At 71.9% G+C, this 56566-nt stretch carries 52 protein-coding genes (1 of these 52 cut by a window edge); 38 read left to right on the top strand and 14 right to left on the bottom strand.

What is annotated here, in order from left to right; genetic code table 11:
* Positions 1-912, bottom strand: the 5' portion of a protein-coding gene (locus tag AB0B55_RS28040) for a helix-turn-helix domain-containing protein (RefSeq protein WP_357174897.1). The gene continues 387 nt to the left of window position 1, outside the view; the window shows 912 of its 1299 coding nt (coding positions 1-912); it begins with the start codon at positions 910-912; its stop codon lies beyond the left edge, outside the window.
* Positions 913-1170: 258 nt separating this feature from the next.
* Here AB0B55_RS28040 and AB0B55_RS28035 point away from each other — a divergent pair, with 258 nt between their 5' ends.
* Positions 1171-2436 carry a multidrug effflux MFS transporter gene (locus AB0B55_RS28035; protein WP_357174894.1) on the top strand — a complete coding sequence of 422 codons (1266 nt, stop codon included), beginning with the start codon at positions 1171-1173 and terminating at the stop codon, positions 2434-2436.
* Between the two features lie 53 nt (positions 2437-2489).
* On the opposite strand, the gene AB0B55_RS28030 is transcribed toward AB0B55_RS28035, so the two are convergent.
* Complete coding sequence (locus tag AB0B55_RS28030; protein WP_357129996.1) at positions 2490-3155, bottom strand: hypothetical protein; 666 nt, start codon at positions 3153-3155, stop codon at positions 2490-2492.
* A 23-nt stretch (positions 3156-3178) separates the two neighbouring features.
* On the opposite strand from AB0B55_RS28030, the gene AB0B55_RS28025 reads away from it, so the two are divergent.
* The gene (locus AB0B55_RS28025) at positions 3179-3697 is read left to right on the top strand and encodes a hotdog domain-containing protein (RefSeq protein WP_355048801.1); all 519 of its coding nucleotides are present in this window, start codon (positions 3179-3181) and stop codon (positions 3695-3697) included.
* A gap of 197 nt (positions 3698-3894) precedes the next feature.
* The gene (locus AB0B55_RS28020; protein WP_357174891.1) at positions 3895-5865 is read left to right on the top strand and encodes an acetoacetate--CoA ligase; all 1971 of its coding nucleotides are present in this window, start codon (positions 3895-3897) and stop codon (positions 5863-5865) included.
* A 335-nt stretch (positions 5866-6200) separates the two neighbouring features.
* Here the strand turns inward: AB0B55_RS28020 and AB0B55_RS28015 are convergent, their stop codons facing one another.
* On the bottom strand, positions 6201-6890 hold the full coding sequence (locus AB0B55_RS28015; protein ID WP_357129989.1) for a TIGR03089 family protein: 690 nt from the start codon (positions 6888-6890) through the stop codon (positions 6201-6203).
* A 152-nt stretch (positions 6891-7042) separates the two neighbouring features.
* On the opposite strand from AB0B55_RS28015, the gene AB0B55_RS28010 reads away from it, so the two are divergent.
* Positions 7043-8188: a glycosyltransferase family 1 protein gene (locus tag AB0B55_RS28010; RefSeq protein ID WP_357129986.1), complete on the top strand. Its 1146-nt coding sequence runs from the start codon at positions 7043-7045 to the stop codon at positions 8186-8188.
* 64 nt (positions 8189-8252) lie between these two features.
* The gene (locus tag AB0B55_RS28005; protein WP_357129983.1) at positions 8253-9344 is read left to right on the top strand and encodes a sugar phosphate nucleotidyltransferase; all 1092 of its coding nucleotides are present in this window, start codon (positions 8253-8255) and stop codon (positions 9342-9344) included.
* Positions 9345-9393: 49 nt separating this feature from the next.
* Here the strand turns inward: AB0B55_RS28005 and AB0B55_RS28000 are convergent, their stop codons facing one another.
* On the bottom strand, positions 9394-9993 hold the full coding sequence (locus tag AB0B55_RS28000) for an NUDIX hydrolase (RefSeq protein ID WP_357129980.1): 600 nt from the start codon (positions 9991-9993) through the stop codon (positions 9394-9396).
* Positions 9994-10316: 323 nt separating this feature from the next.
* Here AB0B55_RS28000 and AB0B55_RS27995 point away from each other — a divergent pair, with 323 nt between their 5' ends.
* Positions 10317-11315: a winged helix-turn-helix domain-containing protein gene (locus AB0B55_RS27995; RefSeq protein ID WP_357129977.1), complete on the top strand. Its 999-nt coding sequence runs from the start codon at positions 10317-10319 to the stop codon at positions 11313-11315.
* A gap of 122 nt (positions 11316-11437) precedes the next feature.
* Here the strand turns inward: AB0B55_RS27995 and AB0B55_RS27990 are convergent, their stop codons facing one another.
* Together AB0B55_RS27990 and cofD are read right to left on the bottom strand one after the other, a co-directional pair.
* Positions 11438-12526 (bottom strand): coenzyme F420-0:L-glutamate ligase, encoded by a 1089-nt coding sequence (locus AB0B55_RS27990; RefSeq protein WP_357129974.1) that lies wholly within the window; start codon positions 12524-12526, stop codon positions 11438-11440.
* Positions 12523-13494, bottom strand: coding sequence for a 2-phospho-L-lactate transferase (cofD, locus tag AB0B55_RS27985; RefSeq protein ID WP_357129971.1), 972 nt, complete (start codon positions 13492-13494; stop codon positions 12523-12525). The genes AB0B55_RS27990 and cofD overlap by 4 nt, the downstream gene beginning before the upstream one ends.
* A 98-nt stretch (positions 13495-13592) precedes the next feature.
* Between cofD and AB0B55_RS27980 the strand changes: the two genes are divergently transcribed.
* The 6 genes from AB0B55_RS27980 to AB0B55_RS27955 all read left to right on the top strand — a co-directional run bounded on the left by AB0B55_RS27980 (position 13593) and on the right by AB0B55_RS27955 (position 20430).
* Positions 13593-14672: a hypothetical protein gene (locus AB0B55_RS27980; RefSeq protein ID WP_357174888.1), complete on the top strand. Its 1080-nt coding sequence runs from the start codon at positions 13593-13595 to the stop codon at positions 14670-14672.
* 245 nt (positions 14673-14917) lie between these two features.
* Positions 14918-17461 carry a bifunctional FO biosynthesis protein CofGH gene (locus AB0B55_RS27975; protein WP_357174885.1) on the top strand — a complete coding sequence of 848 codons (2544 nt, stop codon included), beginning with the start codon at positions 14918-14920 and terminating at the stop codon, positions 17459-17461.
* Between the two features lie 158 nt (positions 17462-17619).
* Positions 17620-17898, top strand: a complete 279-nt coding sequence (locus AB0B55_RS27970) for a hypothetical protein (protein ID WP_357129962.1) — start codon at positions 17620-17622, stop codon at positions 17896-17898.
* A gap of 71 nt (positions 17899-17969) precedes the next feature.
* Positions 17970-19364, top strand: coding sequence for a DUF4331 domain-containing protein (locus AB0B55_RS27965; protein WP_357174882.1), 1395 nt, complete (start codon positions 17970-17972; stop codon positions 19362-19364).
* Between the two features lie 20 nt (positions 19365-19384).
* Positions 19385-19714 carry a phospholipase gene (locus AB0B55_RS27960; protein ID WP_357129956.1) on the top strand — a complete coding sequence of 110 codons (330 nt, stop codon included), beginning with the start codon at positions 19385-19387 and terminating at the stop codon, positions 19712-19714.
* A 458-nt stretch (positions 19715-20172) separates the two neighbouring features.
* Positions 20173-20430: a WhiB family transcriptional regulator gene (locus AB0B55_RS27955; protein ID WP_007455784.1), complete on the top strand. Its 258-nt coding sequence runs from the start codon at positions 20173-20175 to the stop codon at positions 20428-20430.
* Positions 20431-20482: 52 nt separating this feature from the next.
* On the opposite strand, the gene AB0B55_RS27950 is transcribed toward AB0B55_RS27955, so the two are convergent.
* Complete coding sequence (locus tag AB0B55_RS27950) at positions 20483-20932, bottom strand: metallopeptidase family protein (RefSeq protein ID WP_007455785.1); 450 nt, start codon at positions 20930-20932, stop codon at positions 20483-20485.
* A 153-nt stretch (positions 20933-21085) separates the two neighbouring features.
* Between AB0B55_RS27950 and AB0B55_RS27945 the strand changes: the two genes are divergently transcribed.
* Entirely contained in the window at positions 21086-21454 is a 369-nt protein-coding gene (locus tag AB0B55_RS27945; RefSeq protein ID WP_355239687.1) for a DUF3499 domain-containing protein, read from the top strand.
* Between the two features lie 10 nt (positions 21455-21464).
* Here AB0B55_RS27945 and AB0B55_RS27940 read toward each other — a convergent pair whose 3' ends face one another.
* The 3 genes from AB0B55_RS27940 to AB0B55_RS27930 all read right to left on the bottom strand — a co-directional run bounded on the left by AB0B55_RS27940 (position 21465) and on the right by AB0B55_RS27930 (position 24972).
* Positions 21465-22859, bottom strand: a complete 1395-nt coding sequence (locus AB0B55_RS27940) for an FAD-dependent oxidoreductase (RefSeq protein WP_357174878.1) — start codon at positions 22857-22859, stop codon at positions 21465-21467.
* Positions 22844-24190, bottom strand: a complete 1347-nt coding sequence (locus AB0B55_RS27935) for an aspartate aminotransferase family protein (protein WP_357129950.1) — start codon at positions 24188-24190, stop codon at positions 22844-22846. Before AB0B55_RS27935 ends, AB0B55_RS27940 begins: the two co-directional genes overlap by 16 nt.
* A gap of 269 nt (positions 24191-24459) precedes the next feature.
* A complete protein-coding gene (locus AB0B55_RS27930) occupies positions 24460-24972 on the bottom strand; it encodes an Lrp/AsnC family transcriptional regulator (RefSeq protein ID WP_355053574.1) in 513 nt (170 codons plus the stop codon).
* 214 nt (positions 24973-25186) lie between these two features.
* Between AB0B55_RS27930 and AB0B55_RS27925 the strand changes: the two genes are divergently transcribed.
* From AB0B55_RS27925 to AB0B55_RS27890, 8 genes are all read left to right on the top strand, one after another.
* Positions 25187-26371 (top strand): spermidine/putrescine ABC transporter substrate-binding protein, encoded by a 1185-nt coding sequence (locus AB0B55_RS27925; protein ID WP_357129945.1) that lies wholly within the window; start codon positions 25187-25189, stop codon positions 26369-26371.
* A 5-nt stretch (positions 26372-26376) separates the two neighbouring features.
* Complete coding sequence (locus tag AB0B55_RS27920; RefSeq protein WP_357174875.1) at positions 26377-27528, top strand: ABC transporter ATP-binding protein; 1152 nt, start codon at positions 26377-26379, stop codon at positions 27526-27528.
* On the top strand, positions 27525-28433 hold the full coding sequence (locus AB0B55_RS27915; protein WP_357174871.1) for an ABC transporter permease: 909 nt from the start codon (positions 27525-27527) through the stop codon (positions 28431-28433). Before AB0B55_RS27920 ends, AB0B55_RS27915 begins: the two co-directional genes overlap by 4 nt.
* A complete protein-coding gene (locus tag AB0B55_RS27910) occupies positions 28430-29266 on the top strand; it encodes an ABC transporter permease (protein WP_357129936.1) in 837 nt (278 codons plus the stop codon). The genes AB0B55_RS27915 and AB0B55_RS27910 overlap by 4 nt, the downstream gene beginning before the upstream one ends.
* Before the next feature lie 73 nt (positions 29267-29339).
* A complete protein-coding gene (locus AB0B55_RS27905) occupies positions 29340-30848 on the top strand; it encodes an FAD-dependent oxidoreductase (protein WP_357174867.1) in 1509 nt (502 codons plus the stop codon).
* A complete protein-coding gene (locus tag AB0B55_RS27900) occupies positions 30848-32038 on the top strand; it encodes a saccharopine dehydrogenase C-terminal domain-containing protein (protein ID WP_357174864.1) in 1191 nt (396 codons plus the stop codon). Before AB0B55_RS27905 ends, AB0B55_RS27900 begins: the two co-directional genes overlap by 1 nt.
* A gap of 435 nt (positions 32039-32473) precedes the next feature.
* Entirely contained in the window at positions 32474-33325 is an 852-nt protein-coding gene (locus AB0B55_RS27895) for a hypothetical protein (protein ID WP_357174861.1), read from the top strand.
* A gap of 236 nt (positions 33326-33561) precedes the next feature.
* Positions 33562-34227, top strand: coding sequence for a hypothetical protein (locus AB0B55_RS27890; protein WP_357129925.1), 666 nt, complete (start codon positions 33562-33564; stop codon positions 34225-34227).
* Between the two features lie 40 nt (positions 34228-34267).
* Here the strand turns inward: AB0B55_RS27890 and gabT are convergent, their stop codons facing one another.
* Both gabT and AB0B55_RS27880 read right to left on the bottom strand, forming a co-directional pair.
* Positions 34268-35539 carry a 4-aminobutyrate--2-oxoglutarate transaminase gene (gabT, locus tag AB0B55_RS27885; RefSeq protein WP_357174858.1) on the bottom strand — a complete coding sequence of 424 codons (1272 nt, stop codon included), beginning with the start codon at positions 35537-35539 and terminating at the stop codon, positions 34268-34270.
* Between the two features lie 3 nt (positions 35540-35542).
* Positions 35543-36979: a gamma-aminobutyraldehyde dehydrogenase gene (locus tag AB0B55_RS27880; RefSeq protein ID WP_357129919.1), complete on the bottom strand. Its 1437-nt coding sequence runs from the start codon at positions 36977-36979 to the stop codon at positions 35543-35545.
* A gap of 142 nt (positions 36980-37121) precedes the next feature.
* Between AB0B55_RS27880 and AB0B55_RS27875 the strand changes: the two genes are divergently transcribed.
* A complete protein-coding gene (locus AB0B55_RS27875) occupies positions 37122-38561 on the top strand; it encodes an aldehyde dehydrogenase family protein (RefSeq protein ID WP_357174856.1) in 1440 nt (479 codons plus the stop codon).
* On the opposite strand, the gene AB0B55_RS27870 is transcribed toward AB0B55_RS27875, so the two are convergent.
* The gene (locus AB0B55_RS27870) at positions 38558-39793 is read right to left on the bottom strand and encodes an SUKH-3 domain-containing protein (RefSeq protein WP_357174853.1); all 1236 of its coding nucleotides are present in this window, start codon (positions 39791-39793) and stop codon (positions 38558-38560) included. The two genes, AB0B55_RS27875 and AB0B55_RS27870, sit on opposite strands and share 4 nt — an antisense overlap.
* Before the next feature lie 78 nt (positions 39794-39871).
* Between AB0B55_RS27870 and AB0B55_RS27865 the strand changes: the two genes are divergently transcribed.
* The 7 genes from AB0B55_RS27865 (at position 39872) to AB0B55_RS27835 (ending at position 47255) form a co-directional block, all read left to right on the top strand.
* Positions 39872-40294: a YbaB/EbfC family nucleoid-associated protein gene (locus AB0B55_RS27865; RefSeq protein ID WP_357174850.1), complete on the top strand. Its 423-nt coding sequence runs from the start codon at positions 39872-39874 to the stop codon at positions 40292-40294.
* Complete coding sequence (locus tag AB0B55_RS27860; RefSeq protein ID WP_357129907.1) at positions 40291-40623, top strand: hypothetical protein; 333 nt, start codon at positions 40291-40293, stop codon at positions 40621-40623. The genes AB0B55_RS27865 and AB0B55_RS27860 overlap by 4 nt, the downstream gene beginning before the upstream one ends.
* Before the next feature lie 16 nt (positions 40624-40639).
* Positions 40640-45100: a toxin glutamine deamidase domain-containing protein gene (locus AB0B55_RS27855; RefSeq protein ID WP_357174847.1), complete on the top strand. Its 4461-nt coding sequence runs from the start codon at positions 40640-40642 to the stop codon at positions 45098-45100.
* Positions 45100-45531: a hypothetical protein gene (locus tag AB0B55_RS27850; protein ID WP_357129901.1), complete on the top strand. Its 432-nt coding sequence runs from the start codon at positions 45100-45102 to the stop codon at positions 45529-45531. Before AB0B55_RS27855 ends, AB0B55_RS27850 begins: the two co-directional genes overlap by 1 nt.
* Positions 45532-45670: 139 nt before the next feature.
* Positions 45671-46264 (top strand): DinB family protein, encoded by a 594-nt coding sequence (locus AB0B55_RS27845; RefSeq protein ID WP_357129898.1) that lies wholly within the window; start codon positions 45671-45673, stop codon positions 46262-46264.
* The gene (locus AB0B55_RS27840; RefSeq protein ID WP_357174844.1) at positions 46264-46920 is read left to right on the top strand and encodes a tetratricopeptide repeat protein; all 657 of its coding nucleotides are present in this window, start codon (positions 46264-46266) and stop codon (positions 46918-46920) included. Before AB0B55_RS27845 ends, AB0B55_RS27840 begins: the two co-directional genes overlap by 1 nt.
* An 83-nt stretch (positions 46921-47003) precedes the next feature.
* Positions 47004-47255: a hypothetical protein gene (locus tag AB0B55_RS27835; protein ID WP_357129892.1), complete on the top strand. Its 252-nt coding sequence runs from the start codon at positions 47004-47006 to the stop codon at positions 47253-47255.
* Here the strand turns inward: AB0B55_RS27835 and AB0B55_RS27830 are convergent.
* Positions 47252-47389, bottom strand: coding sequence for a hypothetical protein (locus AB0B55_RS27830; protein ID WP_357174841.1), 138 nt, complete (start codon positions 47387-47389; stop codon positions 47252-47254). The genes AB0B55_RS27835 and AB0B55_RS27830 overlap by 4 nt on opposite strands.
* 28 nt (positions 47390-47417) lie before the next feature.
* On the opposite strand from AB0B55_RS27830, the gene AB0B55_RS27825 reads away from it, so the two are divergent.
* From AB0B55_RS27825 to AB0B55_RS27785, 9 genes are all read left to right on the top strand, one after another.
* On the top strand, positions 47418-48059 hold the full coding sequence (locus tag AB0B55_RS27825; RefSeq protein ID WP_357129886.1) for an endonuclease V: 642 nt from the start codon (positions 47418-47420) through the stop codon (positions 48057-48059).
* A 105-nt stretch (positions 48060-48164) separates the two neighbouring features.
* On the top strand, positions 48165-49217 hold the full coding sequence (locus AB0B55_RS27820; protein WP_357129883.1) for a hypothetical protein: 1053 nt from the start codon (positions 48165-48167) through the stop codon (positions 49215-49217).
* 69 nt (positions 49218-49286) lie between these two features.
* The gene (locus AB0B55_RS27815; RefSeq protein ID WP_357129880.1) at positions 49287-50672 is read left to right on the top strand and encodes a phosphomannomutase/phosphoglucomutase; all 1386 of its coding nucleotides are present in this window, start codon (positions 49287-49289) and stop codon (positions 50670-50672) included.
* Between the two features lie 60 nt (positions 50673-50732).
* On the top strand, positions 50733-50918 hold the full coding sequence (locus AB0B55_RS27810; RefSeq protein WP_007455824.1) for a Trm112 family protein: 186 nt from the start codon (positions 50733-50735) through the stop codon (positions 50916-50918).
* Positions 50915-52111 carry an SIS domain-containing protein gene (locus AB0B55_RS27805; RefSeq protein WP_357129876.1) on the top strand — a complete coding sequence of 399 codons (1197 nt, stop codon included), beginning with the start codon at positions 50915-50917 and terminating at the stop codon, positions 52109-52111. Before AB0B55_RS27810 ends, AB0B55_RS27805 begins: the two co-directional genes overlap by 4 nt.
* 58 nt (positions 52112-52169) lie before the next feature.
* Positions 52170-53177: a cation diffusion facilitator family transporter gene (locus AB0B55_RS27800; RefSeq protein WP_357129874.1), complete on the top strand. Its 1008-nt coding sequence runs from the start codon at positions 52170-52172 to the stop codon at positions 53175-53177.
* Positions 53178-53181: 4 nt separating this feature from the next.
* Positions 53182-54345 (top strand): mannose-6-phosphate isomerase, class I, encoded by a 1164-nt coding sequence (gene manA / locus AB0B55_RS27795; RefSeq protein ID WP_357174838.1) that lies wholly within the window; start codon positions 53182-53184, stop codon positions 54343-54345.
* 263 nt (positions 54346-54608) lie between these two features.
* Positions 54609-56108, top strand: a complete 1500-nt coding sequence (gene ahcY, locus AB0B55_RS27790) for an adenosylhomocysteinase (protein ID WP_357174835.1) — start codon at positions 54609-54611, stop codon at positions 56106-56108.
* A 292-nt stretch (positions 56109-56400) separates the two neighbouring features.
* Positions 56401-56538: a hypothetical protein gene (locus AB0B55_RS27785; RefSeq protein ID WP_357174832.1), complete on the top strand. Its 138-nt coding sequence runs from the start codon at positions 56401-56403 to the stop codon at positions 56536-56538.
* The last annotated feature ends 28 nt before the right edge of the window (positions 56539-56566 follow it).

Raw genomic sequence — 56566 nt, 5'->3', positions numbered from 1 at the left:
CGCGGCCGGCCCGGGTCGGTCGCCCCGGCAGCGGGACGGTTCCAGGCCCGGGGGTGGGTTGCCGTGCACCACCCCGGAGGCGATCAGTCCACCGTCGGCCAGGCTGAACCAGCGGATGTCGGGGGTCTGGGAGGTGGAGTCGGCGATCCGCTCACCCAGGCAGTAGCCGGTGAGCCCGATCACGCAGCCGGGCTGAATGGTGTAGAGGATGCCCTGGTCGCGGCGGGGCTCGCCCCGGACATGCACGCCACTGCCGTAGGTGACGGCGGTGAAGGCGGCGTCCGTGTTGGTCGCCGGGCAGGCTGTGGTGGTCGTCGTGCCAGCCGCCGTCGCCCCGCTGGCCGGCCATTTCAGCTGGGTCATCGGCACCACGGCGACCGTACCGGCGAGGCTGGCGACCGCCACCGCCGCCAGCACCAGTCGCCGTCGGAGTTTCCGGTGCCGCGGGGGGCTCGCGGGCCGGTCGTGGGTCGGTCCGGCTGCGCCGCTGGCGCCGGTTGGCTCACCGGTAGCCGGGACGGGTGGATCCCCGGCAGGCACAGCGGACGGTGACTCGGCGAGAGGCGTCGTGATCGGCCCGGCCGGCGTCGAGTCCGGTGTCGCTGCCCTCGCCGGGTCGGCTGGTGCGCCGGCCGAACCGGTGGCCCGCAGCTCCTCGTCCAGTTCGAGCCAACGCTGCCTCCACTGGGCGGTGTCCCCGCCGCAGGCCCCGACGTACGCGAGCAGCACGTCGAGGCTGGGTTGCCGGATTCCGCTGGCCGCGGCGGAGAGGGTCGAGGCGCTGTAGCCGGCGATCTCGGCCAATCGCCGGTAGGTGGGGTTGCCGGCTTCGACACGTAACTTTCGTAGCTCATGGGCGAAAGACGACAACGGTCCAGCGGTCGGATCTACGGGCCGCTCGTGCCGAGCCATGCCGCTCCCTTGTCTCGGTAAGTCGTCCAAAGTAGGGAATGATATTGAATTCCTCGATCGGCAGACGACGGCTACCAGGGTGCGGGGGTGGCCTGGGGACCGGGACCTGATCGACCCGGTGCGGGCCCGCTCCCCCGGGTACGTGAGCGCCGCGCGGGAATCTTGATCCACCTCCATGGCGTTGCAGCCGGGAGAGTCACCCCGCCCCGGCCTCGTCGACCTCGATGACGGCGCTTCCGCACCCGGAGAGAGATCAAGTTGGCGAAGCCCACCCCCGAGCAGGACGCGCTGCCCGGCGACCTGATGACCAACCGCCAACGCACGCAACTCGTGCTCGTGCTCGGTGCGTTGATCGCCATCGGCCCCCTGACCATCGACATGTACCTGCCGGCGCTGCCGGCCATCACGACCGGCCTGCAGACCACCGAGACCGCCGTGCAGTTGACGCTCACCGGCACGTTGGTCGGCCTCGCGCTGGGCCAGTTGCTGATCGGGCCGGTCTCCGACGTGGTCGGCCGACGCCTGCCGCTGCTCGCCGGCCTCGCCGCGCACATCGTGGCGTCCGTACTGTGCGTCGTCGCGCCCAACATCGCCGTGCTCGGCGCACTACGCGTCCTGCAGGGCCTCGGCGTCGCCGCCGCCACCGTGGTCGCCACGGCCGTCGTCCGCGACCTGTTCAGCGGCGCGTCGTTCGCGCGGATCTTCTCCCGGTTGATGCTGGTCATGGGGCTCGCCCCAGTCCTCGCGCCGACGCTGGGCAGCGGACTGCTGCGCTGGACCGAGTGGCGCGGCGTGTTCGCGGCGTTGGCCGTACTGGGCGCGTTGCTGATCGTCGTCGCGGCCATGAAGCTGCCGGAGACCCTCGACGTGTCGCGCCGCCGGCACGGTGGCGTCGCGGCGACCCTGCGGGACTACCGAGGACTGGTGAGCGATCGGGCCTTCGTCGGTCTGGTGCTGGTCGCCGGGCTGGCCATGGCGTCGCTGTTCGCGTACGTCTCCGGGTCGTCCTTCGTCCTCCAGCGGGAGTACGGCCTCGACGAGCAGCAGTTCGGCCTGGCCTTCGGCGCCGGCGCGGTGGGCCTGATCGGGGCCACCCAGTTCAACGTCCGGCTGCTGCGGCGCTACACGCCACAGCAGATCCTCGTCCTGGCCCTGGTCGCCGGGACGGCGGCCGGCCTGCTGCTGGTGCTGTTCGCCGCCACCGGCATCGGGGGCCTGGGCACCCTGCTCGCGTCGCTGTGGCTGGTGTTGGCCGCGGCCGGTCTGGCCCTGCCGAACGCGCCGGCGCTGGCCATGAGCCGGCACAGCGAGGCCGCCGGTACGGCCGCGGCGCTGCTCGGCGCCGTCCAGTTCGGCGTGGGCGCGCTGTCCGCGCCCCTGGCCGGGCTGTTCGGGACGGGGAGCGTACCGATGGCGATCGTCATCGCGGGCGGCATGGCCGCGGCGCTGGCGGTCATGGTCCTGGTCGTGCCCCGCGCCACCCTCGGCGCGGTCGACCCGGACCTGGCCGTCGCCGTGCACTAGTCGCGTTCGCGCGGGTCTGGTCGGGCGGGCCGGGTTTCCGGCCCGCCCGACGGTCAGCGGATCTCGGTGGTGTCCTCGGGCCGCGACTGACCGCGCGGCGGCGCGGACCACGGCGATTCGCCGCCCACCCGGCGCGGCAGCGGCTCGGTCGGCGTCGGATCGGCCGGGTAGCCCAGGGTCAGCGGCGCGGTTTCGCGCTCCGCCGGTTCGGACGACGACCAGTCGGTCAGGGTGAAGTCGTCGCCGCGCGGTGCGTCCACCGGGGCCGGGGCGGCGGCCGGCACGGTCACCGGCTGCGGCCACCGCCGCCAGCGTTGACCGCTGAACGTCGCCATCAGCAGCAGCAGACCGATCAGGAAGAGCGTGCCGTTCTCGACCGGCAGCCGCAGCGGCAGCGGGTCACCGAACACCTTCCACTCGTGCGGGATGGCGTCGCGCACCTCGAACGGTGCCACGAACATCCCGATGTACGGGGTGACCAGCAGCAGCCCGGCCAGCAGTGGCCCCGCCGGCGAGAAACGCAGTGTGCCGAGCAGCCCGAGCAGGACACCGCCGACACCGAGGTACACGGCCGGTTCGATCAGGTTGGCGGTGTTGAAGGTGCCGATCTCCACCCAGCGGTCGACCGTCCGGCTCGACCCGTCCTGCCCGAGCGTGACAAGCACCCACGTGATGGGTGCCACCACCAACCCGGCGAGGAAGCTCCAGAGATGTCGCATCCGCGCACCGTACCGTTTCCGGCATGACCGAGCACCTCTCCGCCGCTCCGACCGGCAAGCCGACGTCGTACTCCCGGGTCACCCTCAGCAAGATCATGACTGCGGTGGACGTCAACCTCTACGGAACCGTCCACGGCGGGGTCCTGATGAAGTTCGTCGACGACGTGGCCGGTGCCGCTGCCGCCCGGCACAGCGGCGGGACGGCGGTCACCGCGGCGATCGACGAGATCGTCTTCTCCGAGGCCGTCCGGGTCGGTGACCTGGTGCACGCGCACGCCCAGGTCAACTGGACCGGGCAGACCTCGATGGAGGTGGGGGTGCGGGTGGTCGCCGAGCGGTGGGACTCGGCCGAGGACGCGCCGGTCCGGGTCGCCACGGCGTACCTGGTCTTCGTCGGGGTGGACGTCGGCGGCGCGCCGCGCACGGTCCGCCCGGTGCTGCCGGAGACGCCGGACGACGAACGCCGGTACCGGGAGGCGGAGATCCGCCGCGAGCACCGCCTGGCCCGCCGACGGGCCATCCAGGCGCACCGGGCCGGCTGAGCTCGAAGGAAGGGCCCCTTCCTAACGCTAAGCGTTAGGAAGGGGCCCTTCCTTCACCCACATGGGTTGGCGCGGTGGAGTGTGGGCCGGGCACGCGTCGATCGGCCCACCCGGTGCGCAGAATGGCGCTTCGAGGTAGGGCAAGATGGCGCCACGGCCCATGCACAGTGTCGTGCGGCCGGGGGGAGGGTGGAGCAGTGGGTGACGTGCTGTGGACGCCGCCGGCGGACGTGCTCGAGCGGTCCCGGATCGGCGGCTACCTGCGCTGGCTGCGGGAGCACCGCGGGCTGGACTTCGCCGACTACGACGCGCTGTGGCGCTGGTCCGTCACCGACCTGGACGGGTTCTGGCGCTCGATCTGGGACCACTTCGAGGTCATCGCGCACACCCCGCCGACGGCCACCCTGGCCGAGCGGACCATGCCCGGCGCCCACTGGTTCCCCGACGCCACCCTCAACTACGCCGAGAACGTGCTGCGCATGCCGGGCCGCGCCGACGACGACCCGGTCGTCATCGCGCACAGCCAGACCCGACCGCCGGTCACCCTCACCGCCGCCGAGCTGCGCGAGCAGGTCCGCCGGGTGTCGGCCGGTCTGCGCCGGCTCGGCGTCACCGCCGGGGACCGGGTGGCGGCGTACGCGCCGAACATCGCCGAGACGTACGTCCTGCTGCTCGCCACCGCCAGCCTGGGCGCAGTCTTCTCGTCCTGCGCGCCCGAGTTCGGCACCCGCAGCGTCACCGACCGGTGGCAGCAGATCGAGCCGACGGTGCTGGTCGCCGTGGACGGCTACCGGTACGGCGACAAGCCCGTCGACCGGCGGGCCGAGGTCAAGGCCATCCGGGCCGCCCTTCCGTCGGTACGGCACACCGTCGGCATCGCGTACCTCGACCCGAACGGCCCGACGCCCGACGGCGTCCTCGACTGGGCGGACCTGGCCGCGCCCACCGACGAGCCGTTGACGTTCACGCCGGTCCCGTTCGACCACCCGCTGTACGTGCTCTACTCCTCAGGCACCACCGGGCTGCCCAAGCCGATCGTCCACGGCCACGGTGGCATCCTGCTGGAACACCTGAAGATGCTCGCCCTGCACCACGACCTCGGCCCGTCCGACCGGTTCTTCTGGTTCACCACCACCGGCTGGATGATGTGGAACTTCCTGGTCTCCGGGCCGGCGGTGGGCGCGGCCATCGTGCTCTTCGACGGCAACCCCGGCCACCCCGACCTCGGCGGGCTGTGGCGACTGGCCGCCGAGACCGGCACCACCTACTTCGGCACCTCGGCGCCGTACCTGCTGGCCTGCCGCAAGGCCGGCGTGGTGCCGCGCGAGATCGCGGACCTGTCCGCGCTGCGCGGCGTCGGTTCCACCGGCGCGCCGCTGCCCGCCGAGGGCTTCCAATGGGTGTACGACACGGTCGGCGACCAGGTGCAGCTCCAGTCGCTGTCCGGCGGCACCGACGTGTGCACGGGCTTCGTCGGCGGAGTGCCGCTGCTGCCCGTGTACGCCGGAGAGATCGCCTGCCGTGCGTTGGGCGCCAAGGTGGAGGCCCGCTCGGCCGACGGCACCCCGGTGATCGGTGAACTGGGCGAGTTGGTGATCACCGAGCCGATGCCGAGCATGCCGGTGGGCTTCTGGAACGACCCGGACGGCGTCCGCTACTCCGAGGCGTACTTCTCGGTCTACCCCGGTGTGTGGCGGCACGGCGACTGGATCACCATCAACGACCGAGGCGGCTGCGTGATCACCGGACGCTCCGACGCCACCCTCAACCGCGGCGGCGTACGACTCGGCACCGCCGAGTTCTACTCGGTGGTCGAAGGGCTCGACGAGGTCGTCGACTCGGTCGTCGTGCACCTGGAGGACGACGAGGGCGGCGCAGGTGAGCTGCTGCTCTTCGTCGTGCTGGCCGACGGCCTGGAACTGGACGACGCGCTGCGCACGAAGATCAGCCGTGAGCTGCGTACGGCGCTCTCCCCCCGGCACGTCCCCGACGAGATCCACCAGGTGCGCGCGGTACCCCGAACCCTCTCGGCCAAGAAGCTTGAGGTACCGGTCAAGAAGATCCTCACCGGCACCCCGGTCGACGACGCAGCGGCGAAGGGTGCCCTGGCCAACCCCGAGTCCCTGACCGCCTTCGCCACCTTCGCCCAGTCCCGCCCCCACCCCTGACCCGGGGCTCCGGACGCCCGACCCCCGCCCCCACATCGCCCCCACCCCCACAGGCCCCGGCTCCGCGCAGGGCTCCCGCCCCCGCACGCGTCGATCATGGAGTTGTGGTGCCCCGTAAGGGGTGCATATCCCTGCCATTCGGCCACCACGACTCCATGATCGACCCGGCCTGGCCCTGGAGCCCCGCGATCTTGCACTTTCTGTCGCCGCCTAAGGGGCATTCCACGCGTATCGGCAACCGAAACTGCAAGATCGCGGGTGCGGGTGCGGGTGCGGGTGCGGGTGCGGGTGCGGGTGCGGGTGCGGGGGGTGTGGGGGCGGGGTGCGGGTGCGGGCTACGGGAGGGAGTGGGTGACCTTTTCGCTGGACAGTCGGGTAGCCAGACGGGTTGGGTCCAGGTTGGCGCAGAGGACCACCGTGGCGGCCCGGGTCAGCGGCGCGAGGAGCCAGTCGACCGGGTCGGGGTAGCGGGCGGCGTCGACCAGGAGACGCGCGCCCCGCTCGATGCCCAGCTCGCCGGCGCGGGCCTCGGCTCGGCTCAGCAGGTGCGCGTCGGTGGGGCCCGGACCCGGCTGTGGGGTGAAGTGGTCGCCGTGCCCGCGTACCTCGACCACATAGTCGGCGAAACCGGGCGGCGCCTGCCGCAGTGGGGCGGCGAGCGGGGCGAGGCCCAGGGCGTAGCGCTCGTCCGCCGGCCAGGACTGCGCCTCGTCGAACCGGTCGGCGGCGGCGAAGAGGACGTCCACGTTTCCCGGCGTGTCGAGGACGCTCAGCTTGGCCGACCAGCAGCCCAGCAGCACGGCGGCGGTCTGCCAGTGCGGAGGGAGCAGGACGCCGGCCGGTGTGCCCGGCGCGAGGCCGACCTCGTCGACGAGGAGATTGGCGGTCTTCGACACCCAGTTCGCCAGGGTCGCGCCGGAGAGTTCGGTGCGGTCTCCGGTGGAGTCGTCGTACCAGGTCAGCAGCGGTCGAGTCGGGTCGGTCGCGATCGCGTCGGCGAAGACCCGGGCAATGTTGTCGGCCATCGGCGCGAACGATACGCCTCCGCGCCCCGTACTCGATGACGATGACAAGTCGGCGTACGGTCGGGTCGCAGTCAGCGTCCGCCCCGTACTCCGGCGTAGGCTTTACCCCCGGAGTGTTGTTCCCCACAGACCCACCCGCAAGGAGTCGCCCCGTGACCGCCGGTCGCCCGCCCCGCGTGCTCATCGACGCCACGAGTGTCCCCGCCGACCGTGGTGGTGTCGGTCGATACGTCGACGGTCTGCTCGGCGCCCTCGGCAAGGTGTGCGGGTCGGGGGTGGAGCTGGCCGTGGTGAGCCTCCGCACCGACCAGGAGCGTTACACCCGGATGCTGCCCGGCGCGGAGATCATCCCCGCCCCGGCGGCGGTGGCGCACCGCCCGGCCCGCCTCGCCTGGGAGCAGACCGGCCTGCCGCTGCTCGCCCAGCAGGTCGGCGCGCACGTGCTGCACTCGCCCTTCTACACCTGCCCGCTGCGGGCCGGGTGCCCGGTGACGGTCACCGTGCACGACGCGACGTTCTTCACCGAGCCGGAGCACTACGACAAGTCTCGCCGGACGTTCTTCCGCAGCGCCATCAAGACGTCGATGCGCCGCGCCGACCGGGTGATCGTGCCCAGCAAGGCCACCCGTGACGAGTTGATCCGGCTGCTCGACGCCGACCCGACCCGCATCGACGTGGCCTACCACGGCGTCGACCACGCCGCCTTCCACGCGCCGAGCGAGGATGAGAAGGCCCGCGTACGTGCTCGGCTGGGGCTGGGCAACAGCAGCTACGTCGCCTTCCTCGGCGCCAAGGAGCCGCGCAAGAACGTACCCAATCTGATCCGGGGTTGGGCTCGCGCGGTGTCCGAGCGGACCGACCCGCCGGCGCTGGTGATCGCCGGCGGGCAGGGGCACGACGACGACATCGACCGCGCGGTGGCCGAGGTGCCGTCGCACCTGCGCCTGCTGCGTCCCGGTTATCTGCGGTACGCCGACCTGCCCGGCTTCCTCGGCGGTGCGCTGGTCGCCGCCTACCCGTCGTACGGCGAGGGGTTCGGCCTGCCGATCCTGGAGGCGATGGCGTGCGCCGCCCCGGTGCTGACCACGCCCCGCCTGTCGCTGCCCGAGGTGGGTGGCGACGCGGTCGCGTACACCTCGGAGGACCCGGACCAGATCGCCACCGACCTGGCCGCCCTGCTGGACGACGAGCAGCGCCGGTTGTCGCTGGCGAAGGCCGGCTTCGACCGGGCCAAGGAGTTCACCTGGGAGTCCAGCGCCGAGGTGCACATCGCTGCGTGGAGTCGTGCCCGTTCGTGACCGTTCGGGCGCCCTCGTGGTGACCCGTGCCACTGCGGGACGATGCGTCGGGCATGATGTGCGGATGCTTTATGCGGTCATCCCGGCAGGTGGCAGCGGCACAAGGTTGTGGCCGTTGTCCCGCGCCGGCCACCCCAAGTTCCTCCACCCGCTGACCGGCACCAGTTCCTCGCTGTTGCAGGCGACCGTGGAGCGGCTCGCGCCGCTGACCACGCCGGATCGGACCCTTGTGGTCACCGGCGCCGCGCACGTCGCGGCGGTCGCCCGGCAGCTCACCGGGCTGCCGGAGGAGAACATCCTGGTCGAGCCGTCCCCCCGGGACTCCTGCGCGGCGATCGCGCTGGCCGCGGCGGTGATCGCGGTCCGCGATCCGGAGGCGGTGATGGGCAGCTTCGCGGCCGACCACCTGATCCGTGACCCGGACAGCTGGGTGCGTACGGTCCAGGAGGCGGTCCGGGGCGCCGAGCAGGGCATGCTGATGACCGTCGGGATCACCCCGACCAGGCCGGAGACCGGGTACGGCTATCTGGAGACCGACGAGGCCACCGACGGCGCCCCGTGGCGGCAGGTGGCCGAGTTCAAGGAGAAGCCGGCAGCCGAGGTCGCCGAGGCGTACGTCCGATCGGGTCGACACCTCTGGAACGCCAGCATGTTCGTCTGGCGGGTGGACGTGTTCCTCGCCGAGCTGGCCCGTCAGCAGCCGGCGCTGCACGCTGGGGTCACCGCGATCGCCGCTGCCTGGGGCACGCCGGAGCAGGACGATGTCCTCGGCACGGTGTGGCCGACGCTGCCGAAGATCTCCGTCGACTACGCGGTGATGGAGGGCGCGGCCACCGCGGGCCGGGTGGCCACCGTGCCGGGTGACTTCGGCTGGAACGACGTCGGCGACTTCCACACCCTCGGCGACGTGCTCCCCGCGGATGACGCGGGCAACGTGGTGCTCGGTACGGACGCCAAGCCGGGCGTGCTGCTGCGGGACACCGCCGACCTGGTCGTGGTGCCACAGTCGGGTCGGCTGGTGGCGGTCATCGGTGTGCGTGACCTGATCGTGGTGGACACCCCGGACGCGGTGCTGGTCTGTCCGCGCGAGCGGGCCCAGGACGTCAAGCTGCTGGTCGACGAGCTCAAGGAGCGCGGCGAAGAGGGCTACATCTGACGTCCGGTGCGTGACGCTGGCGACGGGAACTCCCGTCGCCAGCGCTGCGTCACCACCTTTGGAGGGCGGTGAGGGCCGGCTCGACGAGTTGTGCGGTCCCGCCGGCCAGCGGCTCGGGCAGCCGGTCGGGCGGGAACCACCCCAGCGCCTCGGACTCGTCGCTGACCTGCTCGACCGCGTCGGCCGGAGCGACCACGGCGAACCGGATGTCGTAGTGGCGCGAGCCGCCCTGGCACTGCACCTCGTGCACGTCGATGTCGATCGGCACCGGGTCGATGCGCAGCCCGGTGATGCCGGATTCCTCGGTGGCCTCGCGCAGCGCGGCCCCGACAAGGGTCCGGTCGACCGGCTCACAGTGCCCGCCGAGCTGCACCCACCGGCTGAACTTGGCGTGTAGGCAGAGCAGTACCCGCGCCCCGGTCGGGTCCAGCACCAGCGCGCTCGCGGTGACGTGGCCGGGGCGGTGTTGTCGGCTCATCGCGATCGGCCCGGCGGCGAGCAATGCGAGGGTGCGATCCCGTGCCTCGGCCGACGCCGAGCTGGTCGGCTGCCAACCTTCGAGCAGCGCGACCGCGTCGGCGTGCAGTGCCGCGAACGTCGTGGGATCGATGGGGTCGACGGTGGGTCCGGTCATCGCGGTGTCGGGCATCCCGTCACTCTACGAGCGGTCGGCTCTCGGCCTGGCCGGCGACGCGTACCACGGCGGCGGGGTGACCGGACGACACCTCTGCGGAGCAAGGGCCGCAGACCCTCGTGGTGCCGCCCGATCACCGGTCCTCCCCAGTCCCGGTGCCCCGGCGTCGAACGCGTCAAGGACGCGTCGGTGCCGTGCGCGGGCACTGGAAGCATGCCTAACCGTCCCCGAGGGCGTCGAGGTTTTTCAGTCCAGGCTTAAAGATGGAGATAACTGCCGGCCAGGTAGAGTCGAAATGGCCGTCCGGCATCCCTCTGCCGGCGGCACGGGAGTGCTCCATGCTGAAGATCCACTTTTCCGGCGAGGACATCCTCCGGACCCGGGTGGCACCGGCGGCCGACCCGGTCTGGGAGTTGGTCCTCAGCCTGCACGCGTTGCAGAGCCGCAACCGCGACCCGCTGACGTCGGCGTGGCGGCACACCGTGACCCGCGGGCTACGCCGGGACATCGCCTCCGACCAGCTCCGACTGCTCTTCGCCCTGAATCCGCCGCGCGGCTACTTTCCCGACTTCCTCACCCCGTACGCCAGTGTGGAAGGTTTCGAGGCAGGCTTGGAAGCGGTTCGCAGCACGCCGATCGAGGTGCTCCAGCGGGACCTGACCCTGGTGGCCGCCGAGAACCCGCTGCCCGCCTCGGCCGCCGCGCTGGCCCGTGGCGACGTGGCGACACTGCGGCACCTCGCGGATTCGATGGAGCAGTACCGGGCGTTGGCGATCGGCCCGTACTGGAGCCGGATCCAGGCCGCCGTCGCGGCGGACCGTAACCGTCGTGCGCGCGCCCTCCTCGACGGCGGCGTCGAGGCCCTCCTGACCAGCCTGCGCCCGACCATGCGCTGGTCGGGCGGGGTGCTCGAGGTGCGTGACTACCCGCACAGCCGCGAGTTGCACCTGGACGGGCGAGGGCTGCTGCTGGTGCCGTCGTTCTTCTGCGCACCCACGCCGGTCGCCCTGCTCGACCCGGCGCTGCCGCCCGTCCTGGTCTATCCCGTGGACCGGCTGGGCGGCCTCGCCGCCGCCGACGGCGAGGCGTCGGCCGCGACCGGTACCGGCCGTGACTCGCTGGCCGCGCTTCTCGGCCGGACCAGGGCCGCGGTGCTACAGGCCAGCGACGACGGCTGTACGACGGGTGAGATGGCCCGTCGGCTCGACATCTCCCCGGCGGCGGCGAGCCAGCACGCCACCGTGCTGCGCAACGCCGGCCTGCTCGTCAGCCACCGCGACCGCAACACCGTGCTGCACACGCTGACCCCGCTGGGCCGAGCCGTCCTGGAGGCCTAACCCCACCCCACCCGATTCATCATGAAGTTATTGCCCGGACACGCCGAGGCAGCGGGTAATAACTTCATGATCAATGCCGAGGTCGGCCGGGCCGGGCGGGGCCGGGCGGCCGGGTGGCGGGATTACAGGGCTAGGGCGGCGCTTGCTGGGCTGCCGGCGGGTGGGGGCAGCAGCGTCGAGCCGACGCCCTCGGCGGCCAGGGCGATGCGCAGCCGGTGCAGGTCGGCGCCGAAGCGGACCAGGTCCATCGGGTCGACCGGCGCCGGGGCGGTGCCGAGTACCAGCGCGGTGGCGTCGGTGGGCCAGCCGGGCACCTCGGCGACCAGGCCGGCGCGTACCTCTGCCTCGTCGACGAGCGTGAAGACCGTGCCCGGGGTGACCACCTCGGCCACCGCGTCGAGCGCCCGCCGCACCGTGGCGGGGTCGATCGGCTCGGGGCCGACGGTCTCGACGAGGGTCGCGGCGTCGGCCAGCCCGGCGGCCCGGGCCTCGGCGGTGCCCAACGAGAAGAGGTCCTGCGCGGCGTCCCGGACCAGCGCACGCGCGCCACCGGAGTCGTCCGCGCCGGTGGCGGTGAGGTAGCCCCGCACCACTGCCACCGGGACCTGGTCACACTTACCCTTGATCAACTCGCCGGCGCCCGCCAGCTCGTCCACCACGGCCATCTGGGTGAGCTGGAGCTCGTTGCCGTACGGGTCGACCTCGCCCCGGTGGTCGCGGATGGCCGGCATGCCGGCGACCCCGAGCGCGACGTCGGTCAGCCCGTTCCGCCAGGGCCGGCCCATGGTGTCGCTGACGATCACCGCGACGTCGAGGTCGTACCGTTCCCGGAGCGCGGCGCGCAGCTCCCGTGCCGACGCGTCCGGGTCCACGGGTAACAGCACCAGCCGGGTCTTGTCGACGTTCGACGCGTCGATCCCGGCGGACGCCATCACGAACCCGTGGTGGGTCTGCACGATCCGGGTCGCGCCCCGGCTGGCCACGACCCGCGCGGTCTCGGCCGCCAGCACCTCCTCGCGTGCGGCGAGCCGCTCGGGCCCGTCCGCCGGGACGTCGACCAGGCGCCCCTCCGCCTTGGAGACGATCTTGCTGGTCACCACCAGCACGTCGCCGTCGCGCAGCCACGGCGCGGCGGTGGCGATCAACGCCGCCAGGTCGTCGCCCTCGGTCACGTGGCCGATGCCCAGCACCGGCAGGATCTCCAGCCTCACGTCAACTCCACCGCGGCGCGGACCATCGCCGCCGTCGCCGCCTCGTCGGTCATCCGCAGCGGCACCGCGCGGACCGTCACCTCCGGCACCAGCGTGTCGGCGTCCTCCTCGGCGACCAGCCAGCCGTCCAGCAGGCCGCCGGCCGACCGGCCACCGTACAGGCGGCCCACCCCCGCGGCGCTGCACTCAACCCCGAGCACCTCGAGACAGCGGTCGGCCATCCCGCGTACCGGCGCGCCGCCGATGATCGGCGAGACCCCCACCACCGGCGCCGGGCCGTCCACCACGGCCTCACGCATCCCGGGTACGGCGAGCACGGGCGCGACGCTCACCACCGGATTGCTCGGGGCGACCAGCACCAGGTCGGCCGCCCCGATGGCGTCCAGCACACCCGGTGCCGGCTTCGCCGTCTCCGCGCCCACGAACACGAAACGGTGGGTCGGGATGTTCGCCCGGTACCGCACCCACCACTCCTGGAAGTGGATGGCCCGCTGGCCCTGGTCGTCCTCGGCAGCGGGCTCACCGCCGCCGCTGACGATGGCGTGGGTCTCCAGCCGGTCGTCGGTCGCCGGGAGCAGGCGTACGCCCGGTTGCCAGCGGCTCGCCAGCGCCTCGGTGACCGCGCTGAGCGGGTAACCACCGTTGAGCATGGTGCTGCGGACCAGGTGGGTGGCGATGTCCTTGTCGCCGAGGCCGAACCAGGTGGGCTCGACGCCGTACCCGGCCAGCTCCTCCTTGACCGTCCAGCTCTCACCGACCCGGCCCCAGCCCCGCTCCGGGTCGGCGCCGCCGCCGAGGGTGTACATGACGCTGTCCAGATCGGGGCAGATCTTCAACCCGTGCAGCCACAGGTCGTCGCCGACGTTGACCACGGCGGTCACCTCGGCGTCGACCTCGCGGGCGTACGCCCGGACGCCGAGCAGGAACCGGGCGCCCCCGATGCCGCCGGCCAGAACCACGATGCGCATGTCGACCATCCTCGCGTACGTGACGCCTCCGGTCCGCCGGTGCCCGGGGAGACTAGGCTCACGTGCGCCCTGTCCGTCAATGCCCCGAGGGGGAGCTCGTGACCAGCCCCGCCGAGCCCGCGTCCGCCGACGCGACGCAGGCCCGCCAGCTGACCAAGCCACTGCGCGAACTGGGTGCGCTCGCCCTGCTCGGCGCGAACGCCGTGTTCCTTTTCGTGGGGCTGCTCCGGCTGCTCATTCCGGCCGACTACACCGACTTCACCGGTCGGGCGGGCAGTTCCTTCTTCTCGTTCATCGGGGTGGAGGCGGTGGTCCTGCCGTTGCTGGCCGTGCTGCTGGCGACCCACGTCGCGCCGGTGCTGCCGAAGGCGAAGCTCATCACGCAGGTGGCGCTCGGCGAGTACGCGGTCAGCGCGCTGTTCGGCACGCTCACCATGCTGATCTGGACGGTCGGCCGGCTCGCCGAGGCGGAGATCCTCGACGCGCTGCTCGGCGTGCTGACCCGCTTCGCCTGGCTGGTGATCTTCGCGGTGGCCGCCTGGGTGGTGTTCACGATCTGGCGGGCGTTCTACTACGTGCCCAAGCCCAAGCCGCAGCCGGGCGTCTACGGGCAGCCGCCGCAGGGCTGGCCGCAGCAGCCCGGTGGTTGGCCGGCCCCCGGTCAGCCCGGTGGTCAGCCGCAGGCCGGTTGGGCCGCCCCCGGCCAGCCGGGCGGCTACCCGCAGGCGGGTCAGCCGGGCGGCTACCCGCCGGCGCAGTTCCCGGGCCAGTACGGCCAGCCGTCGCCGCCGTTCCAGGCCCCGCAGTCCGCGCCGCCGTTCCCCCAGTCCGCGCCGCCGCACCCGCAGTCAGCACCGCCGTTCCCGCAGTCCGCCCCGCCGGCCAACCCGGGCCCGCAGTCCGCGCCGCCGGCCCACACCAGCCCGCAGTCCGCCCCGCCGGGCAACCCGGGACCGCAGTTCGCGCAGCCCGCGCCACCGTTCGGGCAGCCGCCGTCGGCCGACCCGACCCAGGCGATCCCGCGTCAGTCGGCCGAGCCGAGCCCTGCCGACCCGACCCAGGCGATCCCGCGTCAGTCGGCCGAGCCGAGCCCTGCCGACCCGACCCAGGCGATCCCGCGTCCGGCGAACGAGGACAACGACCGCACCCAGCACATCAACCCCGAAGGCCCGCGCTGACCTGCACACCGCCAACCTCGCGCCGATCTTGCACTTTCGGTTGTCGGTTCGCGTGAAATACCCCAGGTGCCACCACAGAAAGTGCAAGATCGGCGAGCGGGTGCCGATCTTGCACTTTCTGTTGTCGTGATGAGTGCGATGCCCCTCGTGTCGCCACAGCAACTGCAAGATCGGCGAGGGCCGGGGTCGCGGGCGTCGGGGCGGGGGTGGGTTGGGTGGGGGTTTGGGGCGCATAGGGTGAGCGGATGGTTGATCGCACCCAATCCGGCCCCAGCGAGGCGAGCGTGCGGCGGGCCCTGGGTCGGGCCGCTGCCGGCCGGGCGCTGGACCTTGACGAGGCGACCGCGCTGCTCGCCGCCCGTGCTGAGGCGCTGGACGAGCTGCTCCGGGTGGCCGGTCAGATCCGCGACGCCGGGCTGCGGGAGGCTGGGCGGCCGGGTGTCGTCACGTACTCGAAGAAGGTCTTCATCCCGCTGACCCGGCTCTGTCGGGACCGCTGCCACTACTGCACCTTCGCCACTGTGCCGCACCGCCTGCCGGCGCCGTTCCTGGACCGCGACGAGGTGCTGGCCATCGCCCGCGAGGGCGCCGCGCAGGGCTGCAAGGAGGCCCTGTTCACTCTCGGTGACCGGCCGGAGGAGCGGTGGCCGGCGGCCCGTACGTGGCTGGACGAGCGCGGCTACGACTCCACCCTGGACTACCTGCGCGCCTGCGCGGTGGCCGTGCTGGAGGAGACGGGCCTGTTGCCGCACCTCAACCCGGGGGTGCTGTCCTGGTCGGAGCTGCAACGGCTCAAGCCGGTCGCGCCGAGCATGGGCATGATGTTGGAGACCACCGCGACCCGCCTGTGGTCCGAGCCGGGCGGCCCGCACTACGGCTCACCCGACAAGGAGCCGGCGGTCCGGCTGCGGGTGCTCGACGACGCCGGGCGGGTCGGGGTGCCGTTCACCACCGGGCTGCTCATCGGCATCGGCGAGACGCCGGCCGAGCGGGTGGACGCGCTGTTCGCGATCCGTCGCGCCCACCGCGAGTACGGCCACCTCCAGGAGGTGATCGTGCAGAACTTCCGCGCCAAGCCGGACACGGCGATGCGGGGGATGCCCGACGCGGAGCTGCACGACCTGGCCGCCACGGTGGCCGTGGCCCGGCTGCTGCTCGGCCCGAAGGCCCGCATCCAGGCCCCGCCGAACCTCATCGCCGGCGAGTACGACCTGTTGCTGCGGGCCGGTATCGACGACTGGGGCGGCGTCTCGCCGCTCACCCCGGACCACGTGAATCCGGAGCGCCCGTGGCCGCAGATCGAGGAGCTGGCCCGGCACACCGAGTTGGCCGGGTTCACGCTGCGGGAGCGGTTGACGATCTACCCCGAGTACGTGCGGGCGGGTGACCCGTGGCTCGACCCGAGGCTGCTGCCGCACGTGTCCGCCCTCGCCGACCCGGCGACCGGCATGGCGGTCGAGTCGGCCCTCCCGCAGGGCCGGCCCTGGCAGGAGCCGGAGGAGGTGTTCGGCGGGCGGACCGATCTGCACGCCACCATCGACACCACCGGCCGCACTGACGACCGGCGCGGTGACTTCGACAGCGTCTACGGCGACTGGGCCGAGGTCGCCGGCAAGGTGACCCCGGAGGCGGCAGCGCAACGGGTCGCCGTACCCCCGGCGACGGCCGGCAGTGGCGCGGACCGCGACCTTACGGCCGGGTTGCGGCTCGCGGCCGACGACCCGGCGGCGCTGCTCGACCCGGCCCACACCGACGCGGCGTTGGCGCTGTTCACGGCGGACGGGCCGGCGCTGGACGAGCTGTGCCGGCTCGCCGACGACGTGCGCCGGGACGCGGTCGGCGACGACGTGACCTACGTGGTCAACCGCAACATCAACTTCAGCAACGTCTGCTACGTGGGCTGCCGGTTCTGCGCGTTCGCGCAGCGTGAGCGGGACGCCGACGCCTACCGGCTCTCCGTCGACCAGGTCGCCGACCGGGCCGAGGAGGCATGGGCGGCCGGTGCCAGCGAGGTCTGCCTGCAGGGCGGGATCGACCCGAAGATGCCGGTCACCGGGTACGCCGACATCGTCCGCGCCATCAAGGCCCGGGTGCCCGAGATGCACGTGCACGCCTTCTCCCCGATGGAGATCGTCACCGCCGCCGCCAAGGCGGGCGTGCCGGTCCGCGAGTGGCTGACCCAGCTCCGCGAGGCCGGGCTGGACACCATCCCGGGCACCGCCGCGGAGATCCTCGACGACGACGTGCGCTGGGTGCTGACCAAGGGCAAACTGCCGGCCGCCGCCTGGGTCGAGGTGGTCAGCACGGCCCACGAGCTGGGCATCCGGTCCAGCTCCACCATGATGTACGGCCACGTCGACCACCCGGGGCAGTGGCTGGCGCACTTTAGGGTGCTGGCCGGCGTGCAGGACCGTACCGGTGGGTTCACCGAGTTCGTGGCGCTACCGTTCGTGCACACCAACGCGCCGATCTACCTGGCCGGCATCGCCCGTCCCGGGCCGACCTGGCGGGAGAACCGGGTGGTGCACGCGATGTCCCGGCTGCTGCTGCACGGCCGGATCGACAACATCCAGTGCTCCTGGGTGAAGCTCGGCGACGAGGGCACGGTGGCGATGCTCCAGGGCGGCTGCAACGACCTGGGCGGCACGCTCATGGAGGAGACCATCTCCCGGATGGCGGGGTCCGGCAACGGTTCGGCGCGTACCGAGGAGCAGTTGCGGGCCATCGCGACGGCGGCCGGGCGGCCGGCGCGCAAGCGGACGACCGCATACGGTCACGCTCGGCGCTGAGGTCGAACCTTTTCCCGCCGTCGGCCGTACCAAGCGGTGCCGGCGGCGGTCGCGGCGAGGGCCGCCGCCGGTGTTCCCCCAGGGGCCCGGCGACGTCGGTCGGCGGCACCGGACCCGTCACCGCGGGCGCGTGCGCGCCGCCGCCGGAAAGGTTCCCCATGACCACTGATCAGCGGAAGCGGCCCTGGCCGCGACTGACCCGCCGGCAGACGTTGACCGCCGCGGCCAGCGCCACCCTCGGCGCCGCCGCGCTCACCGTGCCGGGCCTGTCGGCCGCCCAGAACGCGCCGGGCGCGGCGGGTCGGGCCGACGAGCCGATCGTCGTGCACCTGCGCGACGCCGCGTCGGGAACGATGGACGTCTTCGTCGGTGAGTCCCGGATCGAGGTACGCGACCGCGGCCTCGCGGACCGGCTGCGCCGCGCCGCCAAGCGCTGACCAGCGCCTTCGCCCGGCGCTGACCAGCGCCCCGTCCGCCAACAGTCCCCGCCCAGTGAGGTTGGTCCGCCATGTCTTCCCACCGCGAGGCCCCGGAGATAGCCAAGGATCCGGTCGCCGACAGCTCCGACCTTTACGCGTTCGTGAGCCCCGACAAGCCCGACACGGTCACGCTGATCGCCAACTATGTGCCGTTGCAGCTTCCGTCCGGGGGGCCGAACTTCTTCGAGTTCGGCGACGACGTGCGCTACGAGATCCACATCGACAACAACGGTGACGGTCATCCCGACGTCACCTACCGGTTCGAGTTCACGACCGAGATCACCAACCCGAACAGCTTCCTCTACAACACCGGGCCGATCGAGTCGCTCGACAGCAAGAACTGGAACCGCCGGCAGTTCTACAGCCTGACCCGGATCACCGACGGCAAGGAGCACCGGCTCGCGCACAAGCTCCCCTGCCCGCCGTGCAACGTCGGACCGCTGTCCACGCCGAAGTACGCCGACCTCGTACGCCAGGCCACGTACACCCTGTCGACGGGGGAGCGGGTTTTCGCCGGGCAACGCGCGGACGGCTTCTTCGTCGACCTGGGAGCGATCTTCGATCTCGGTACGCTGCGGCCGTTCCAGCAGTTGCACGTGGCCGGCAAGAAGATCTTCAAGGCCGAGGGGGAGCCGGTCAACGCCACCGACCGGATGAACGTGCACAGCATCGCCCTGCAGGTGCCGCTGAAGCAGGTACGTCGTCGCGCCAACCGGTACGGTCCGGCGGACGCCGCGTCGGTGCTGGGGGTGTGGACGTCCGCGTCGCGCCGGCAGGTCCGGGTGCTCGGCGACCGGGGTGGGGCGGACACCTCCACCGGTCCGTTCACCCAGGTCTCCCGGCTGGGCAATCCGCTGTTCAACGAGGTCATCGTGCCGATGTCCAAGAAGGACCTGTGGAACTCGCTGCCACCGTCGGAGGACAAGCGGTTCGCCCGCTTCGTCGAGCAGCCCGAGTTGGCCGCCCTGCTGCCGGCCCTCTACCCGGACGTCTTCCCCAACCTGGACAAGCTCAACAAGTCCAAGAAGGCGCGGGCCGACCTGGTGGCGATCCTGCTCACCGGCGTACCCGCTGGTCTGATCGACGGCTTCACGAACGCCACCGGCGAGGTGCAGGCCGACATGCTGCGGTTGAACACGGCCATCGCGCCGAACCGGCGGCCGGACCGGTTCGGGGTGCTCGGCGGCGACCTGGCCGGCTTCCCGAACGGGCGGCGGGTCGGTGACGACGTGGTCAGCATCGCGCTGCGGGCGATCGCCGGGGTGACCGTACCGTTGGTGGACAAGACGTTCCGCCCGGACGCGGCGGCCGGCGCGGTCACCCCGGGGCTCAGCGCCGCCGACGTGACGGCGCCGTTCCTGGCGAACTTCCCCTACCTGGGTACGCCGTACGACGGGTTCAACAACCCGCCGGCGTCGTCCTGACGTCGGGCGGGGGAGTGGCGATGCACGAACACACGTACGGTCCGTCGGAGACGGGGAGTGTCGTCCTCGACCTGGGCGGCGACACCGGCGCCCTGATCATCTACACCGGTCGGGATCTGCACGGCCGGGAGATCGAGATCAGCCGCGGTGACGATCGGCGGGTCCACTCGGCGGTCCGGGAGCGCCGGGTCCGGGACGGCTCGTTCCACAGTGCGGTCTACCCCGATCTGCCCGAGGGCATGTATACCGTCTGGTGGGATGAAAACACGTCAGCGGGGACGGTTTCTGTCCATGGTGGAGCAATAGCCGAGTTCGCCTGGCCGAGCAGCGGTTTTGGGGCTACCGGCTGACCTCGACGGACCCTGTTTCCCCTCGCACCCCGTCCACATTGTGGGCGGGGTGCGAACGCTGTCCACGGCTGGACGGGCGGTCTGCGTCGCGCCGCGTTAACCTGTCCCCCACCAAGATCAGCTTTGCGGAGGGGGTACCCGTGCTCCACGGTCGGCGGGCCGTCCGGGGGAGCGCCACGGCAGAAAAGTCGGGCAACTCGCCGGAGAGGGCGTTACTCGGCCGGGGTCTGAATCGATAGGGCAGGTTGCGAGGCTGGACGGTCCTGGTGGCCGGCCAGGGTTGTCGGGAGGGCGACTCCATTATCAAGTTTGGCTTGACGGCGCACGCATTACACGCGTGTAATTTGAATGGGGTTGTTCGCACGGAACGCAACAAAACGGGACCGGACGGACACGCACGCCTTTCGCGTGGGGGGTTGCAGCGGCGATGACGCCGGTGCGCGACAAGGAGGCATTTGATGGACGGCCAGCTTGAGGTGGCCGACCTGCTCGGAAACGCGCCGGAGTGGCAGGAGCGGGCCTTGTGCTCGCAGACCGACCCCGAGGCGTTCTTTCCCGAGAAGGGCGGCTCGACCCGCGAGGCGAAGCGAATCTGCTCGCGCTGCGAGGTCAAGACCGAATGCCTCGAATACGCTCTCGGCCACGACGAGCGGTTCGGTATCTGGGGTGGGCTCTCGGAGCGGGAACGGCGCAAGTTGAAGCGGCGCGCCGCCTGATCGGTACGGCGTCGGGGGTGGTGCGGAGTCGAGGCGGTGGGGGCCGCCCGGCTCAGGCCAGCTCGTCGGGGTCGACCCCGAGCAGGTTCGCCACCTGCTCGATGATCACGTCATGGACGAGGTCGGCGAGATCTTCGCGGTCCATCGCCCGGAACTCCAGGGGTCGGCGGTACAGCACGATCCGGGGCGGCACCTCCTGGCGGCCGGGGCGACCCGGCAGCAGCCGGGCCAGCGGCACCTCGCCGTCCTCCAGCACATCCGAGTCGTAGACGTTCAGGTCCGGCGGGACGTCCTCGACCGCGAACTCGACGCCGGCCAACTCCTTGGCGAAGCGTCGCTCCAACGTCTCGACGGTGTCCAACACCAGGTCGTCGAAGACCTCCGCCTTGGTCCGCGCCAGCGGCACCGTCGCCGGCACCAGGCGCCCGCGCAGGCCACGCCCGTGCCGGTCGCGGTGCGCACGCCGGCCGGGGCCGGGGCGGCGGTGTTCCGGGCTCGTCATGAGGCAAAGGGTAGCCCCCGTGCCGGGTCGGCCAGCGGCACCGCCGCCAGCGTGGCGCGGCGCGACCCGAACCGCGAATTGTGATCACCGCGACGGGCGTGTCGCAACGCGAACCGGTGCGCCGGACCCGGTAATGGGGATACCCTGCCGCACGTGAGGTCACCACGGCGCTGCTCCCGTAACGGCTGCCCCCGGCAAGCGGTCGCCACATTGACCTATGTCTACAACGAGTCCACCGCCGTGGTCGGCCCGTTGGCGGCGTTCGCCGAGCCACACACGTACGACCTGTGTGAGCAGCACGCCCGCAGCCTCACCGCGCCGCGCGGCTGGGACGTGGTCCGGCACGAGGGTGAGTTCGAGCCGCCCCCGCCCACCACGGACGACCTGGTCGCGCTGGCCGAGGCGGTCCGGGAGGCGGCCCGCCCGGCGCCCCGCCCCCCGGAGCCCGACCAGCCCCGCCCGGAAAACCCCCACCAGACCGGCCGCCGAGGCCACCTCCGGGTAATCCCCCCCAACCATTGAGCCGCAGCGGTTACTGGCCCAGGAGGCGGGCGAGGGTTTTGGCGCTTCGGCAGGGGCGGTCGGTTCGGGTTTCCTTGGCGTCGGCGCTGGTCATGAGGCGCAGGGCCGCGTTCATCGCCAGCCAGCGCAGGGGTTCCGGTTCCCAGTTCGGGGAGCGGTGGCCTACCCAGGGCAGGCTGGTCAGCTCGGTGCGCTCGCCGCGGATCAGGTCGGCCAGGGTGCGGCCGGCGAGGTTGCTGGCACCCACGCCGTCCCCGACGTAGCCCCCCGCCCAGGCCAGCCCGTTGGCCCAGTCGAACCCGACCGAGGCGGTCCAGTCCCGGGCCACCCCGAGCGGTCCACCCCAGGTGTACGCCACCGGAACGTCCGGCCCGAGCACCGGGAACAGCTCGCCCAGGGTCCGCCGCAGCGCCGCGAAGACCCGTGGCTCCCGGTCGTGGCCGGGAGAGATCCGGGACCCGAAATGGTACGGCGCTCCGCGCCCGCCGAAGGCCAACCGCCCGTCGGCCGTCCGCTGGCCGTAGATGATCACGTGCCGGTGGTCGGAGAACGTTTCCCGCTCCGCCAGGCCGATCCGTTCCCAGGCGTGCTCCGGCAGCGGCTCGGTGGCCACCATCAGCGAGTACACCGGTGCCACCGTGCGACGCAGGCCAGGCAGCATGGGCGTGTACCCCTCGGTGGCCCGGACCACCACCGACGCCCGCACGCTGCCCGCCTCGGCGACCGCCGCACCGGCCCGGATCGCGGTCACCGTGGTCCGCTCGTGGATCCTCACCCCGAGGCGTTCCACCGCCCGCGCGAGACCACGCACCAGCTTCGCCGGGTGCACGGTCGCGCAGTGCGGGGTGTACGTCCCACCGCGTACCCCCTCAGCGGCGCAACGGGCGGCGGCCTCGCCGGGGCCGAGGAGCGTCAGGTGGTCGTCGCCGAAGCCGAACGCGCGGGCCTCGTCCACGGCGGCCCGGGCCCGGACGAGCTGCGGACCGGTCCGGGCGAGCGTGACGGTGCCGCCGTCCGCCCAGTCGCAGTCGATGCCCTCGGCCGCGACCACCCGGCCCACCGCGCGGACGGTGTCATGCAGCTCCCGCTGCATGGCGACCGCGGCGTCGCGGCCGTGCCGGCGGGCCAACCCGGTCAGCGACGTGGGCAGGAGCGCGGAGCACCAGCCGCCGTTGCGCCCGGACGCCCCGTACCCCGCGATCTCCTTCTCCAGGACGACGACCCGCAGCGTCGGGTCGGCCCGAGCCAGGTGGTACGCCGTCCACAGCCCGGTGTAGCCGCCGCCCACGATCACCACGTCGGCGTCCGCGTCGCCGGGCAACGGGGGCCGAGGCGTCAGCGGCTCGTCCAGGCTGGACAGCCAGTACGACAGCTCCTGGTAGCGCACGGTCAGAGCCGTGTCCACGCCTCGGTCAGCACCGTCCGGAGGATCTGCTCGATCTCGTCGAAGTGTCGCTGCTCGGCGATCAGCGGCGGGGCGAGCTGGATGACCGGGTCACCCCGGTCGTCGGCCCGGCAGTAGAGGCCTGCCTGGAACAGCGCGGTGGACAGGAAGCCGCGCAGCAGCCGCTCCGACTCGGCTTCGTCGAAGGTCTCCCGGGTGGTCTTGTCCTTGACCAGCTCGATGCCGTAGAAGTAGCCGTCGCCTCGGACGTCGCCGACGATCGGCAGGTCGTGCAGCTTCTCCAGGGTGGCGCGGAACGCGTCCTCGTTGGCGCGTACGTGCCCGACGAGGTCCTCGCGGGCGAACACCTCGAGGTTGGCCAGCGCCACCGCGCAGGACACCGGGTGCCCGCCGAAGGTCACCCCGTGGGCGAACATGCCGGTCTCGGTCAGGAACGGTTCCATGAGCCGGTCGCTGGCGATCATCGCGCCCAGCGGGGCGTACCCGGAGGTGATGCCCTTGGCGGTGGTGATGATGTCCGGCTGGTAGCCGTAGCGGACCGCCCCGAAGTACTCGCCGAGCCGACCCCACGAGCAGATCACCTCGTCGGAGACGAGCAGCACGTCGTACGCATCGCAGATCTCCCGGACCCGCTCGAAGTAGCCGGGAGGGGGCGGGAAGCAGCCGCCGGAGTTCTGCACCGGCTCCAGGAAGACGGCGGCGACGGTGTCCGGCCCCTCGCGCTCGATGGCCCGGCCGATCTCGTCGGCGGCCCAACGGCCGAACGCCTCGGGATCGTCGCCGTGCTCCGGGGCCCGGTAGAAGTTGGTGTTCGGCACCTTGATCCCGCCCGGCACCAGCGGCTCGAAGTCGCTCTTGATGCCCGGCAGACCGGTGATCGACAGCGCGCCCATCGAGGTGCCGTGGTAGGCGATGTAGCGGCTGACAACCTTGTACTTGTTGGGCTGGCCGGTGCGCTTGAAGTACGCCCTGGCCAGCTTCCACGCCGCCTCGACGGCCTCGGAGCCGCCGGTGGTGAAGAAGACCCGGTTCAGGTCGCCCGGGGTGAGCGAGGCGATCTTCTCGGCCAGCTCGACGGCCGTCGGATGGGCGTACGACCAGAGCGGGAAGTACGCCAGCTCACCGGCCTGCTTGGCGGCGGCCTCGGCCAGCTCGGTGCGGCCGTGACCGGCGTTGACGACGAACAGTCCGGCGAGCCCGTCGAGGTAGCGGCGACCCTGCGCGTCCCAGATGTACGCGCCCTCGCCGCGCACGATGGTCGGCACCTCGCCGGCGGAGTAGCTCGCCATCCGGGTGAAGTGCATCCAGAGGTGGTCGGTGGCGTCGGCCATGTCAGCCCCATCGATCGTCGGGCCGGTCAAGGGGTGAAGCCGGCCGCTCTGTCCACGGTTATCGCACAGTCCGGTGCCCTTCGGCAAGTGTTATCAGTGGCCTAGATGCCCGAGTGCGACGGAATCAGCGAGTGACGGCAGTCTGGGCAACGGATTCCGCATCGACGCGCGGGGTCGGATCAGGGCACTCGGGTTCCCGGAAGCCGGGGCCATCAGAGCGGCGCGGACACCCCGACTTCCTGCAACCCGGGTCGATCAACCGAGAGTCGTCAGGCCGTACCCCAGGTGTAGGTCTGTTTGCGGAGCTTGAGGTAGACGAACGCCTCGGTGGAGAGCACCCCGGGCACCGCGCGTAGCCGTTGCAGGATCTCCAGCAGGTGGTCGTCGTTGCGGCAGACGACCTCGGTGAGCAGGTCGAACGACCCGGCGGTGATGACGACGTAGTCGACCTCGTCCAGTTCGGCGAGCCGGTCGGCGACCGCCTCCAGGTCGCCGTCGGTACGCAGCCCGATCATTGCCTGGCGGGGGAAGCCGAGCTGGAGGGGATCGGTCACGGCGACGATCTGCATGACGCCGGAGTCGAGCAGTCGCTGTACCCGCTGGCGGACCGCCGCCTCGGACAGGCCGACCGCCTTGCCGATGGTGGCGTACGGCCGGCGGCCGTCCTCCTGAAGCTGCTCGATGATCTGCTTGGCCACGTCGTCCAGCAGAGCGTGGTTGGCACCTTCACGCACAGCGACACGGCGACCGCCGCCGCCGCTCTCGTGCTGCCGGTTCGTCATCGTGCGCTCCCCATGTCCCGAATCGTGATGTCGCGCGTGTGTCCCCGCGCAGTCTGGCGTATTTCGTCGTCAACTGCTAATCCCGCAACGGAATCCCTTGTAAGGGAGGTTTCCTCATGTCAGGATCAGTGCTCCCTGGCACTCGACCCTCCCGACATTCCCGCCGGCGTGCCTCCCCCGTCCCGCCGCCGACGATGACCCCCTAGGAGTCGTCATGCGTACTCCCCTCCGGCCCCTCTCCCGGCGTGGACTGCTCACCGGCACCCTCGGTTCGGCCGCTCTCCTCGCCGCGGGCGGCAGCCTCGCCGGCTGTGGCACCAAGGGCGCCCAGCAGACCGAGGCCGGCTGCGTCAGCGAGGACCTGTCCGCTACGGAGAAGAAGCTCGCCTTCTCCAACTGGCCGCAGTACATGGACGTCGACGAGAAGGACGAGTCCAAGCGGCCGAGCCTGGACGAGTTCATCACGAAGACCGGCATCCAGGTGACCTACACCGAGGACATCAACGACAACAACGAGTTCTTCGGCAAGGTGCAGAACCAGTTGGCCGCCTGTCAGAGCACCGACCGCGACATCATCGTGCTGACCGACTGGATGGCGGCCCGGATGATCCGGCTCGGCTGGATCCAGAAGCTCGACCCGGCGAAGATCCCGAACGTGGCGGCGAACCTGCTGCCGTCGCTGCTCAAGCGCCCCTTCGACACCGAGAACCGGATCTCGATCCCGTGGCAGTCCGGCCTGGCCGGGCTGGCGTACAACGGCAGCGTCACCAAGGAGCTGCGGACCGTCGACGAGCTGCTGACCCGCCCCGACCTCAAGGGCAAGGTGACGGCGCTGAGTGAGATGCGCGACACGATGGGTCTGCTGCTCGGCTCCAACGGTCACGACCCGTCCAACTTCACGGCGGCCCAGTTCGACGACGCGCTCAACAAGCTCAAGAAGGCCGTCGACTCCGGGCAGATCCGCAAGTTCACCGGCAACGACTACGCGCCCGACCTGGCCAAGGGCGACATCGCCGCGTGTATCGGCTGGTCCGGGGACGTCATCCAGCTCGCCAGTGAGAACGAAAAGGTGCAGTTCGTCGCGCCCGACTCCGGCGTGATGCTCTACAGCGACAACATGATGGTGCCGAACAAGGCCGCCCACCGGGGCAACGCCGAGGCGCTGATCAACTACTACTACGAGCCGGCCGTCGCCGCGAAGCTCGCCGCGTACGTCAACTACATCTGCCCGGTCAAGGGCGCCCAGGCCGAGATGGAGAAGATCGACCCGGATCTGGCCGCCAACCCGCTGATCTTCCCGGACGACGCGCTGCTGGCGAAGTCCAAGGTCTTCATGGCCCTGGACGAGAAGCAGGAGAAGGAGTACGAGGGCAAGTTCCAACAGGTCATCGGGGCGTGACTCCGATGACGCGCGAGACACCCGCCGGCGATCTGCGCCTGGCCGACCTCACCAAGCGGTTCGGCATCTTCACCGCCGTCGACGACCTCAGCCTGACGATTCCGCAGGGCTCGTTCTTCGCGCTGCTCGGCGCGTCCGGCTGCGGCAAGACCACCACCCTTCGGATGATCGCCGGGCTGGAGGAGCCGACCAGCGGTCAGGTGCTGCTCGGCGACACCGACATCGCCCGGCTGCGGCCGTACAAGCGGCCGGTCAACACGGTCTTTCAGAGCTACGCGCTCTTTCCGCACCTCACCATCTTCGAGAACGTGGCCTTCGGGCTGCGCCGACGCGGCATCCGCTCGGTCGACGACGAGGTGCGGCGGATGCTGTCGCTGGTGCAGCTCGACGGCTTCGGCCCGCGCCGCCCGGCCCAGCTCTCCGGCGGCCAGCAGCAGCGGGTCGCGCTGGCCCGCGCGCTGATCAACAAGCCGCAGGTGCTGCTGCTCGACGAGCCGCTGGGCGCGCTCGACCTGAAGCTGCGCCGGCAGATGCAGATCGAGCTGAAGCGCATCCAGACCGAGGTGGGCATCACCTTCGTGCACGTCACCCACGACCAGGAGGAGGCCATGACCATGGCCGACACCGTCGCGGTGATGAACGCCGGCCGCATCGAGCAGCAGGGCGCCCCGGCGGACATCTACGAGTTCCCGGCCACCGCGTTCGTGGCGAACTTCCTCGGCCAGTCCAACCTCCTCGCCGGCGAGGCCGCCGGCACCAGCGGCGGCGAGGTCGCGGTGACGGCGCACGGTTCGCGCTTCACCGTGCCCGCCGGCCGCTCACGCGCCGACCGGGGTCCGGTCCACCTGGGGGTACGCCCGGAGAAGCTACAACTGGTCGGCTCCGCCGACCAGGTCCCCCACGGACACCAACTGGTCACCGGTGTGGTCACCGACGCCTCCTACGTGGGCGTCAGCACGCAGTACCTGCTGCGCACCGGCTGGGGCACCGAGTTGTCGGTCTTCGCCGCCAACAGCGGTGCCGCGACCCAGGTCCCGGTCGGCGGCGAGGCCGTGGCGTACTGGGATCCACGCCACGCGTTCCTGCTGCCGCGCGACGCCGCCGACACCGACCGGACATCGCCGGTGCTCGACGAGCCGGTGGGTGCGTCCTCGTGACCCTCCTGGCGCCCACCAAGGCGGGTCAGCCGCCGCCCACGGCACCGGCAGCCCGGTCCGGGCGGTACCGCCTCCTGCCGTACCTGCTGCTGTTGCCCGGCGCGGCCTGGCTGCTCGTCTTCTTCGGTGTGCCGCTGCTGCAGCTCGCCGCCGCGAGCCTGTACGACCCCGGCGGCTCGCTCTCCACCGGGTACGCGATGACCTGGGCGTTCGGCAACTACCCGGACGTGGTGCAGGCGTACTGGCCGCAGCTTCTGCGCTCGTTCGGCTACGCCGGGCTGGCCCTGGTGGTGGCGCTGCTGCTGGGCTACCCGTTGGCGTACGCCATCGCGCAGAAGGCGGGCCGGTGGAAGAACCTGCTGCTGGTGTGCGTCGTCGCGCCGATGTTCACCAGCTTCCTGGTCCGTACGTTGGCCTGGAAGACGATCCTGTCGGACAACGGCGCGCTCGTCGGGCTGCTGCGCGACGTGCACCTGCTCGCCCCCGACGGCCGACTGTTGGCCACGCCGTTCGCGGTGGTGCTCGGCCTGACGTACAACTTCCTGCCGTTTCTCGTGCTGCCGCTGTACGCGAGCCTGGAGCGGCTCGACGGGCGGCTGCTGGAGGCGGCCGGCGACCTGTACGCGAGCCCGGCGCAGGCATTCCGCCGGGTGACCCTGCCGCTGTCGATGCCCGGCCTGGTCGCCGGCACGCTGCTGTTCTTCATCCCGGCCAGCGGCGACTACATCAACGCCGAACTGCTCGGCACCCCCAACGAGTACATGGTCGGCAACGTCATCGACTCGGCGTTCCTGGTCCGGCTGGACTACCCGCAGGGCGCCGCGCTGTCGTTCCTGCTGATGGCGGCGATCCTCGCGGTGGTCTTCGGCTACCTGCGGCGGGCTGGCACGGAGGAGGTGCTGTGAGGATCTCGCGCTGGCTGGCGGACCGCTGGGTGATGATCGTGGCGCTGCTGGTGCTCGGCTACCTGTCGCTGCCGATCCTGGTGGTGGCCGGGCTGTCGTTCAACCGCCCGTCGAGCCGACTGTCGTACGACTTCAACGAGTTCACCCTCGACAACTGGCGGCAGCCCTGCGCCACCTCGGACATGTGCGACGCGGTCGTCCGCAGCGTGCAGATCGGCTTCATCGCCACGGTCGTGGCTACCGTACTTGGCACGCTGATGGCGTTCGCGCTGGTCCGGCACCGCTTCCGGGGTCGGGCCGGCGTCAACGTGCTGATCTTCCTGCCGATGGCGACGCCCGAGCTGGTGATGGGCACGTCGCTGCTGGCCCTGTTCGTCTCGGCCGGGGTGCCGCAGGGCTTCTGGACCATCGTCATCGCGCACGTCATGTTCTGCGTGTCGTTCGTGGTGGTCACCGTGAAGGCGCGGCTCGCCGGGATGGACCGGCGGCTGGAGGAGGCCGCCATGGACCTCTACGCCAACGAGTGGCAGACCTTCCGGCGGATCACCCTGCCGCTGGTGCTGCCCGGCATCGTGGCCGCCGCGCTGCTCGCCTTCTCGTTGAGCTTCGACGACTTCATCATCACCAACTTCAACGCCGGCACGACGGTCACGTTCCCCATGTACGTCTGGGGCGCCGCCCAGCGGGGCATCCCGCCGCAGGTCAACGTCATCGGCACCGCGATGTTCGCGATCGCGTTGCTGCTGGTGGGGCTCAGCTCGCTGCGCGGGCGGCGGGAGCGCCGCGCCAACCTGCTGGCCGTTCCGACACCGCAGGCGCGGCGGCCGTCATGACCGCCGGCCGGCGCGCTGATCGGGGCGACTGTCCCGCCGACAGCCGCTCGTCCTGGGCACGGGGTCGGCCGTCATGACGCCCGCGCACGCCGGGCGGGCGCTGGCCGACGCGGCACCCGTGCCGTACTGGCTCGACCGCAGGGAGCGCCCCGACCCGCTGCCGCCGCTCACCGGCGCGCAGACCGCCGACCTGCTCGTCATCGGCGGCGGGTACGGCGGGCTCTGGGCCGCCCTGGAGGCCAAACGCGCCGACCCGGAGCGGGACGTGCTGCTCGTCGACGCGGGCACCTGCGGGTGGGCCGCCTCCGGGCGCAACGGCGGGTTCTGCGCCGCCTCGCTCACCCATGGTCTCGCCAACGGCGTCGACCGGTTCCCCGACGAGGTCGGCGAGCTGGAACGCCTGGGCCGGGAGAACCTGGACGCGATCGCCGCCACCGTCGCCGAGTTCGACATCGACTGCGACTTCGAGCGCACCGGTGAGCTGGCCGTCGCCGTCGAGCCGTACCAGCTCGACGGGCTGGTCGCCGACGCGGAGCTGGCCCGCCGGTACGGCCACCGGGTGCGGTTGCTCGACGCCGCCGAGGTCCGCGCCGAGGTAAACTCGCCGACCTACCTGGGCGGGATGGTTGACGCCGACCGGGTCGCCATGGTGGACCCGGCGAAGCTGGCCTGGGGACTGCGCCGCGCCTGCCTCGCCCTGGGCGTACGCGTGCACGAGCACACCCGGGTCACCGGGCTGCGCGCCGACGGCGTCGCGTTACGGGCGGACACCCTCGGCAGCGATCCCGCCGACCTGGCCCGCTCTGCCGCACCTGCCGGCCTGGCCCGCTCTGCCGCACCCGCCGGCCTGGCCGGCTCTGCCGTAGCCGCCCCGGGCCGCCCCGGCGTGGTCCGCGCCCGACGGGTCGTGCTCGCCACCAACGCGTTCCCGCCGCTGCTGCGCCGGCTGCGCGCGTACGTGGTGCCCGTCTACGACCACGTGCTGATGACCGAACCGCTCAGCCCGGCGCAGCGCGACGCGATCGGCTGGCGCAACCGGCAGGGGCTCGCCGACCCCGGCAACCAGTTCCACTACTACCGGATCACCCGCGACGGGCGGATCCTCTTCGGCGGCTACGACGCCGTCTACCACTACGGCAACCGGGTCGCCCCGAAGCTGGAACAGCGCCCAGCCACCTTCACCACCCTCGCGCAGCACTTCTTCACCACGTTCCCGCAGCTCGCGGACGTGCGCTTCAGCCACCGCTGGGGCGGTGTCATCGACACCTGCACCCGGTTCTGCCCGTTCTACGGCACCGCCTTCGGCGGTCGGCTGGCGTACGCGGCCGGGTACACCGGTCTCGGCGTCGGCGCGACCCGCTTCTCCGCCCGGGTCCTCCTCGACCTGCTGGCCGGCGGAAACACCCCGCTGACCCGGCTCGACCTCGTCCGCCGCAAGCCCCTGCCGTTCCCGCCGGAACCCGTCCGCGCGGTCGGCATCAATCTCACCCGCCGGTCGATGGCCCGTGCCGATGCGCGTGGGGGCCGGCGTGACCTGTGGCTCCGTACTCTCGATCGTCTTGGTTTGGGGTTTGATTCCTGATGCGTGTCCTGCTCGTCGGCGCCGGTGGCGTCGGCTCCGCCGCCGTAGCCATCGCCGCTCGACGGGCCTTCTTCGAGACGATGGTCGTGGCCGACCACGACCCGCAGCGCGCGGCCCGCGCGGTGGCCGCGCACGGCGGCCGTTTCGTCGCCGCCCAGGTCGACGCCTCCTCGGCCGACGCGATCACCGCGCTGTGCCGGGAACACCGGATCACCCACGTGCTCAACGCCGTCGACCCGCGCTTCGTCATGCCCATCTTCGACGGCGCGTTCGCGGCCGGCGCGGACTACCTGGACATGGCGATGTCGCTCTCGCACGCCGACACGGGCGTGCGGCTCGGCGACGAACAGTTCGCGCAGGCCGACGCCTGGTCGGCGGCCGGTAGGTTGGCGCTCGCCGGCATCGGCGTCGAACCGGGACTGTCCGATGTGTTCGCCCGGTACGCCGCCGACGAGCTGTTCAGCGAGATCGACGAAATCGGCGTGCGGGACGGCGCGAACCTCACCGTCGACGGCTACGACTTCGCTCCCTCGTTCTCCATCTGGACCACGATCGAGGAATGCCTCAACCCGCCGGTGATCTGGGAGGCCGACCGCGGCTGGTACACCACCGAGCCGTTCAGCGAGCCCGAGGTCTTCGACTTCCCGGAGGGAATCGGGCCGGTCGAGTGCGTCAACGTGGAGCACGAGGAGGTGCTGCTCATCCCGCGCTGGGTGAAGGCCCGCCGGGTCACCTTCAAGTACGGGCTCGGTGAGGAGTTCATCGACGTCCTGAAGACGCTGCACAAGCTCGGCCTGGACGGCGTCTCCCCGGTGCGGATACGCGGGGTCGACGTGTCCCCGCGCGACGTGGTGGCGGCCTGCCTGCCCGACCCGGCCACCCTCGGCGCGCGGATGCGCGGCAAGACCTGCGCCGGCACCTGGGTCCGTGGCCTGGGCCCGGACGGCCAACCCCGGGAGGTCTACCTCTACCACGTGGTCGACAACGAGTGGTCGATGAGCGAGTACGGCCACCAGGCGGTTGTCTGGCAGACCGCCGTCAACCCGGTGGTGGCGCTCGAACTGCTCGCCACTGGCGCGTGGACCGGCGTGGGGGTGCTCGGCCCGGAGGCGCTGCCCCCGGTGCCGTTCCTCGACCTCCTCACCGCCTACGGCTCACCATGGGGGATACAGGAGCGCTCAGCAGCGTGAGCTGCCCGCCCCGCGCCCCTGCGTCCCGATCGCCAGCGACGTCGACTGCGCCGGCGCGGCAACGGCCCGGCCTACGTCAGCGGAGTAGGCAAGGTGATCGGCGAAGACGTCTACGACCTGGACCGCGACAACGACGGCTACGGCTGCGACTAACCCCCGCCCCGCCCAGTCGCGCCCCGCCCAGTCGCGCCCCGCCCAGTCGCGCCCCGCCCAGTCGCGCCCCGCCCAGTCGCGTCGATCATGGAGTTGTGGTGGGCAGAAGAAGCCGATTCGAGGCTTCCTGGCGGCACCACAACTCCATGATCGGCCCCGTTGGCGAGTCAGGGCATAGCACGTTTGACGCTTTTTTGGGGGTTTTGCACAGGGCTGGACTTTATCCACAGGGGGCTGGGGTGGGGTGGAGGGTTCGGGGCTCGGTGACGCAGATTCCGCGGTATGGCGGAGCGTCTTTATCGATACTCGGAGCTACTCAGCGCCGGCCTCAGTCGCGAGCAGGTGCGCAGGATCGTTGGGCTATCCCAGCTGCACCGGCTGTCGCGGAGTATCTACGCGCCATCGGCCTACCGCAGTGGGCACCTGCCGGCGATCTTCCGGCGTTTGCCGGACACTGCTGTGGTCGGATATCACACCGGCGCACAACTACACGGTTTCGGCGACCTCCGCAGCCCCGACGTGCACGTCATCGTTCCAGCGGGGGAGCGCGTGCCACACATTCGGGGAGTCGTGGCCCACGAGTCGGTGTTGCCCGTAGGTGATCCGGTGCTTCTGGATGGTGTGCCCTGTGCACCCGCTGCTCGATGTGCCGTGGATCTGGCGCGATCGGTGCGCCGAATGGACGCGATGCCACTGCTGGACCTGTGTCTTCGGGTCGGCGCTTGCCAACCTGACGAACTCCTGGTCGAAGTCGCTCGGCACGAGCGCCTGCGGGGGATCTGTCAGGCGCGCGAACTCGTCAGCCACGCCGATCCCCGGGCGGAGTGCCGACAGGAAAGTCAGCTTCGCCTTGTGTTGATCGACGGCGGCCTGCCACCGCCGGAGCCTCAGCTGTGGGTGTCGGACAACAACGGGATACCGCTCTACCGCCTGGACCTTGGCTACCGGCAACACCGGGTCGGTGTTGAGTACGACGGCGTGTCCCATCTGGACCGCGCCCGCCTCCAGGGCGATCGCTCTCGAATGAACTGGCTCGCCGACAACGGGTGGCAAATGCGCTATTTCACCGATCTTGACCTCTACCGTCGCCCCGCCCACATCATCCAAACCCTGGCCCCCCTCCTCCACCCCTAGCGTCCCCGCCCCCCAGGCCCCTGACCCCAGGCCCCAGACCCCAGACCCCAGACCCCAGGCCCCGTCGATCATGAAGTTGTGGTGCTCCTGAAGAAGTGCAAACCAGCGTGTAACGCCCACCATGACTCCATGATCGACGGGGTCTGGGGTGAGGCGCGGGGGGCGCGGGTGAACGGTTGGGGGGTGGTTTCCGTATCAGGGGCTGACGGACATTGGCTAGGGCGGGAGTTTCGGCGATGAGGGTGCAGCGGAAGCATGTGCTGGCGGCTACCGTGGCGGTGGTTGCCGCCGCAGGGGTGGCGGTGGGGACCGGGTTCGGGTTCGCCGACACCGCCCCGGCACGGTCGTCCGTCTGCTCCGGCTCGGTGACGTTCTCCGCGGAGGCCGGTGCGCCGGCGGCGACCAGCGACCGGTTCCCGGTGGGTACGCGGCTGCGGGTGACCAATCTGGACAACAACCGCGCGGCCACGGTGACGGTGACCGGCCCGTCGGGGAGTTGTGTGCTGCTCAACGCCGCCGCCATGGAGTTGGTGCGGGAGCCGGGCAAGAACGTGATCCGCCGCAACGTGGTGGAGCGGCTGGACGGCGTGGCAGCCCAGCCCGCCCCCGGTGGCGTACGCCCCGGTGCCGCCTCGCCCGCCGCGCCGCGCCCGGTGCCCGGCTCGGCCTGCTCCGGCGCGATCACCTTCTTCGCCGAGAACGCCGCGCCGGCGGCGACCAGCGGGAAGTTCCCCGTCGGCACGCGGCTGCGGGTGACGAATCTGGACAACAACCGGGCGACCACGGTGACGGTGACCGGCCCGTCCGGGAGCTGTGTGCTGCTCAACACCGCCGCGATGGACCAGATCCGCGAGCCGGGCAAGAACCTCGTGCGCAACAACACGGTCGAGGTGCTGCGCTGACGGAAGGTGCAGGGGCCCGACGCGGGCCCCTGCACCCACGTCAGGCGAACGCCGCGTCGAGGATGTCGGCGCCCCGGGTGAGCTGCGTGTCGGAGATGACCAGCGGCGGTAGAAAGCGCAGCACGTTGCCGTACGTGCCGCAGGTCAGGGTGAGCAGGCCGGCGGCGTGGCAGGCCGCCGAGATGGCGGCCGTGGCGCTCGGGTCGGGGACGAGCGACCCGGGCTGGACCAGTTCGACGGCGAGCATCGCGCCCCGGCCGCGTACCTCGGCGATCCGGGGATCCCGCTCGGCGATGGCCCGGAGGCGGGGTGCCAGCACGGATTCGATCCGGCGGGCCGCACCGGCCAGGTCCAGTTCGTGCATGGTCTCGATGGTGGCCAGCGCGGCGGCGCAGGCGATCGGGTTGCCGCCGTACGTGCCGCCGAGCCCGCCGACGTGCACCGCGTCCATCAGCTCCGCCCGACCGGTGACCGCCGCGAGGGGCAGCCCGCCGGCGATGCCCTTGGCGAGGGTGACCAGGTCGGGTTCGACGCCCTCGTGCTGGCAGGCGAACCAGTCGCCGGTCCGGCAGAAGCCGGTCTGGATCTCGTCGGCGACGAAGACCACCCCGGCCGCCGTCGCCCACTCCCGCAGCGCCGGCAGGAAACCCGGCGCGGGTACGACGAAACCGCCCTCACCCTGGATCGGCTCGATGAGCAGCGCGGCGACGTTCTCGGCACCCACCTGCTTCTCGACCACCTCGATGGCCCGCGCCGCCGCCTCCGCGCCGGTGAGCCCGCCGTCGCGCAGCGGGTACGACATCGGCACCCGGTAGATCTCCCCGGCGAACGGCCCGAACCGGTGCTTGTACGGCATGTTCTTCGCGGTCAACGCCATGGTCAGGTTGGTCCGGCCGTGGTACGCGTGGTCGAACACCACCACCGCCGGTCGTCCGGTGGCGTGCCGCGCGATCTTGACGGCGTTCTCCACCGCCTCGGCACCGGAGTTGAACAGCGCCGAGCGCTTCTCGAATGCGCCCGGCGTCAACGCGTTGAGCTGTTCACACACCGTCACGTACGACTCGTAGGGCGCGACCATGAAGCAGGTGTGGGTGAACCGTTCGACCTGGGCGCGGACGGCCTCGACCACCCTCGGCGCGGAGTTGCCGACGCTGGTGACGGCGATGCCGGCGGCGAAGCCGATCCACTCCCGTCCGTCGACGTCGGTGAGCGTGCCGCCCGACGCGGCGTCCACATAGGAGCTGATGACGCTGCCCACGCCACGGGCGACGGCACCACTGCGGCGCTTGTGCAGTTCTTCCGAGGACGGCAAGGGTCAGCCCTCGATGTTGTGCATGACGTGCTTGATCCGGGTGTAGTCCTCCAGGCTGTAGACCGACAGGTCCTTGCCGTGCCCGGAGTGCTTGAAGCCGCCGTGCGGCATCTCGGAGACGAACGGGATGTGCGTGTTGACCCAGACGCAGCCGAAGTCGAGCCGTCGCGTCATCCGCATCGCCCGGCCGTGGTCGCGGGTCCAGACCGACGCCGACAGGCCGTAGTCGACGCCGTTGGCCCAGCGCACCGCCTCGTCCTCGTCGGAGAAGCGCTGCACGGTGATGACCGGACCGAACACCTCGTCCTGGATGATCTCGTCGGCCTGCCGCAGCCCGGACACGACGGTGGGCGTGTAGAAGTAGCCGCGCTCGCCCTGCCGGGAGCCGCCGGTCTGGATCGCCGCGTGGTCGGGCAACCGGTCGACGAAACCGCTGACCCGGGCGAGCTGGTTGGCGTTGTTCAGCGGGCCGTAGAGCACGTCGGCGTCGTCCGGCGCGCCGGTCTTCGTGGCGCGGGCCTGCTCGGTGAGCGCCGCCACGAAGTCGTCGTGGACGCCGGGACCGGCCAGTACCCGGGTCGCCGCCGTGCAGTCCTGCCCGGCGTTGAAGTAGCCGCCGACGGCGATGGCCTCGGCCGCCGCCGCCACGTCCGCGTCGTCGAAGATCACCACCGGGGCCTTGCCGCCCAGCTCCAGGTGGGTGCGCTTCAGGTCCGGGGCCGCCGCGGCGGCCACCTCCATGCCCGCGCGGGTCGAGCCGGTGATCGACACGAGCTGCGGGGTCGGATGCGACACGAGGGTACGTCCGGTGTCGCGGTCGCCGCAGACCACGTTGAACACCCCCGGCGGGAAGAACTCGGCGGCGATCTCGGCGAGTAGCAGCGTCGACACCGGAGTGGTGTCCGACGGCTTCAGCACGACCGTGTTGCCGGCGGCGAGCGCCGGGGCGATCTTCCAGATCGCCATCATCAGCGGGTAGTTCCAGGGGGTCACCTGGGCGCAGACCCCGATCGGCTCACGCCGCACGTACGAGGTGTGCCCGGCCAGGTACTCCCCGGCCGAGCGCCCCTCCAACATCCGGGCGGCCCCGGCGAAGAACCGGAACTCGTCCACCGCCGGGGGCAACTCCTCCTCGGCGGTCAGTTGGCGGGGCTTGCCGGTGTTGCGTACCTCGGCGTCGACCAGCTCGGCGGCCCGTGCCTCCACGGCGTCGGCGAGCTTGAGCAGTGCCCGCTGCCGCTCGGCGGGGGTGACCTCCCGCCAGCTCTCGAAGGCGGTGGCGGCGGCGTTCATCGCCGCGTCGACGTCGGCGGGGCCGGAGACCGGCGCCTGCGCGAACACCTCCCCGGTGCAGGGGTCGACCAGATCGGCGTAGCCGCCGTCGGCCGGGTCGACGTAGGAGCCGTTGACGAAGTTGCGCAGCTGCTGCTGGTCACTCATGACGGGATCACTCCGAGGGGGCCGGGGGTGAGGTCTGCGGCGGTTATCGCAATCTTCCTGCCATCTTCGCTACTGAATCCGCAGCAGACAAGGGCTGCGGCGACTGTTTCCGTCGACTGCTGACTCGTCTACGCTGCACGGCGTGGAGCCCGCACCCTTCTTCGTCGCCTCCCGTCCCGCCTCCGGCACGGGCGAGTTGACCGTCCACCACCCGTACGACGGTCGCGCGGTGGGGCGTACCACCTTTGCCACCAGTGACCAGGTCGAGGCCGCTGTCGCGGCAGCGGCCGGGGTGGCCGCGCAGGCCGCGGCCCTGCCCGCGCACGCCCGCGCGGCGGCCCTGGACCACGTGTCCCGGCGGCTCGCCGAGCGTGCCGACGAGGTCGCGGCGCTCATCACCGCCGAGAACGGCAAGCCCGTGAAGTGGGCGCGCGCCGAGGTCGGACGGGCGGTGTCCACCTTCCGGTGGGCCGCCGAGGAGGCCCGGCGCTTCTCCGGTGAGCTGCAACGACTCGACACCGATCCGGCCGCCACCGGCCGGATCGCCCTGGTCCGACGGGCGCCCCGAGGGCCGGTGCTCGGCATCGCGCCGTTCAACTTCCCGCTCAACCTGGTCGCGCACAAGGTCGCCCCGGCCATCGCGGTCGGCGCGCCGATCATCGTCAAGCCGGCCCCGGCGACGCCGCTGTCCGCGCTGCTGCTCGGCGAACTGCTGGCCGAGACGGACCTCCCGGCCGGCATGTTCTCGGTGCTGCCGCTGCCCAACGACCGCGCCGCCGAACTGGTCGCCGACCCCCGGCTGCCGGTCGTGTCGTTCACCGGGTCGGGGCCGGTCGGCGCGGCGATCCGGCGGCAAATACCGGAGAAGCACGTGACGCTGGAACTGGGCGGCAACGCGGCGGCGGTGCTCTGCGCGGACTGGACCGCCGACGAGGACCTGGACTTCGCCGCGCAGCGCATCGCCACGTTCGCCAACTACCAGGCCGGCCAGTCGTGCATCGCCGTGCAACGGGTGTACGTGCACCACGCGCTGCACGCCGGCTTCCTGCCCCGGCTGGTGGCGGCGGTACGCGCGCTGCGCACCGGCGACCCCACGTCGGAGCTGACCGACGTCGGACCGATGGTGTCCGAGGACGCGGCCCGCCGGGTCGAGACGTGGGTGTCCGAGGCGGTCGCGGCCGGCGCCACGGTCGAGGTGGGCGGCGTCCGCAACGGTGCTACGTACCCCCCGACGGTCCTCACCGGCGTGCCGGCGGACGCCAAGGTCGTCGCCGAGGAGGTGTTCGGGCCGGTGCTGGTGGTCACCCCGGTCGCCGACGACCAGGCCGCGTTCGCCGCGGTCAACGATTCGGCGTACGGGTTGCAGGCGGGCGTGTTCACCCGGCGGCTGGACGTGGCCTTCGCCGCCGCGCGAGTCCTGGAGGTGGGCGGCGTGATCGTCGGCGACGTGCCGTCGTACCGGGCGGACCAGATGCCGTACGGCGGGGTGAAGGGCAGCGGCGTCGGCCGGGAAGGGCTGCGCAGCGCGATGGACGACTACACCGAACCGCGTGTGATGGTGCTGACCGGGCTGGCGCTCTAGGACCAGGTGCCGTCGTCGCGAACCCGGGCGGGGGCGCGGCCGAGCAGCAACGTGGTGAGCGCCGCGTCGACGCTATCGCCGAGGAACCAGTCGCCGGCCTGGTCGAGGGCGAAGACCCGGCCCCGCTCGTCGACGGCGAGGATGCTGTCCTGCTGCTCGGTGCCGATCGGAAAGAGCCGGACGCCGAGGACCGCGCCGAAGTCGGCGAGCGTGTCGGCGGTGTGCGCGATCAGGTGTGGACGGATGTCGAAGCGGGAGATCCACACCTGCTCGCCCGGGCCGCGCCGGGCGCCTACCAGGCTCGGGAACGCCGTCAACGCCTCCACGGCGGCGGGGAAGGCCTCGTGCCGGTGCGTCCTCCCGGGCACGGCGGTGACGTCCCGTACCCCGGCCGCCGCCATGATCTGGTCGCCGATGTGCGGACGCCATCCCGCCGCCACCAGCGCGTTCGTCACCTCGGGCGGAAAGCGCCCCGGGTTGGGGTCGGGCGCGGCCGGTGCCCGCCACGTCTCGGTGTAGGCCCGCGCCGCCTCCGGCAGGACGTTGGCGCGCACCAGGAACGTGATGCACGAGTCGCAGGGCAGCTCGGCGACGCCGCCGGCCGGGTCACCCGGCTCACGGATCCGGAAGATCTCGAAGCGGGCGGCGTCCAGCAGGGCCGCCGCCTCGGCCCGACCCATCGGCTCGATACCCTCGGCGGCCCGTCGGTGGTCGTACTCGTGCAGCACGTCGGAGACCACGATCAGCTCGGCGTGACATTCGACGCCGCGTACCAGCTCGCCCGGCTGCCTCTCGTCCAGGTAGGCGCGCACGAGCGGATGGTGGTTCAGGGTCGCGGGGCCTCTCGTGCCCTGGGCCGTCCAGATGCGACCGTCGAGGGTCAGGTGCGCCACCGTGTTCGGCGTCGGACCCCGGTGGATCTCCCGGATCAGCAGGCTCGACGCGTCGATCGTGCGCGGCGCGGTCGGCCCGCTGGGCTGACTACGCCGGTACAGGTCCGCCACGACGGCGCTCGGCACCCGGGGCCAGGTGGTGACCTTTCCGGTGCGTTTGTCGATGACCGTCGTCGGCAGGTCGCCGGGGATCGCCCGCACTCCGCTCGACACGATCGAGGTGACGACGAAGCCCAGGTCGAACTCGTCGACCAGCGGGGTGCACTCGTGGCCGAGGCGCTGTGAGTCGCGCCGAGCCCAGGCGGACGCGAGCTGCTCAGCCTGCTGACGGTCGATCACACACCGAAACTACCGGACTACGCGGATCGATGGCGGCCGGTATGGTCCTGGATACCGACGGTGACGGGAGGAGTGGCGGTGAGCGAACGCGCGGACCGGGACGCCAATCGCGAGCTACGAGCCCGATTCGACGACGTGTACGGCCAGTACCAGCAGCTCAGGTCCGGTTTGGACACTCTGACGGCACGGCTCGCCGAGCTACGGGTGACCCGCCGCTGCGCCGATGGGCACGTCACGGCGACGGTCGACGCGCAGGGCCAGGTCATCGAGGTCGTCCTGGCGCCGGCCGCCTACCGGGCCCGGGACGCCGAGGCGCTGAGCCGAAAGATCACCGAGACGATCCGGGCCGCCGTGGCCGCCGCCAGCCAGGCCACCCAGGCCCTGGTCGCCGAGACCATGCCAGCCGGCTCCGGCTCGGCGGACTTCCTGCGTACCGGCGACTTCGGCGCGTTACTCGGCCGCGCCGACGCCGTGCTCGGCCGCCGCGAGGGGTCGGCATGACCGACGGGCAGCTCTGGCTGGACGCGTCCCGTGCGCGGCGTGGCGGCGCCGACCTGGCCCTGTCCGGCGAGGCGGTGACGGCCCGTCGCGCGGCGGAGGGCGGCGAGATCGAGGCCGCCAGCGGCGCCCGTCCGTGGGGGCGCGACGACATCGGCGCGGCGTTCGAGCGGAGCTACCGCGGCATCGAGCAGACCGTGCTGCGCGCCTGGGCGGGCGTCGGTCAGCGGCTCACCGAGTTGGGCGTCGACGTGGTCAGCGCGGTCGACGCCAGCGTGCAGACCGACCAGAGCAGCGCCGCCCGGCTCGACCGCGCCGCCGACCAGCGCTGACGGCGGGGCGATCCCGATGAGCGTGCTGCCCAGCCCGATCCCGCACCCACTCGACTACGCGCCCTGGGACGTACCGGGCTGGATCTACGAGGCCCTCGACTGGGCCGTCGGTGTGCAGTGGCCGGAGGGCAACGAACGGGCCGTCTGGGACGTCGCGGACCAGTGGTACGCGGTCGCCTCCGTCCTCGCCGGCCCGCACGCCGACGCCGCGGCGGCCGCCACCGAGGTACGCGGCGGATACGGCGGCGTGGGAGCTGTCGACGCCGCGTTCGAGGCGGCCTGGCGCGGCATCGCCGAGGGCGCCGACGCACCCCTGCCGGTGCTGCTCGCGGTCACCGCCGACCTCGGCCGCCTGGTCGAGGAGTGCGGCTGCGACATCGAGGGTGCCAAGATCGAAGTCTGGATCGAGCTGGGGATCCTGGTCGTCGAACTGATCTCGGTGGCGGTGGCGGCGTTGCTCACCGCCGGGGCGGCGTCTCCGGCGGCCGGCGCGGCCGTCACCGCGACCCGGCTACTCATCCAGCAGATCTTCAAACGCCTCATGGGGCAACTGGCCAGCAAGGCGCTGCGGCGCGGGCTCAAGGAGGCCGGCGAACGCGCGGCCAAGGAGGTCGCCAAGGGCGGCGTACGTGGGCTCGCCAAGCGCGCCACCCGGGAAGGGTTGGAGGAGGCGGCCGAGGAGTCCGGGATCAGCCTCGCCACGCAGACGTACCAGAACTTGACGGGCCGGGCACACGGCGTCGACCTGACCGATCTGGGCGCTTCGGCGGTCGGCGGGCTCGCCGGCGGTGCGGTCGCGCCGCTGGCCGCCCTGGGCCGCCACGTGACCGGCCGCGCGGCACGTATCGGCGAGCACCTCGGTCGGGAGATGACCGGCGAGATGCTGGCCGAGAGCGCCGCCAGCGTCGCCACCGGGCAGGGCATGGCCTCGGTCGACGACGTGGTACGCGCCGCCGCGTCCGGCGTCACCGGCTCGACGACCGCGCAGACCGACCACGCTCTGCAGGCACGCCTTCGCGCACAGGCCGACGCTCTGGCCGGAGCGTCCCTCGCCGGCCCGTCGCTTCCGATCCCGCCCCCACCACCGGAACTCGCGACGTCCACGCCCGTGTCGTCTGGGCCGGTTTCGCCAGGGCCGGCCACTGGGACGGTGTCTTCCGGGCCGGCGGGCTCCGGGGCGGTGTCTTCTTCGTCGGGTCTGACGGGGAATGGCGCGGACGTCGCCGATTCGTCGGTGTCGGCAGCAGCCGGCGCGCCTGGGCTGCCAGCCGACGGGCCCGGGGCGAGTGCAGCCCGGCCGGCGGTGGGGGGTGATGTCGGGCTCGCGGGCGTTGCGGAGCCGGGACATCACGCGGTTGCGCCCCCGCTCTCGGGGGTCACCGCGCCCGTTGCCGGTGTCGTCGACCCGGCCGGCGGCCCAGGGGTCGGCGTCGCCCCGGCGGTCGCCCCGGCGGTCGCCCCGGCGGTCGCCCCGGCGGTCGCCCCGGCGGTCGCCCCGGCGGTCGCCCCGGCGGTCGCCCCGGCGGTCGAGCCGGCCGGCGTCGCCCCGGGCGTCAGCGGCCCCGTACCCTCGTCGACCGGTCTGCCCGGGGCCGCCGCGGCCGTCTCGTCGCCGGTTCCGGTGACCTCGGCGGCTTCCCCGCCCACAGTGGTCGGGCCGTCGTCGGGTCCGCTGCCGTCGGCGCTCGCATCCCCCTCGACTTCCGTGACCTCGACGACCGGGCCGGTGTCGGCCGTGGGGGCGGTGCCTCCGGTCGGCCCGGCGGCCGCGAGCACTGCCGGGCTCTCGACGCCGCTCGCGTCCGCCGGCCCCGCCCCGGCCATCGCGCCTCCGCTGGCGTCCCCGTTCACGTCCACTGGGCCGACGGCCGGCGCGTCCCCCGACGTCGCCGGCCGGCACGGCGCAGCCCTGACCCCGGCAGACGGGAGCACGGTGGTCGCGCCGACGGGCCGGCACTCCGCACCCGAGTCGACCGCGACGCGGGAGTCGATCGCGCCACCCCGCGTACCCCGGCAGAGGACCGCCGGTCGCACGTCGGCGCCGGTCGACGTGGTGGCGTTCGGCGATCCGGTGGAGTCCACGGCCGACGTCGACGACTGGTACGCGGCCCAGTGGCTCGCCGAGGCGGAGGCCGCCGAGCGGCGGCGCTACCAGGGCCACTTCGAGGCACAGCGGATCGGCTTCGAGAACAACCGCAGGCAGGCCGAGGCCGTCCGCCTGCGGGCGCGGGCGGCGGAGCACGACCGCCGGGCTGTCGAGTACGCCAACTACGCCCGACAGTTGCACCAGACCGGCCACCGGCAGTGGGCCGACGGCTGGCAGCGGGCGGCGAACGACGAGACGCGCGCGTACGCCCACTGGCGTGACCTGGCCAACGACGTACTGGCGGGCATCACGGCGCCGCCGGTCGTCGACCTGGCCGACGGGTCCTTCGCGCACGCCAACAGCGACGTGGGCGCTCTCGCGCTCGGCGCGGTGGAGACCAGCGGCCCGTCCCGCCTCACCGGCGACGACGTCCCCCCGCCGATCGACGACTCCCGCCCGTACGGGCAGCCGGGCGGGCTCCGGCCACCACTGGCGCTGCACCAGGTCGACGTCGAACGACAGATGCCGCGCGAACGCGACGGCACCGTCCGACGCACCGCCGATCCGCGCCGGGGCGGCTGGTTCCGCCTCCTGAACGACGGCGGCCCCCAGGCCGACGCCACCCGTGGCATCAACTGCCTGGACTGCACCCTGTCGCTTTTCGAGACGTGGGTGCACGGGCGACCGCGGGTGTCCGCGCCGCGTACCTTCGACGGCTACCTCGACGGCGACATCCGACGCCCGATCCGTGGTGAGGCCGGTGGCCCCGGCCGGGTGGAGGACGCCACCGGCGGCCGCTTCCAACGCGTACTCACCCCCGGTCAGCCGTCAGACCCGGCGCAGGCCCGGCAGGGGTATGCCAATCTGCACGACCAACTGCTGCTGGGCGGCCACGGCAGCTACGCGTTCCTGATCACCGAGTGGGCCGGTGGTGGCTCGCACGCCTGGGTGGCACTCAACCAGAACGGCACCGTCCTCTACGTCGACCCGCAGACCGGCCTCGTCCGCGACCATCCGCTGTATCCCGACGTGGTCGGCATCGACGCGCTCGTCCTGGGCGGAGACGGCCGGCCGATGCCGCTGGGCGGACTGCCCCGGGGCCGGTTCAGTGAACGCCCCGACCTGCCGACCCACCCACCCGGGTACGACGACGGCGGCCACGGCGACCCGTACGTCAACCGCATGTACCTGTTGCTGGACGGCCCCGGCTCGGTGCCGGACGGCCCGTCGTCTGACGCTCGCGTGAGTCAGCCTCCGACCGGGTTGCTCGGGCAGGCCGGCAGTCTGGACGAGGTCTTCTCGGCCGGGTTGAGTCCCGCCGACTTCGCGAGGGCGGTGGATCCGCCGAGCCTCCGGCGGCTGGTGCCCAGCCTCGACGACGCGGCCGCCCAGGACGTGTCGCGGCTGTTCGCCGACACCCGCATCCGCGACATGCTGGACACCGCCCTGCGAGAGCCGCCCCCGAACGAGCCGAAGCTGGCCGAGACGTTGGCCCGGCAACTGGCGCAGGCACCGGATCTGGCACGAATCATCCTCGCCACGCCCGAACTGGCGAACTCACTGACGGCCCGACCGCTGACGCTGCACCACCTGGCGAGCCACCAGCAGGCCATCGACGCCCTCGCCGACGTACTCGCCGACATCGGTCAGCAGGAGACGGCAGGGTCCGAGGCGGCGGACCAACAGGCGTCGCACCCGCAGCCGACACCCCTGACCGACGAGCAGCGCCTGATCAGCGCGAGTATCCAGTTACCGGATGATCCGCCCACCCAGTCGGGCTTCGACAAGCATCAACGAGGCAGCGAGGGCTATCGCAAGCGCTACCTGGACGACCTCTACTCGGCTGCGGCTGTCGCTCAGCTGGAGCTGAACCAGCTGGCGACGGCTCTGGCCCAGGTCGGTGACCGTCGTGTCGGTGAGCCTGGCTGGCGCTCCGGGCCCAAGGACCGCCGCCGGGCCGAGGACAAGGTCAACAAGTACGGGGGCGACGCCTCGAAGATGCTCGACCTTGCCGCCGCCAAGGTCGAGTTTCGGAGCCTCGACGACCTCTACACGGCACTTCAGCGGATGCGCCACCATCCTGACGTCGTCATCGTTGCCTGCGACGACCGCTTCGTGTCACCTATGGACAGCGGCTACCGGGACGTGCAACTCGTGCTGCAGACGCGGGGTGGCCATCTGGCTGAGTTCCGGCTGCACCTGGCGGCGCTCGATGCTGTTGCCGTTTGGGAGCATGGGCTCTATGAGGTACGGCGCGATCTCGAAGCTCTCGCCCAAGCGGAGGGGCGAGCGTTGACGCCGAAGGAGCGAGCGATTACCGCAGGCATACGTCACCGCGAGCGCCAACTGTTCTGGGAAGCGTTGCAGTCGACCTTCGAGAGGGATTCCTAATGTCCGGGGATATTTCGCTTCCCTCCTACTATCTCTATTACTCAACCCCGGTAAAGATTGTGGAAACGCCGGATCGCGGTGCCAGGGTGTGGTGCCTCTCCATCGACAGTGGGGGTTGGCAGGAGAAGAACGACATTTTCGGGGAGATCACACTCGGCGTGGGGGGTGAGATCTTCCGGCGCACCCCGGAGGAGTTCGTGCAGGAAGTGGAGCGGTTCCGCGCTCACTACCTCGAAGGCGAAGGTCCGGTCTTCGCCCTCTACGAGACCGTGCAGGCGCTCAGGGACGCGGCGAAGGCTCAAGGGCGACCGTTGTCGCCCAAAGAGCAGGCTCTCATCCGGGGGATCCGGCAGCGGTCGTTCGTGATGTTCGAGGAGCAACTTCGTGCGGCCGGCGATCCGGGTGCCGATCCCGATCTGGCTGCCCGCTAGTTGCGGATCATCGCGCTCGTCGCGGGCCCGCACGGGGGTGCGCCGCCGGCTCTCCTGTCACGGTGTCCCGCTGACCGGCGCGGGCGACCGAGTGGGTTCCCGGTTGCCGGTGTGGGCGGGTATCGACGAGAGTCGTCGTATGGCTGATTCACGCGCCGAGGCGGCGACCTCCGGCGGCGAACCCACGCGGACCTTCGGTTGGTCGTACCTGTTCGTCCATCCGGACGACGACCCACGCTCGGACGGTAACTTCGCCGACGAGCGGGCCGTTCTCGTCGAGTACCTGCGCGACCAACGCCTCACCTTCGAGTTGAAGTGCGACGGCCTGAACGCCGAGCAGTTGGCCCGGCGGTCGGTGCCACCGTCGACGATGTCGCTGCTCGGGTTGATCCGTCACCTGGCCGAGGTGGAGCGCGGCTGGTTCCGCAGGACGATGGCCGGCCAGGTCGCGCCCCAGCGGTACTGCTCGGACGACGATCCGGACGGCGACTTCGACGGCGCGGTCGCCGATCCGACGGTGGTCGACGAGGCGTACCGGGCCTGGCGTGCGGAGGTGGCGTTCGCCGAACAGTTCGTGAGCGAGGCTGCGGATCTCGACGTGCAGGGGCGGCAACGCGACGGCAACGTCATCGTTCTGCGCAGGCTTCTGGTGCACATGATCGAGGAGTACGCGCGGCACAATGGCCACGCCGATCTCCTACGCGAGCGTATTGACGGAAGGGTGGGTCAGTGATGGCCGAGGGGTTCGACGTCCGGTTGACGCGGGCGCAGGAGCGCTACGAGCAGGCGGTCTTCGGTGGTGACTCGACGTCGTTGGACGAGGCCGAGCGGGATCTCGTCGCGGTGGAGGCGGACACGGCCCTGGCTCGTGGACGGCTGTTGCACGCCCGTTTCCTCGAGACCGGCACGGAGGACGCGGCCGAGCTGCCGCTCTTCGAGCGGGCGGCGCAGCTCTACCGCGAGGTGGGCGACGCCCGTGGCGAGGGTGAGGCGCTGTTCTGGGTGGGCACGGTCCACCAGGTGATCCGGCAGGACCAGGCCGCCGCCGACCCGGCCTTCGCGCGGGCGCGTGAGCTGGCGACGGAGGCGGGGGACGAGCTGACCCTCTCGTACGTGTTGCGGCACCTCTGCTTCGGCGAGCAGGCCGCCGGCCGGGTCGAGGCGGCGCGGGAGTTGCTGGAGGAGTCGACGCGGTTGCGCCGGAAGGTGTCCTTCACGCCGGGGGTGGCGGCGAATCTGATCGGTCTGGCGGACCTGGCGGCGAGCGACGGTGACCGGGACGCCGCCCGTGGCTTGCTCGACGAGGCCACGTCACTGGCTACCGGCAGCGGCGCGTACGGCATCGTCCGGTGGATCGACGAGGCCCGCGACGAGCTGAAGCTCGCCTGAGCATCCTGTGGGCGCACCGGTGCGCGGCGCGGCCCGCTCCGTAGCGCCGAACGGCGGTTGACCGTGTTTATTAACATCGCTCCATGGCGAGATCCACTACGGGCAGCAGCAGCTCCGGTTTCTGGGCGTGGGCGGTCGGCCTCCTGTTCGGCCTGGCGATCGGTATCCCTTCGTTCGGCCCGAAGGGAGGGGTGGCGTTCGGTGTCGCCATGGCCGTCGTCGTCGGTGTCGCGTTCGGTGCTACCCGGAGGCGGGTCGACGACGGCGCCGATGGGGAACCTGTCGAGGCGTCGACTCCAGCCGAGGACGGCGATGCGAGCCGGTCCTCCCGCTAGGGCAGGTCGGGCGACGAGGTGACCGGTATGGAGTCGCCGAGCGTGATCGACTCGACATCGCCGATGTCGGGCTGTCCGGGGGCGCGGGATACCGCGACGTCGCCGAAATCGAGTGGATCAAGGGCGGCGCTCACCCGGACTCCACGTTCGGTCGCCGAGGCGGTGGCCGTACAGGAGGAGTTGCGGCCGCTGGTCGACCTGGTCGGGCCCGGCCCGCTCGCGCCGGACACGGTGGCCGGCCTGGACGTGGCGTACGCCGAGAGCGGTGACCTCCTCGCGGCGGCCGTGACCGTGTTGGATGCTCGGACGCTGACCGTGGTGGATTCGGCGGTCAGCGTCGGCCGGCCCGCGTTCGACTACGTGCCGGGGTTGTTCGCCTTCCGCGAGGCGCCGGCTCTGCTCGCCGCCCTCGACGCGGTGAAGACCGTCCCGGACCTGCTGGTCTGTGACGGGCACGGGCTGGCGCATCCGCGCCGGTTCGGGCTGGCCTGTCACCTCGGGGTGGTCACCGGCCTGCCCGCCATCGGAGTGGGGAAGACGCCGCTGGTCGGCGAGTGGGAAGCCCCGGCCGCCGAGCGGGGCGCCTGGTCGGCGCTGCGCGACGGGGGTGAGGTGCTCGGCCGGGTGGTGCGTACCCGGGACGGCGTCAAGCCGGTCTTCGTGAGCGTCGGGCACCGGATGAGTCTGGAGAACGCCACTGCCCGGGTGCTCGCGTTGACTCCGCGCTATCGCCTTCCCGAGACGACGCGCACCGCCGACCGGCTCTGCCGCGACGCTCTCGCCCGGGCCGGACGCGGGGCGTAGACCGTAACGCCGCACACATACCGACCGCTCTATGGCCGGTGGTGGGAGTGGCCCGGTAGTAGCCTGTCCGGCGGACCCCACCCGGGGAGGAACGGTGAGGTGATCATGACGCTGCGTCGACGTGCCGCACGGCTCGCGACGGTCTGCGGTCTGTTGGTCGGCCTGGTGATGCTCGGTGCGTCACCCGCGCTGGCCGACGAGGACTCGGTCCGTGTGGGTGCGGCCAGCAGCTTCGCCGCCGGAGGTTCCCCTCAGGGAGTGAACGTCGCGGTGCGCAAGCGTTCCGAGGGATGCGTCCTGCTGCGTACGGCTCTGGGCCTGAGCCTTGAGGGTCTTCAGCCGGATCAGGTGGCGGTCCAGGTCAACGCGGGCGGGCGCTGGTTTCCGGTGGGCGTGTCCGGCGGTGGTGGCAGCGTGACGACCGCGCAGACCTCGCCGGCCAAGCCGACGCTGTGCAAGGGCAAGGGCATCACCGTGCGGTACCGGGTGGCGTTCGCCGCCGGTACGCCGGGTGGTCGGCTCTCCGTGACCGGTGTGGGTCTCACCGCCGCCGGTCAGCAGTTGGGGCAGGGCACCGACACGGCCAAGGTCGCCGGGCGGCTCTCCCCGTCGCCGACGCCGACGCCATCGAAGAAGCCCACCCCAACCCCGACCCCGACCGAGGCCGCGACGGCGGGCGAGGTGGTCGACCCGGCCGCACTGGGCCCGGCCTCCGTCGCGCCCTCGACGACGGCGGTGGCCGCCAAGGCCGGTGGTGGTGGTTCGCTGATCATGTTCTTCGGCATCGCGATGGTGGCGGTGGGTGTGCTGTTGATCGTGCTGCTGGTCCGCCGCTCCCGGCAGGACCGCACGCCGACCGACGAGCCCGGCCCGCTGCCGGGCAACCCCGGTGGGACCACCTACCGCGCCGGTGGTGGGTCGCCGGCCGCGCCCGGTCACCCCGGCCCGGTGTACGGCCAGCAGCCGCCGGCGGTACCCGTCCCGCGACCCGCTCCCGGCGGCGTCTACGGGGCACGACCCGCCACGCCCGCGCCGGACGCCACTCAGGTCCTGCCGGACGCCACCCAGGTCATGCCGGGCGCACCCGCCGATCCGGGTGCTCGGCCCCGGCCGGACGACGGCGACCACACCGTGTTCATGCCCCGGCTCCCCGGCTGAGCGGGGCGCGGCCCGGTCGCTCCGATACGCTCAGGTTCGTTGGAAACCTGCGGCCAAGGAGCGGAACTAGTGTCTGATCTGTCCCAGATCGTGAAGGCGTACGACGTCCGAGGGACGGTGCCGGACCAGTGGGACGAACGGGTCGCCGAGGCGCTCGGGGCCGCCTTCACCCAGCTGCTCAACGCCACTGACGAGCCCGGTGACGCCGTCGTCGTCGGGTACGACATGCGGGCCAGCTCGCCCGGCCTGGCGGCCGCCTTCGCCGCCGGGGTACGGGCCGAGGGGCGCTCGGTGATCGAGATCGGGCTCGCCTCCACCGACCTGCTCTACTTCGCCTCCGGCTCGCTCGGCCTGCCCGGGGCGATGTTCACGGCCAGTCACAACCCGGCGCAGTACAACGGCATCAAGATGTGCCGCTCCGGCGCGCGGCCGATCGGCCAGGACAGCGGCTTGGCGGAGATCCGTGACCGGGCGCAGGCGATGCTGGACTCGGGGGCGTCCCGCCCGGCGGGCGAGCCGACCCGGCCGGCCGAGCGGCGCGACCTGCTCCCCGACTACGCCGCGTACCTGCGCAAGCTGGTCGACCTCTCCGGCATCCGGCCGCTGAAGGTGGTTGTCGACGCCGGAAACGGGATGGGTGGCTACACCGTCCCCACCGTGCTCGGCGAGGCCGCCCTGTCGGCCCTGCCGCTGGAGATCGTGCCGCTCTACTTCGAGCTGGACGGTAGTTTCCCCAACCACGAGGCGAACCCGCTGGACCCGGCGAACCTGGTCGACCTCCAGCGTGCCGTCGTCGAGCACGGCGCCGACATCGGCCTGGCCTTCGACGGCGACGCCGACCGGTGCTTCGTGGTCGACGAGCGCGGCGAGCCGGTCTCGCCGTCGGCGATCACCGCCCTGGTGGCGGCGCGGGAGCTGGCCAAGCATCCAGGCTCCACCGTGATCCACGGTCTGATCACCTCCAGCGCGGTCGCGGAGATCATCCGTGAGCATGGTGGGGAGCCGGTGGTGGCCCGGGTCGGGCACTCCTTCATCAAGGCGGAGATGGCCCGCACCAACGCCGTCTTCGGCGGGGAGCACTCCGCCCACTACTACTTCCGGGACTTCTGGTTCGCCGACACCGGGATGCTCGCCGCGATGCACACGCTGGCCGCCCTGGGCGAGCAGTCGCTGCCGTTGTCCGTGCTGGCCGGCGAGTACGAGCGCTACGTCGCCTCCGGCGAGATCAACTCGACGGTCGCCGACCAGGCCGCGGCGGTGGCCGACGTGCGGGCCGCGTACCCGGACGCGACGACCGACGAGATGGACGGGCTGACGCTGCGCTTCGAAGACGGCGCGTGGTTCAACCTGCGTGCCTCCAACACCGAGCCGCTGCTGCGGCTCAACGTCGAGGCGCCCACCCGCGAGCGGATGGTCTCGCTCCGGGACGAGGTGCTCGACCGCGTTCGCCGATAAGATCGCCTGCGCCGGTCGGCACCGCCGTCGGTGACCCGCACTCGTGGAAGGAGCCGTGCCATGGCCCTGGATCCGCAGTTGCTCGAGATCCTCGCCTGCCCGGACACGCACCACGCCCCGCTGACCTACGACGCGGAGGCGCAGACGTTGACCTGCACGGAGTGCGGTCGGATCTTCGAGGTCCGCGACGATGTGCCGGTGCTGCTCCTCGACGAGGCGCGTGGCGGCCCCGGGCAGCAGTCATGATCGACGGTACGGCCGGGGTGAGCGGTCGGCGCGACGCCGACGAGGCCCTGCTCGACAACCCGAACGCGCTGGCCGAGCACGACCCGGGCGACATGCTGCGACACACCGCCTCGGGTGGCGCCCAGGTACGCGAGAGCGCGGCGCTGGCCGCCGAGGCGAACCTCGCGGTGCTCGCCGACGACGGGCGGCCCCGGGCCGTGGTGATCGCCGGCATCGGCACGGCCGGGCGTACCGGTGACGTGCTGGCCACGGTCGCCGGGCCGCGCTGCCCGGTCCCGATCATCGGGCACCGCAGCTCGGGCGTACCCGGTTGGGTGGGCGCCGCCGACGTGGTGATCGCGGTGAGCGCGTCGGGTCGCAGCCCGGAGGCGCTCGGCGCCGCCGAGGCCGCGCACCGGCGCGGCGCTCGACTGGTCGCGGTGGGCGCACCGGACTCGCAGTTGCAGTCGGTGGCCGAGCGGGCCCGCGCGCCGTTCATCCCGGTGCCCCGACGGGCGCCGGCCCGGGCCAGCCTCTGGGCGCTCACCGTGCCGGTCCTGCTGGCGGCGCGGTCGCTCGGCCTGGTGAAGGTCAACGAGGCGGACCTGGCGGAGACGGCGGCCCGGCTCGACGCGGACGCCGACCGCTGCCGGTCCACCGCCGAGTCGTTCGTCAACCCGGCCAAGTCGTTGGCGCTGGGCCTGGCCGGCTCGATCCCGATCGTGTGGGGCTCGTCGCCGCTGGCGACCGTGGCGGCCCGCCGGTTCGGCGACACCCTGTCCGCGAACGCCCGCTACCCGGTGGTCACCGGGGCGCTGGGCGAGGCCGGGCGGGGGCGGGTCGGGCTGCTGGACGGCGTCTTCGGCGGCCTGGCCGAGGGGGAGCGGGACATCTTCGCCGACCCGTCGGAGGACGACGGCGAGGGCACCCGGCTGCGGCTGGTGCTGCTGCGCGACGGTGGGCTCAACGCCGACGACGACACGGACGAGCCGCTCGCCGTCGAGGAGCGCCGCGCGGACGCGGTGCAGACCCTCGCCGAGCGCCGTGGCGTGCGGTGCGACGTGGTGACCGCCGAGGGCGGGTCGGCTCTGGAGCGGCTGGCCTCGCTGATCGCCGTACCGGACTTCGCCTCGATCTATCTTGCTCTGGCACATGGGTTGGACCCGATGGCCGTACCGGCCATCACCGAGATGAAGGAGCTGTCGAACCAGTGAACGAAAGCAGGGGGCGGCGCGGCACGAACGTCACCACGACGCGAAGCGGAGTGGCGGCGTGAGCGCGAACGGCGGGACGAAGGCGATCGTCGCCGCCCTGCTGGCCAATGTCGGCATCGCCGTCACCAAGTTCATCGCGTTCCTGCTCTCCGGGTCCTCGTCGATGCTGGCCGAGGCGGTCCACTCGGTGGCCGACTCCGGCAACCAGGGTCTGCTGCTGCTCGGTGGCAAGCGGGCGAAGCGCGCGGCCACGCCGGAACACCCGTTCGGGTACGGCCGGGAGCGCTACATCTACGCGTTCATCGTGTCGATCGTGCTGTTCAGCATCGGTGGACTGTTCGCCCTCTACGAGGCGTACCACAAGTGGTCGGATCCGCACGGCATCACCGAGTGGCAGTGGCTTCCGGTGGCGGTGCTGCTGGCGGCGATCGCCATGGAGTCGTTCTCCTTCCGGACGGCGATCAAGGAGTCCAACCACATCCGGGGCAAGCAGTCCTGGGTGCGTTTCATCCGGCGGGCCAAGGCGCCGGAGCTGCCGGTGGTGCTGCTGGAGGACTTCGGCGCCCTGGTCGGTCTGGTCTTCGCGCTGTTCGGCGTCGGCATGACCCTGGCCACCGGCGACGGTCGGTGGGACGCCGCCGGCACCGCGATGATCGGCGTCCTGCTGGTGGTCATCGCCATCGTGCTGGCCATCGAGACCAAGAGCCTGCTCCTCGGTGAGGGTGCCGAACAGCAGGACCTGGCGGCCATCGAGCGGGCCATCACCGAGGGCCCCGAGGTGGAGCGGATCATCCACATGAAGACGCTCTACCTGGGCCCGGAAGAGCTGATGGTGGCCGCGAAGATCGGCGTACCGGCCTGCGAGAGCGCGCACGACCTGGCCCGCGGCATCAACGCGGTCGAGGCGCGTATCCGTACCGCCGTGCCGATCGCCCGGGTGATCTACCTGGAGCCGGACATCTACAGCGTCGCCGCCGCCAAGGCGGGCACCGGCGCCGCTGCCGACACCGCCGTACCGCAGCCGGAGGAGTCCGCGGGCGAGGCGGTCGGGCGGCCCGGGGTCTGAGACGGTGGAACCGCTGTACGGACCGATCCGGGACTACGCCTGGGGGTCCCGCTCCGCCATCGCGCTGCTGCAGGGGCGACCGGTGCCCAGCCCCGGCCCGGAGGCGGAGCTGTGGTTGGGCGCCCACCCGGGCGCCCCGGCCAGCGTGGAGCGCGCCGGAGCCCGGGTGAGCCTCTGTGACCTGGTACGCGACGAGCCGGGGCAGTGGCTGGGCCAACGGGTGGCCGGCCGTTTCGGCAGCCGGCTGCCGTTCCTGCTCAAGGTCCTCGCCGCCGACTCGCCGCTGAGCCTGCAGGCCCACCCGGATGCCGAGCAGGCCCGGGCGGGGTTCGCGGCGGAGGCGGACCTCCCGGCGGGGGAGCGCAACTACTCCGACCCGCATCACAAGCCGGAGTTGTTGGTCGCGCTCACCCCGTTCGAGGCGCTGTGCGGCTTCCGCGATCCGGTGGAGTCGGCCGAGGCGCTCGCCGCGTTCGGCGTACCCGAGTTGGGGCCCGTGGTCGACGCGCTGCGGATCGGGCCGGCGGGCCTGCGCACGGCGGTGGCCACGCTGCTCGGCTGGCCGGTCGCGGAGCGCGACGGGCTGCTGCGGGCCGTCCTGGCGTCGGCGGCCGACGGCCCGGACGCCGAGTTGGCCCGCCGGCTGGCGAAGGCCTATCCGGGCGACCCGGGCGTGCTGGTGGCGCTACTGCTGCACCATGTGCGGCTGGTGCCGGGCGAGGCGATCTGGATGCCCGCGGGCAACCTGCACGCGTACCTCAGCGGCTGTGGCGTCGAGATCATGGCGGCCAGCGACAACGTGCTGCGCGGCGGTCTCACGCCGAAGCGCGTCGACGTGGACGAGTTGGTGCGGGTGCTGCGCTTCGAGGTGCTCGACGATCCGGTGCGCGCCGCCCGGCACGTCGCCCCGGGGGTGGACTGCTGGGCGGTGCCGGTGGACGACTTCGCGCTGCACCGGGTGCGGGTCGGCGCGGACGTGCCGGAGGCCACGCTGGCCCTGCCCGGTCCCCGGGTGGTGCTCTGCGGCGCGGGCTCGGTGACGGTCGATGACGGGGCGGGCGCTCTGACGTTGACGTCCGGCCAGGCGGCGATCGGCACGGCGGTCGGCGAGCCGCTGCGGATCAGCGGCGACGGCGAGGCGTACGTGGCGACGTCGGGCCTACGCTGACTCGACACAAGTCCGACTTTCCCGGAATAGCTTGACTCAGCTTTGCCTGAGTGTGACTCTATGAGTACGCAGCGTTATCGCGACGACGGTCCGGCAACGTGCGGGGAACCAAACCGGGGGGATGCGCGGGGCGGGCGGAGGTGGGCAGCGGGTCTGTCCACCACCGACCGCCCCGTGCGCTGTCCGCCGCCCGTCCCCCGGCGGACGTCGCTGGCGCGCGTAAGGTGGAGGATCGGCGCAGACATCGTTCGACAGGAGCTTTCATGACCAGCACCCTCCCGGCGGCCGCCAGCGGTACGCCGTCCGAGGCCCGGCCGAGCACGCTCGCCGAGGGCGACTTCAAGGTGGCGGATCTGTCGCTCGCCGAGTTCGGGCGCAAGGAGATCCAGCTCGCCGAGCACGAGATGCCCGGTCTGATGGCGATCCGGCGGGAGTTCGCCGAGGCGCAGCCGCTCGCCGGCGCGCGGATCACCGGCTCGCTGCACATGACCATCCAGACCGCCGTCCTGATCGAGACGCTGGTCGCCCTCGGGGCGCAGGTTCGCTGGGCGTCCTGCAACATCTTCTCCACCCAGGACCACGCCGCCGCCGCGATCGTCGTCGGCCCGGACGGCACCCCCGACGCCCCCGCCGGCGTCCCGGTGTACGCCTGGAAGGGCGAGACGCTGCCCGAGTACTGGTGGTGCACCGAGCAGGTGCTCCTCTGGCCGGACGGGCAGGGCCCCAACATGATCCTCGACGACGGCGGTGACGCCACCCTGCTCGTGCACAAGGGCGCCGAGTTCGAGAAGGCCGGCGTCGTGCCGCCGGTCGAGTCCGCCGACTCCGAGGAGTACGCGGTCATCCTCGAGCTGCTGCACCGCTCGCTGGGCGAGGACGGCCAGCGCTGGACTCAGATCGCGGCCGGCATCAAGGGCGTGACCGAGGAGACCACCACCGGCGTGCACCGCCTCTACGAGATGCACCGCGCCGGCACGCTGCTCTTCCCGGCCATCAACGTCAACGACTCGGTGACCAAGAGCAAGTTCGACAACAAGTACGGCTGCCGGCACTCCCTGATCGACGGCATCAACCGGGCCACCGACGTGCTGATCGGCGGCAAGATGGCCGTGGTGATGGGCTACGGCGACGTGGGCAAGGGCTGCGCCGAGTCGCTGCGCGGTCAGGGCGCCCGGGTCGTGGTGACCGAGGTCGACCCGATCTGCGCCCTGCAGGCGGCGATGGACGGCTACCAGGTCGCCACCCTGGACGACGTGGTCGAGCAGGCGGACATCTTCATCACCGCCACCGGCTGCTTCGACGTCATCACCAACGAGCACATGGCCCGGATGAAGCACCAGGCCATCGTCGGCAACATCGGCCACTTCGACAACGAGATCGACATGGCCGGCCTGGCGAAGCGCTCCGACGTGGAGCGGGTCAACATCAAGCCGCAGGTCGACCTGTGGCGCTTCGCCGACGGGCACGCCGTCATCGTGCTGTCCGAGGGGCGCCTGCTGAACCTGGGCAACGCCACCGGGCACCCGAGCTTCGTCATGTCGAACTCGTTCGCCAACCAGACGATCGCCCAGATCGAGCTGTTCACCAAGACCGAGGAGTACCCGGTCGGCGTCTACGTGCTGCCCAAGCACCTGGACGAGAAGGTGGCCCGCCTGCACCTCGGTGCGCTGGGCGCGAAGCTGAGCACGCTCACCAAGGAGCAGGCCGCGTACCTGGGCGTGTCCCCCGAGGGCCCGTTCAAGCCGGACCACTACCGCTACTGATCAACATCTCCTGAACCGGGCCGGCTGCGAGCAGCCGGCCCGGTTCGTCGTCTCCACCCCACCACTCCGTCCGGCCCCGTCCCGCCCTCGCCCCGCCCTCGCCCCGCCCCGCCTCGCCCCGCGATCTTGCAGTTTCGGTTGGGGATTTGCGCCTTCTGAACCGCTATGTCACCACCGAATGTGCAAGATCGCGCGGGCTGTGGGCGGGCGGGGCGGGGGATGGCAGCAACCTCGGGGATGTTGCTGCCTCCCGCGTGGCGGATGCAGCAACATCCCCGAAACTGCGACGATCTTGGGCGCGGGGCGCGGGGCGCGGGGCGCGGGGCGCGGGGCGCGGGGCGCGGGGCGCGGGGCGCGGGGCGGGGCCGACCAGCTCCTCGCGAAGATCGACGAGATCGCGAAGATCTTCTGGGAGACCAAGAAGGCGTGACCAACCCGGTCACCCCGACGATCCGGCC

The sequence above is a fragment of the Micromonospora sp. NPDC049107 genome (genome assembly GCF_040648595.1).
Lineage (GTDB): Bacteria > Actinomycetota > Actinomycetes > Mycobacteriales > Micromonosporaceae > Micromonospora.
The sequence above is the reverse complement of the archived record's forward strand: the minus strand, read 5'-3'. Positions and strand labels throughout refer to the sequence as shown.

Excerpts from the sequence above, each read along its gene's own strand:
- AB0B55_RS28030 (WP_357129996.1), bottom strand. The coding sequence starts at position 3,155 with ATGCGACATCTCTGGAGCTTCCTCGCCGGGTTGGTGGTGGCACCCATC.
- AB0B55_RS28025 (WP_355048801.1), top strand. The coding sequence starts at position 3,179 with ATGACCGAGCACCTCTCCGCCGCTCCGACCGGCAAGCCGACGTCGTAC.
- AB0B55_RS28015 (WP_357129989.1), bottom strand. The coding sequence starts at position 6,890 with ATGGCCGACAACATTGCCCGGGTCTTCGCCGACGCGATCGCGACCGAC.
- AB0B55_RS28005 (WP_357129983.1), top strand. The coding sequence starts at position 8,253 with ATGCTTTATGCGGTCATCCCGGCAGGTGGCAGCGGCACAAGGTTGTGG.
- AB0B55_RS28000 (WP_357129980.1), bottom strand. The coding sequence starts at position 9,993 with ATGCCCGACACCGCGATGACCGGACCCACCGTCGACCCCATCGATCCC.
- AB0B55_RS27995 (WP_357129977.1), top strand. The coding sequence starts at position 10,317 with ATGCTGAAGATCCACTTTTCCGGCGAGGACATCCTCCGGACCCGGGTG.
- cofD (WP_357129971.1), bottom strand. The coding sequence starts at position 13,494 with ATGCGCATCGTGGTTCTGGCCGGCGGCATCGGGGGCGCCCGGTTCCTG.
- AB0B55_RS27975 (WP_357174885.1), top strand. The coding sequence starts at position 14,918 with ATGGTTGATCGCACCCAATCCGGCCCCAGCGAGGCGAGCGTGCGGCGG.
- AB0B55_RS27970 (WP_357129962.1), top strand. The coding sequence starts at position 17,620 with ATGACCACTGATCAGCGGAAGCGGCCCTGGCCGCGACTGACCCGCCGG.
- AB0B55_RS27965 (WP_357174882.1), top strand. The coding sequence starts at position 17,970 with ATGTCTTCCCACCGCGAGGCCCCGGAGATAGCCAAGGATCCGGTCGCC.
- AB0B55_RS27960 (WP_357129956.1), top strand. The coding sequence starts at position 19,385 with ATGCACGAACACACGTACGGTCCGTCGGAGACGGGGAGTGTCGTCCTC.
- AB0B55_RS27955 (WP_007455784.1), top strand. The coding sequence starts at position 20,173 with ATGGACGGCCAGCTTGAGGTGGCCGACCTGCTCGGAAACGCGCCGGAG.
- AB0B55_RS27950 (WP_007455785.1), bottom strand. The coding sequence starts at position 20,932 with ATGACGAGCCCGGAACACCGCCGCCCCGGCCCCGGCCGGCGTGCGCAC.
- AB0B55_RS27935 (WP_357129950.1), bottom strand. The coding sequence starts at position 24,190 with ATGGCCGACGCCACCGACCACCTCTGGATGCACTTCACCCGGATGGCG.
- AB0B55_RS27930 (WP_355053574.1), bottom strand. The coding sequence starts at position 24,972 with ATGACGAACCGGCAGCACGAGAGCGGCGGCGGCGGTCGCCGTGTCGCT.
- AB0B55_RS27925 (WP_357129945.1), top strand. The coding sequence starts at position 25,187 with ATGCGTACTCCCCTCCGGCCCCTCTCCCGGCGTGGACTGCTCACCGGC.
- AB0B55_RS27920 (WP_357174875.1), top strand. The coding sequence starts at position 26,377 with ATGACGCGCGAGACACCCGCCGGCGATCTGCGCCTGGCCGACCTCACC.
- AB0B55_RS27905 (WP_357174867.1), top strand. The coding sequence starts at position 29,340 with ATGACGCCCGCGCACGCCGGGCGGGCGCTGGCCGACGCGGCACCCGTG.
- AB0B55_RS27900 (WP_357174864.1), top strand. The coding sequence starts at position 30,848 with ATGCGTGTCCTGCTCGTCGGCGCCGGTGGCGTCGGCTCCGCCGCCGTA.
- AB0B55_RS27895 (WP_357174861.1), top strand. The coding sequence starts at position 32,474 with ATGGCGGAGCGTCTTTATCGATACTCGGAGCTACTCAGCGCCGGCCTC.
- AB0B55_RS27890 (WP_357129925.1), top strand. The coding sequence starts at position 33,562 with ATGAGGGTGCAGCGGAAGCATGTGCTGGCGGCTACCGTGGCGGTGGTT.
- AB0B55_RS27880 (WP_357129919.1), bottom strand. The coding sequence starts at position 36,979 with ATGAGTGACCAGCAGCAGCTGCGCAACTTCGTCAACGGCTCCTACGTC.
- AB0B55_RS27860 (WP_357129907.1), top strand. The coding sequence starts at position 40,291 with ATGACCGACGGGCAGCTCTGGCTGGACGCGTCCCGTGCGCGGCGTGGC.
- AB0B55_RS27855 (WP_357174847.1), top strand. The coding sequence starts at position 40,640 with ATGAGCGTGCTGCCCAGCCCGATCCCGCACCCACTCGACTACGCGCCC.
- AB0B55_RS27850 (WP_357129901.1), top strand. The coding sequence starts at position 45,100 with ATGTCCGGGGATATTTCGCTTCCCTCCTACTATCTCTATTACTCAACC.
- AB0B55_RS27845 (WP_357129898.1), top strand. The coding sequence starts at position 45,671 with ATGGCTGATTCACGCGCCGAGGCGGCGACCTCCGGCGGCGAACCCACG.
- AB0B55_RS27840 (WP_357174844.1), top strand. The coding sequence starts at position 46,264 with ATGGCCGAGGGGTTCGACGTCCGGTTGACGCGGGCGCAGGAGCGCTAC.
- AB0B55_RS27835 (WP_357129892.1), top strand. The coding sequence starts at position 47,004 with ATGGCGAGATCCACTACGGGCAGCAGCAGCTCCGGTTTCTGGGCGTGG.
- AB0B55_RS27820 (WP_357129883.1), top strand. The coding sequence starts at position 48,165 with ATGACGCTGCGTCGACGTGCCGCACGGCTCGCGACGGTCTGCGGTCTG.
- AB0B55_RS27810 (WP_007455824.1), top strand. The coding sequence starts at position 50,733 with ATGGCCCTGGATCCGCAGTTGCTCGAGATCCTCGCCTGCCCGGACACG.
- AB0B55_RS27805 (WP_357129876.1), top strand. The coding sequence starts at position 50,915 with ATGATCGACGGTACGGCCGGGGTGAGCGGTCGGCGCGACGCCGACGAG.
- ahcY (WP_357174835.1), top strand. The coding sequence starts at position 54,609 with ATGACCAGCACCCTCCCGGCGGCCGCCAGCGGTACGCCGTCCGAGGCC.